This is a genomic window from Neobittarella massiliensis (ex Bilen et al. 2018), from assembly GCF_900289145.1.
GTDB lineage: Bacteria > Bacillota > Clostridia > Oscillospirales > Ruminococcaceae > Neobittarella > Neobittarella massiliensis.
Genome location: NZ_OKQO01000007.1, coordinates 172326 through 227578, shown reverse-complemented (window position 1 = coordinate 227578; position 55253 = coordinate 172326). Strand labels below are relative to the sequence as shown.

Annotated in this window: 60 protein-coding genes and 1 tRNA gene (1 of these 61 only partly in view); 32 read left to right on the top strand and 29 right to left on the bottom strand. The window is 57.8% G+C overall.

Annotation, left to right across the window (positions count from 1 at the left end; all coding sequences use genetic code 11):
- Positions 1 to 467: 467 nt before the first annotated feature.
- The 4 genes from C6Y32_RS11520 to C6Y32_RS11505 all read left to right on the top strand — a co-directional run bounded on the left by C6Y32_RS11520 (position 468) and on the right by C6Y32_RS11505 (position 2102).
- Positions 468 to 689, top strand: coding sequence for a helix-turn-helix domain-containing protein (locus C6Y32_RS11520; RefSeq protein WP_105205403.1), 222 nt, complete (start codon positions 468 to 470; stop codon positions 687 to 689).
- A gap of 187 nt (positions 690 to 876) precedes the next feature.
- Positions 877 to 1095: a helix-turn-helix transcriptional regulator gene (locus C6Y32_RS11515; RefSeq protein ID WP_105205458.1), complete on the top strand. Its 219-nt coding sequence runs from the start codon at positions 877 to 879 to the stop codon at positions 1093 to 1095.
- A gap of 216 nt (positions 1096 to 1311) precedes the next feature.
- Positions 1312 to 1707, top strand: coding sequence for a hypothetical protein (locus C6Y32_RS15775; RefSeq protein ID WP_105205402.1), 396 nt, complete (start codon positions 1312 to 1314; stop codon positions 1705 to 1707).
- Positions 1707 to 2102, top strand: coding sequence for a hypothetical protein (locus C6Y32_RS11505; RefSeq protein WP_105205401.1), 396 nt, complete (start codon positions 1707 to 1709; stop codon positions 2100 to 2102). Before C6Y32_RS15775 ends, C6Y32_RS11505 begins: the two co-directional genes overlap by 1 nt.
- Positions 2103 to 2510: 408 nt before the next feature.
- Here C6Y32_RS11505 and C6Y32_RS11500 read toward each other — a convergent pair whose 3' ends face one another.
- From C6Y32_RS11500 to C6Y32_RS11475, 5 genes are all read right to left on the bottom strand, one after another.
- Complete coding sequence (locus tag C6Y32_RS11500; RefSeq protein WP_105205400.1) at positions 2511 to 3299, bottom strand: sigma-70 family RNA polymerase sigma factor; 789 nt, start codon at positions 3297 to 3299, stop codon at positions 2511 to 2513.
- 375 nt (positions 3300 to 3674) lie between these two features.
- Entirely contained in the window at positions 3675 to 4916 is a 1242-nt protein-coding gene (locus C6Y32_RS11490) for a replicative DNA helicase (protein ID WP_105205398.1), read from the bottom strand.
- Positions 4913 to 5599: a hypothetical protein gene (locus C6Y32_RS11485; protein ID WP_105205397.1), complete on the bottom strand. Its 687-nt coding sequence runs from the start codon at positions 5597 to 5599 to the stop codon at positions 4913 to 4915. The genes C6Y32_RS11490 and C6Y32_RS11485 overlap by 4 nt, the downstream gene beginning before the upstream one ends.
- A gap of 12 nt (positions 5600 to 5611) precedes the next feature.
- Positions 5612 to 5890: a helix-turn-helix domain-containing protein gene (locus C6Y32_RS11480; RefSeq protein ID WP_105205396.1), complete on the bottom strand. Its 279-nt coding sequence runs from the start codon at positions 5888 to 5890 to the stop codon at positions 5612 to 5614.
- Positions 5887 to 6078: a helix-turn-helix domain-containing protein gene (locus C6Y32_RS11475; protein ID WP_105205395.1), complete on the bottom strand. Its 192-nt coding sequence runs from the start codon at positions 6076 to 6078 to the stop codon at positions 5887 to 5889. Before C6Y32_RS11475 ends, C6Y32_RS11480 begins: the two co-directional genes overlap by 4 nt.
- A gap of 139 nt (positions 6079 to 6217) precedes the next feature.
- Here C6Y32_RS11475 and C6Y32_RS11470 point away from each other — a divergent pair, with 139 nt between their 5' ends.
- The 5 genes from C6Y32_RS11470 (at position 6218) to C6Y32_RS11450 (ending at position 10185) form a co-directional block, all read left to right on the top strand.
- A complete protein-coding gene (locus C6Y32_RS11470; protein WP_105205394.1) occupies positions 6218 to 6751 on the top strand; it encodes a helix-turn-helix domain-containing protein in 534 nt (177 codons plus the stop codon).
- Positions 6752 to 6887: 136 nt separating this feature from the next.
- Complete coding sequence (locus tag C6Y32_RS11465) at positions 6888 to 7550, top strand: HI0074 family nucleotidyltransferase substrate-binding subunit (protein WP_105205393.1); 663 nt, start codon at positions 6888 to 6890, stop codon at positions 7548 to 7550.
- Between the two features lie 106 nt (positions 7551 to 7656).
- A complete protein-coding gene (locus C6Y32_RS11460) occupies positions 7657 to 8757 on the top strand; it encodes a tyrosine-type recombinase/integrase (RefSeq protein ID WP_105205392.1) in 1101 nt (366 codons plus the stop codon).
- A gap of 258 nt (positions 8758 to 9015) precedes the next feature.
- On the top strand, positions 9016 to 9753 hold the full coding sequence (locus tag C6Y32_RS11455; RefSeq protein ID WP_164998249.1) for a DNA alkylation repair protein: 738 nt from the start codon (positions 9016 to 9018) through the stop codon (positions 9751 to 9753).
- Between the two features lie 63 nt (positions 9754 to 9816).
- On the top strand, positions 9817 to 10185 hold the full coding sequence (locus tag C6Y32_RS11450) for an ACT domain-containing protein (RefSeq protein ID WP_105205390.1): 369 nt from the start codon (positions 9817 to 9819) through the stop codon (positions 10183 to 10185).
- Between the two features lie 180 nt (positions 10186 to 10365).
- Here the strand turns inward: C6Y32_RS11450 and C6Y32_RS11445 are convergent, their stop codons facing one another.
- Complete coding sequence (locus C6Y32_RS11445) at positions 10366 to 11640, bottom strand: L-cysteine desulfidase family protein (protein ID WP_105205389.1); 1275 nt, start codon at positions 11638 to 11640, stop codon at positions 10366 to 10368.
- A gap of 329 nt (positions 11641 to 11969) precedes the next feature.
- On the opposite strand from C6Y32_RS11445, the gene C6Y32_RS11440 reads away from it, so the two are divergent.
- The 3 genes from C6Y32_RS11440 (at position 11970) to C6Y32_RS11430 (ending at position 14987) form a co-directional block, all read left to right on the top strand.
- Entirely contained in the window at positions 11970 to 12410 is a 441-nt protein-coding gene (locus C6Y32_RS11440) for a DUF1893 domain-containing protein (RefSeq protein WP_164998248.1), read from the top strand.
- An 88-nt stretch (positions 12411 to 12498) separates the two neighbouring features.
- Positions 12499 to 13062 (top strand): hypothetical protein, encoded by a 564-nt coding sequence (locus tag C6Y32_RS11435; RefSeq protein ID WP_105205387.1) that lies wholly within the window; start codon positions 12499 to 12501, stop codon positions 13060 to 13062.
- Positions 13063 to 13601: 539 nt separating this feature from the next.
- Positions 13602 to 14987, top strand: coding sequence for an MATE family efflux transporter (locus C6Y32_RS11430; protein WP_164998247.1), 1386 nt, complete (start codon positions 13602 to 13604; stop codon positions 14985 to 14987).
- Positions 14988 to 15308: 321 nt separating this feature from the next.
- Here the strand turns inward: C6Y32_RS11430 and C6Y32_RS11425 are convergent, their stop codons facing one another.
- The 13 genes from C6Y32_RS11425 to C6Y32_RS11365 form a co-directional block, all read right to left on the bottom strand.
- Positions 15309 to 16997, bottom strand: a complete 1689-nt coding sequence (locus C6Y32_RS11425) for a bifunctional diguanylate cyclase/phosphohydrolase (protein WP_105205385.1) — start codon at positions 16995 to 16997, stop codon at positions 15309 to 15311.
- Positions 16998 to 17149: 152 nt separating this feature from the next.
- Entirely contained in the window at positions 17150 to 17272 is a 123-nt protein-coding gene (locus tag C6Y32_RS11420) for a cyclic lactone autoinducer peptide (RefSeq protein WP_105205384.1), read from the bottom strand.
- Between the two features lie 171 nt (positions 17273 to 17443).
- A complete protein-coding gene (locus tag C6Y32_RS11415) occupies positions 17444 to 18046 on the bottom strand; it encodes an accessory gene regulator ArgB-like protein (RefSeq protein WP_105205383.1) in 603 nt (200 codons plus the stop codon).
- Positions 18047 to 18067: 21 nt separating this feature from the next.
- Entirely contained in the window at positions 18068 to 18541 is a 474-nt protein-coding gene (locus tag C6Y32_RS11410) for a hypothetical protein (RefSeq protein ID WP_105205382.1), read from the bottom strand.
- Positions 18538 to 19116 (bottom strand): DUF5317 family protein, encoded by a 579-nt coding sequence (locus tag C6Y32_RS11405; protein ID WP_105205381.1) that lies wholly within the window; start codon positions 19114 to 19116, stop codon positions 18538 to 18540. The genes C6Y32_RS11410 and C6Y32_RS11405 overlap by 4 nt, the downstream gene beginning before the upstream one ends.
- 161 nt (positions 19117 to 19277) lie before the next feature.
- Positions 19278 to 19955, bottom strand: coding sequence for a DUF3592 domain-containing protein (locus C6Y32_RS11400; protein WP_105205380.1), 678 nt, complete (start codon positions 19953 to 19955; stop codon positions 19278 to 19280).
- Between the two features lie 72 nt (positions 19956 to 20027).
- The gene (gene udp, locus C6Y32_RS11395; RefSeq protein WP_105205379.1) at positions 20028 to 20810 is read right to left on the bottom strand and encodes a uridine phosphorylase; all 783 of its coding nucleotides are present in this window, start codon (positions 20808 to 20810) and stop codon (positions 20028 to 20030) included.
- Positions 20811 to 20981: 171 nt separating this feature from the next.
- Positions 20982 to 22382 (bottom strand): MATE family efflux transporter, encoded by a 1401-nt coding sequence (locus C6Y32_RS11390; protein ID WP_105205378.1) that lies wholly within the window; start codon positions 22380 to 22382, stop codon positions 20982 to 20984.
- A gap of 43 nt (positions 22383 to 22425) precedes the next feature.
- The gene (locus tag C6Y32_RS11385; RefSeq protein WP_164998246.1) at positions 22426 to 23820 is read right to left on the bottom strand and encodes an MATE family efflux transporter; all 1395 of its coding nucleotides are present in this window, start codon (positions 23818 to 23820) and stop codon (positions 22426 to 22428) included.
- A 278-nt stretch (positions 23821 to 24098) separates the two neighbouring features.
- Entirely contained in the window at positions 24099 to 24887 is a 789-nt protein-coding gene (locus C6Y32_RS11380; protein WP_105205376.1) for an amino acid ABC transporter ATP-binding protein, read from the bottom strand.
- A gap of 52 nt (positions 24888 to 24939) precedes the next feature.
- Positions 24940 to 25686, bottom strand: coding sequence for an amino acid ABC transporter permease (locus C6Y32_RS11375; RefSeq protein WP_105205375.1), 747 nt, complete (start codon positions 25684 to 25686; stop codon positions 24940 to 24942).
- A 44-nt stretch (positions 25687 to 25730) separates the two neighbouring features.
- Complete coding sequence (locus C6Y32_RS11370; protein ID WP_164998245.1) at positions 25731 to 26564, bottom strand: transporter substrate-binding domain-containing protein; 834 nt, start codon at positions 26562 to 26564, stop codon at positions 25731 to 25733.
- A gap of 283 nt (positions 26565 to 26847) precedes the next feature.
- Entirely contained in the window at positions 26848 to 28305 is a 1458-nt protein-coding gene (locus tag C6Y32_RS11365; protein WP_105205373.1) for an aminoacyl-histidine dipeptidase, read from the bottom strand.
- Between the two features lie 340 nt (positions 28306 to 28645).
- Between C6Y32_RS11365 and C6Y32_RS11360 the strand changes: the two genes are divergently transcribed.
- Together C6Y32_RS11360 and C6Y32_RS11355 are read left to right on the top strand one after the other, a co-directional pair.
- Positions 28646 to 29395, top strand: coding sequence for a glutamine amidotransferase (locus tag C6Y32_RS11360; protein ID WP_105205372.1), 750 nt, complete (start codon positions 28646 to 28648; stop codon positions 29393 to 29395).
- A 66-nt stretch (positions 29396 to 29461) separates the two neighbouring features.
- Entirely contained in the window at positions 29462 to 30742 is a 1281-nt protein-coding gene (locus C6Y32_RS11355; RefSeq protein ID WP_105205371.1) for a M20 family metallopeptidase, read from the top strand.
- A 74-nt stretch (positions 30743 to 30816) separates the two neighbouring features.
- Here C6Y32_RS11355 and C6Y32_RS11350 read toward each other — a convergent pair whose 3' ends face one another.
- Complete coding sequence (locus tag C6Y32_RS11350; RefSeq protein ID WP_105205370.1) at positions 30817 to 31689, bottom strand: DMT family transporter; 873 nt, start codon at positions 31687 to 31689, stop codon at positions 30817 to 30819.
- Positions 31690 to 31815: 126 nt separating this feature from the next.
- On the opposite strand from C6Y32_RS11350, the gene C6Y32_RS11345 reads away from it, so the two are divergent.
- Positions 31816 to 32694, top strand: coding sequence for a LysR family transcriptional regulator (locus C6Y32_RS11345; protein WP_105205369.1), 879 nt, complete (start codon positions 31816 to 31818; stop codon positions 32692 to 32694).
- A gap of 137 nt (positions 32695 to 32831) precedes the next feature.
- Entirely contained in the window at positions 32832 to 33839 is a 1008-nt protein-coding gene (locus tag C6Y32_RS11340; RefSeq protein ID WP_105205368.1) for a LacI family DNA-binding transcriptional regulator, read from the top strand.
- A gap of 329 nt (positions 33840 to 34168) precedes the next feature.
- Here C6Y32_RS11340 and C6Y32_RS11330 read toward each other — a convergent pair whose 3' ends face one another.
- Positions 34169 to 35074 carry an N-acetylneuraminate synthase family protein gene (locus C6Y32_RS11330; protein ID WP_164998244.1) on the bottom strand — a complete coding sequence of 302 codons (906 nt, stop codon included), beginning with the start codon at positions 35072 to 35074 and terminating at the stop codon, positions 34169 to 34171.
- Positions 35075 to 35205: 131 nt separating this feature from the next.
- Here C6Y32_RS11330 and C6Y32_RS11325 point away from each other — a divergent pair, with 131 nt between their 5' ends.
- A complete protein-coding gene (locus tag C6Y32_RS11325) occupies positions 35206 to 35853 on the top strand; it encodes a hypothetical protein (RefSeq protein ID WP_105205365.1) in 648 nt (215 codons plus the stop codon).
- Between the two features lie 504 nt (positions 35854 to 36357).
- Here the strand turns inward: C6Y32_RS11325 and C6Y32_RS11320 are convergent.
- Together C6Y32_RS11320 and C6Y32_RS11315 are read right to left on the bottom strand one after the other, a co-directional pair.
- Positions 36358 to 36723 carry a DUF4440 domain-containing protein gene (locus tag C6Y32_RS11320; protein ID WP_105205364.1) on the bottom strand — a complete coding sequence of 122 codons (366 nt, stop codon included), beginning with the start codon at positions 36721 to 36723 and terminating at the stop codon, positions 36358 to 36360.
- Between the two features lie 611 nt (positions 36724 to 37334).
- The gene (locus C6Y32_RS11315) at positions 37335 to 37844 is read right to left on the bottom strand and encodes a flavodoxin (RefSeq protein WP_164998243.1); all 510 of its coding nucleotides are present in this window, start codon (positions 37842 to 37844) and stop codon (positions 37335 to 37337) included.
- Between the two features lie 163 nt (positions 37845 to 38007).
- Between C6Y32_RS11315 and C6Y32_RS11310 the strand changes: the two genes are divergently transcribed.
- On the top strand, positions 38008 to 38565 hold the full coding sequence (locus tag C6Y32_RS11310; protein WP_105205362.1) for a TetR/AcrR family transcriptional regulator: 558 nt from the start codon (positions 38008 to 38010) through the stop codon (positions 38563 to 38565).
- A gap of 148 nt (positions 38566 to 38713) precedes the next feature.
- On the opposite strand, the gene C6Y32_RS11305 is transcribed toward C6Y32_RS11310, so the two are convergent.
- Both C6Y32_RS11305 and C6Y32_RS11300 read right to left on the bottom strand, forming a co-directional pair.
- The gene (locus C6Y32_RS11305; RefSeq protein ID WP_105205457.1) at positions 38714 to 39619 is read right to left on the bottom strand and encodes an SPFH domain-containing protein; all 906 of its coding nucleotides are present in this window, start codon (positions 39617 to 39619) and stop codon (positions 38714 to 38716) included.
- A gap of 149 nt (positions 39620 to 39768) precedes the next feature.
- The gene (locus C6Y32_RS11300; protein ID WP_105205361.1) at positions 39769 to 40206 is read right to left on the bottom strand and encodes an NfeD family protein; all 438 of its coding nucleotides are present in this window, start codon (positions 40204 to 40206) and stop codon (positions 39769 to 39771) included.
- A gap of 382 nt (positions 40207 to 40588) precedes the next feature.
- Here C6Y32_RS11300 and C6Y32_RS11295 point away from each other — a divergent pair, with 382 nt between their 5' ends.
- From C6Y32_RS11295 to C6Y32_RS11280, 4 genes are all read left to right on the top strand, one after another.
- Positions 40589 to 41275, top strand: a complete 687-nt coding sequence (locus tag C6Y32_RS11295; protein ID WP_105205360.1) for a phosphoribosylanthranilate isomerase — start codon at positions 40589 to 40591, stop codon at positions 41273 to 41275.
- A 208-nt stretch (positions 41276 to 41483) separates the two neighbouring features.
- Positions 41484 to 43193, top strand: coding sequence for an amidohydrolase (locus tag C6Y32_RS11290; protein WP_105205359.1), 1710 nt, complete (start codon positions 41484 to 41486; stop codon positions 43191 to 43193).
- Positions 43194 to 43205: 12 nt separating this feature from the next.
- Positions 43206 to 44072 carry an MBL fold metallo-hydrolase gene (locus C6Y32_RS11285; RefSeq protein ID WP_243562720.1) on the top strand — a complete coding sequence of 289 codons (867 nt, stop codon included), beginning with the start codon at positions 43206 to 43208 and terminating at the stop codon, positions 44070 to 44072.
- A gap of 56 nt (positions 44073 to 44128) precedes the next feature.
- A complete protein-coding gene (locus C6Y32_RS11280) occupies positions 44129 to 44488 on the top strand; it encodes a metal-dependent transcriptional regulator (protein WP_105205456.1) in 360 nt (119 codons plus the stop codon).
- Here the strand turns inward: C6Y32_RS11280 and C6Y32_RS11275 are convergent.
- Positions 44466 to 45839 carry a DNA glycosylase AlkZ-like family protein gene (locus C6Y32_RS11275; RefSeq protein WP_475600681.1) on the bottom strand — a complete coding sequence of 458 codons (1374 nt, stop codon included), beginning with the start codon at positions 45837 to 45839 and terminating at the stop codon, positions 44466 to 44468. The two genes, C6Y32_RS11280 and C6Y32_RS11275, sit on opposite strands and share 23 nt — an antisense overlap.
- Before the next feature lie 213 nt (positions 45840 to 46052).
- On the opposite strand from C6Y32_RS11275, the gene C6Y32_RS11270 reads away from it, so the two are divergent.
- The gene (locus tag C6Y32_RS11270; RefSeq protein WP_105205357.1) at positions 46053 to 46652 is read left to right on the top strand and encodes a M23 family metallopeptidase; all 600 of its coding nucleotides are present in this window, start codon (positions 46053 to 46055) and stop codon (positions 46650 to 46652) included.
- An 88-nt stretch (positions 46653 to 46740) separates the two neighbouring features.
- On the opposite strand, the gene C6Y32_RS15150 is transcribed toward C6Y32_RS11270, so the two are convergent.
- Together C6Y32_RS15150 and C6Y32_RS15425 are read right to left on the bottom strand one after the other, a co-directional pair.
- A complete protein-coding gene (locus tag C6Y32_RS15150) occupies positions 46741 to 47376 on the bottom strand; it encodes a hypothetical protein (RefSeq protein ID WP_129589438.1) in 636 nt (211 codons plus the stop codon).
- 533 nt (positions 47377 to 47909) lie between these two features.
- Positions 47910 to 48071: a hypothetical protein gene (locus C6Y32_RS15425; RefSeq protein ID WP_164998242.1), complete on the bottom strand. Its 162-nt coding sequence runs from the start codon at positions 48069 to 48071 to the stop codon at positions 47910 to 47912.
- Between the two features lie 262 nt (positions 48072 to 48333).
- Between C6Y32_RS15425 and C6Y32_RS11265 the strand changes: the two genes are divergently transcribed.
- The 7 genes from C6Y32_RS11265 to C6Y32_RS11235 all read left to right on the top strand — a co-directional run bounded on the left by C6Y32_RS11265 (position 48334) and on the right by C6Y32_RS11235 (position 53165).
- Entirely contained in the window at positions 48334 to 48597 is a 264-nt protein-coding gene (locus C6Y32_RS11265) for a FeoA family protein (RefSeq protein WP_341480840.1), read from the top strand.
- 81 nt (positions 48598 to 48678) lie between these two features.
- Complete coding sequence (locus tag C6Y32_RS11260; protein WP_105205355.1) at positions 48679 to 48903, top strand: FeoA family protein; 225 nt, start codon at positions 48679 to 48681, stop codon at positions 48901 to 48903.
- A gap of 81 nt (positions 48904 to 48984) precedes the next feature.
- On the top strand, positions 48985 to 51144 hold the full coding sequence (feoB, locus tag C6Y32_RS11255; RefSeq protein WP_105205354.1) for a ferrous iron transport protein B: 2160 nt from the start codon (positions 48985 to 48987) through the stop codon (positions 51142 to 51144).
- A gap of 49 nt (positions 51145 to 51193) precedes the next feature.
- Positions 51194 to 51370, top strand: a complete 177-nt coding sequence (locus C6Y32_RS11250) for a FeoB-associated Cys-rich membrane protein (protein ID WP_105205353.1) — start codon at positions 51194 to 51196, stop codon at positions 51368 to 51370.
- Positions 51367 to 51741, top strand: a complete 375-nt coding sequence (locus C6Y32_RS11245; RefSeq protein WP_105205352.1) for a metal-dependent transcriptional regulator — start codon at positions 51367 to 51369, stop codon at positions 51739 to 51741. Before C6Y32_RS11250 ends, C6Y32_RS11245 begins: the two co-directional genes overlap by 4 nt.
- Positions 51742 to 51948: 207 nt before the next feature.
- Positions 51949 to 52956 carry an aldo/keto reductase gene (locus C6Y32_RS11240; RefSeq protein ID WP_105205351.1) on the top strand — a complete coding sequence of 336 codons (1008 nt, stop codon included), beginning with the start codon at positions 51949 to 51951 and terminating at the stop codon, positions 52954 to 52956.
- A gap of 122 nt (positions 52957 to 53078) precedes the next feature.
- Positions 53079 to 53165 (top strand) — tRNA-Leu (locus tag C6Y32_RS11235).
- Positions 53166 to 53549: 384 nt separating this feature from the next.
- Here the strand turns inward: C6Y32_RS11235 and C6Y32_RS15870 are convergent.
- Positions 53550 to 53912 (bottom strand): helix-turn-helix domain-containing protein, encoded by a 363-nt coding sequence (locus C6Y32_RS15870; RefSeq protein ID WP_164998241.1) that lies wholly within the window; start codon positions 53910 to 53912, stop codon positions 53550 to 53552.
- A 317-nt stretch (positions 53913 to 54229) separates the two neighbouring features.
- On the opposite strand from C6Y32_RS15870, the gene C6Y32_RS11225 reads away from it, so the two are divergent.
- Positions 54230 to 54667 carry an NUDIX hydrolase gene (locus tag C6Y32_RS11225; protein ID WP_105205349.1) on the top strand — a complete coding sequence of 146 codons (438 nt, stop codon included), beginning with the start codon at positions 54230 to 54232 and terminating at the stop codon, positions 54665 to 54667.
- Positions 54668 to 54905: 238 nt separating this feature from the next.
- A protein-coding gene (locus tag C6Y32_RS11220) for a nuclear transport factor 2 family protein (RefSeq protein ID WP_105205348.1) crosses the window boundary here: on the top strand, positions 54906 to 55253 show its 5' portion. It continues 12 nt past the right edge of the window; 348 of the gene's 360 nt are visible here — the first part of the coding sequence; it begins with the start codon at positions 54906 to 54908; its stop codon lies beyond the right edge, outside the window.

The following is a 55253-nucleotide window of genomic DNA, read 5'->3' as shown; positions in this document are numbered from 1 at the left end:
ATTGCTGCGGCGTACACCTTTGCCAGTTCTTTATTGCTCATCTTCTTCCCTGTCCTCTCTCAAAAAGCAGTGCAGCGTATAACTATAGAGCATTTCCAGCAGTTTCTTACTGTGTATGTCCTGTAAATAGCGTGAAATTCTGTCTCTAAGCTGTTCGCAGGTCATGAGACACCCCCACTTCTTTCTTTAGCAATCCATCTTGTAATAGGTCGCACAAGGCCTTTAGCGTGTTTTCGCTGTGCCGCCGTCGAGATATACGGCGGGCCAGCTCTTTTACATTGGGCGGAATTTGTTTCACTGTTTCAACCTCTTTTCTGTGTGGCTTTCATTGTCCATATTATACATTGATTTTCAATGTATATCTATTGGCAAACCTACCAATATATGCATTTGTTTTTAATGCATATTCTACATTGATTTACGGTGTATATAGTGCTATACTATAGGTAGTAAAAGGAGGGGTTGCAGTGCCTATAAAATATAAAGTCAATATACTGTCTGCGCTAAAAGAACATGGGTATTCTACCTACAGAATGAGAACAGAGAAAATCATAGGTGAAAATGCCATCCAGCAGCTACGCCACGGCAAGCTTGTATCATGGGCCAACATTGAGACCATTTGCCGCTTACTGAACTGCCAGCCGGGCGACATACTGGAATTTGAGCCGGACACACCTGCTGCGGATTGAGAGCAAATATAATAGGCGAGATCACCTCTTTTCTGTGGTCTTGTGCTGTTCTCTATGAATACAATATACACTATTTAGTTTCTTATGTCAATGCTTTAGTTTAACTTTTAAATTTATTTTATATGTTTTCTGTTGACACAATACATTAAATAGTGTATAGTATAGATGAGGAAAGTAGGTGCTTACAATGCCCCTTAGCATGGGAGAAAAAATAAAAATTATTTTAGGACGCAGGAATATGACATTGGGTGAACTGGCCACAAGGACCGGGCAAACGCGTCAAAATCTTTCTAACAAATTGAGCAGAGACAACTTTAGTGAAAAGGAGCTGCTGCGCATTGCCGCTGCTCTCGGCTGCTCATACCGCGCCAGCTTTATCATGGACGATACCGGGGAAGAAATATAACACACCAAGAGCATCCGCTGCATGGCCTGTTTTGGACCGTACAGCGGGTGCTTTTTCCTACCCTGCAAATGCTGCGCAAACATGTCTCCGTTGTACTTGTGCAAGTACAATCACGCGCGTGTACTTACGCAAGTACAATTATACACTTGTGCAAGTACAGTTTATACACTTGCGCAAGTGTATTGTATAGTATATAATAAACGTGGAGGTGAAACCATGGGTACTGCAAGAACAAAAGCCAATAATAGATGGAATGCCAAAGCATACGACCGTGTAAATTTAACCATGCCCCAAGGCCGCAAAGCTGAAATAAAGGCTCATGCAGAGGCGCGTGGAGAAAGCACCAACGGCTTTATAAATCGTTCTATTTCCGAAACTATAGAGCGAGATATTTCAGGCATTGCGCCTGTATCTTCTGCCCCTATTGGGGATATGCTGTGTGCCGAGGCATTAAAGGCGATACACAAGATCGTGCGAACGACAGGGGAAAGCGTGGCGGAATATGTGAACCGCGCTGTGCTTGTGCAGTCTAAGCGAGACGAGACAGGTATTTCCCTTGGTGTAAACCCCGTTACAGGCGAGGCATTCCACAGCGATGAGGGTAAACGGTAATGGCTGTTCAATATATCACATGTGGCAATCTGCAAGGCCTGTTGAGCAGCAGAAACCCGCTGCTTATGCTGATATCCCTTGACGGCGAGCGGGTCATACTGGGCGATTTATACGAGAATGAGGACCACGGCATTTTACTGGCTAAGACAGGGCGAGACCATAGGGCCGTAGACCTGTATTTTCGCCTTGTGCTGGACTATAGTGGTGCAGACTGGGTGTTTGTTTGCCCACAGGACTATAGGGGCATAACGGGCGAAAATAACCGCATAGCTGCATTTTACAAAGACGGCTTTTCGGTGATCTCTCATGTTCTGGCTGATCTAGGCTATATGGTGGGTATCAATATCCCCCGAAAATATGCCCGCCGTTTAAGGGTTTTAGCTAAAAACGAATAGACACACTAACCATGCAATAAAAACCCGCTGTAGGCAAAATTTGGGCCAATACAGTGGGTTTTCTGCATTCTACACAAACCTCGCATGATCTCATCAGCGAAAAATCGCCGTTGAGATTGCTCACTGCTCAAAATTGAGCGGTGAGGCGTTGCACAAGCCTTGCGCGGCAACTGTCCGGAAATTCCGGATAGCTGGCCCTGCTTTTACCTACCCCAAACCTCTGCCCGTGGGCAGATATGTCAACATGGTTTCTGCTCACCCTATACGCGCGCACGCGAGGGAATATTGTCTTTTCTTAGCTTTTTGTAGCGAGATTTTTGGCGAAGTGCAGCGGGTAAAAATCAAAAATTTAATATTGGGGTATATTCCCAAAATGCCCAAAATGCCCAAAAACCCCGCCGGGGACAGTCAAGCGCCATCTGCCCACAAGCCTGACAGCCGTTCAACCGTCTTTTCAACCGATGATGTACCGCTTACCCTGTACGCACCCAACCCGCTACCGCGCCATGGCTGGGTACTGATGATTTCGTTTTCGTACTTTTTCAGCCGGGACAGTCTCGGCCCGTACCGCATTTTGCGTAGCCCAGAGATTTTCAGTTGTCGCGCCCGCTCTATGGACAGCCCGCACTGGGCTGCTATTTGCTGTAGCGTGTTGCCGTCGAAATAGACGGCCCGCAATGCGCTTGCCTCTGGATCGGGGATCTCATCAAGGCATTTTTCTAGGTCTGCCCGCAGTTGATCGCAAAATACCCGCTGCTCTGCCTCTTCCATTTCTGTGCCTTTATCGGGGATGGTATCGGCAACCGTTATATTTTCATCGTCACCGCCCGAAATCGGCGCGTCAAGGCTAGAACAGTTGCAAAGCGGGTCTTTTATCATCCGCACCGTTCGTACGCCTAATAGGGCGTTTATGCGTTTTTGCAGCGGGTAGTGCAGATAGGTGGTAAACCTGTACCCGCTGGCCGGGCTATAGGCCTGCACCGCGTCGAGAAAAGCAAAGTAACCCTCTTGCTTCATGTCTTCTTCTGCTACTCCCGCCCGGTCTGCTCGATCTTTGCGGTATTGGTACGCCCTACCGCATATCATGCAAACAAGCGTTTCTATCTGCTGCCATAGCTGATACAAGGCTCGTTTGTCTCCCTGCTGGGCCAGTATTGCCAGTTCTTCGTTGCTTCGCCCTTGCTTCGTCTCGGTCATGCCCAATGCCTCCCCCTTGATCTGTCCCGTTTTGTACGCATAAAAAAGCGCGCCGGATTGCTCCCGCGCGCGTGTCCCCCTTGCTTTACGTCATGCCATGGTGTAAAATAGGGGTGTCATTTTGCTTGCTGCTTACAGTGTTCCCGCGCTGTAGGCAGCTTTTTTGTTGTCTGTGTGGTTGATATATGCTCTATCATAGTCGCAAGGCAGCGGCCAGTTTTTCTATCGCTGTTTCGTATTTGCTGCATGTTTTCCCACCGTATAGCTCGCTAATATCGGCTTTTATTCTCTCGTATTCCCGAAACCGCTCGCCCCTCGGTGCGTATCGTTTCTTTGTTGCCTCTGCGACCATCTGCTCGACCCGTTCAGTGTCTATCAACATGCCCGCACCTCCGTAAAGCGTTGAAACTCGCCCTTAAACCACATATCTATCACGCCTGTATTCCCATATTTGTTTTTGTCCAGCATGATCTCAGCTGTCTTTGGGTCTGCTCCGTCTGTTTTGAGCAGCACATAGGGGCGATGCAGCATGAAGATATAGTCGCCGTCCTGCTCCAATGCGCCAGACTCTTTGAGGTCGCTCATCCGGGGCGCCTCTTTACCTGCTCTGGATATCTGCGACAGTACCATGATATGGCAGTTGTACCGCTTAGCCATGCGCTTGAACTCGCCGCTTATGTAGTCGATCTCCTGCCGCCGCACAGGGAACCGCTGAACAGTGCGCACACACTGGATAAAGTCGACCAAAACCAGCTGCGGCTTGATTGAGGCTATAGCGTGTTCCATCTCCTCCACGGTGTAGATATCGTCCAGCACACGGATGTTGTCCCGCTCCACGATCTGGTTCAGAGCCTTGTACATGTCTGCCCGCTCTTTGTCCGACAGGTTTTTACTGTTGATCTTGCCATAGTGTATATTCAGCCGGTCGGCCAGCAGCCTCTCGAACAATTGCCCGGTTGACATTTCCAGCGTGAAGAATACACAGCGGTTTTTGGTCGGTATCTGGTTAGCCAATACATTGAGGGCGAATGCCGTCTTGCCTGTAGATGGTCTGGCACCCACATAAGACAGCGTCTTTTTTCTAAGCCCGCCAGTGGTCTGGTCTATTTTCGGGAAGCCTGTCCATATGCGTTCAGCGGGGTCTGGTGGACGGTTGATCTCTTCCAAGAACTTGACGGCCTCTACTGCCATTTGGTCTTTGTATTTGGCTCCGTTTGCCTTAGCTGCCTCTGTTTCTACAATCTTTCGCAATTTTGGGAGCAAATCGTAATCCTCTCCCATCGCCAGCTCAACTACCTGTTTTTTGATCTTGCGGCGGCTGCTATCCTGTGCGAGCGTTTCGACCATGCCCAGATAGTTGCTCTTGCTGATAACGCTCTCGCAACACCGATATGCGACTACTTTCTGTTCGCCGTTGAGACGGGCCATTAACTCCGCTGCGTTTATATCGTGCTTGCCTCTCATGGCTTTATGGGCTGCCGCGAAGATCTCTGACAACAGCTCTTCCTCGAAGTCGTTTTCTTGTAGCCTGGCAAATACCTGGGCGCCAAATTCCTCGGGCCATAAAAGCAAACCGCCGATTACGTTACATTCCAGATTGAGGCCATAGGCATTCATAGTCTTACCGCCCCTTTTCCGTACCCAAGGCACTCTACTTGCTGGTTAGCCTCCTGATTGTTTCTGCGTTCCCAATTGCGGATGGCTGCTTTCCAGTCTTTCATTTGGCTTTTGCCGATTTTCCAACCGTTTGACTCGTAGTAGTCCATAAAGCGTTCAGGTGATATAGCGTTGCCTCGCTCTCGGCAGTATGCTTGTACTTCTTCTAGCGTTGGTTTTTGGAATTTTTGTGGTTGTGTGATGGGGGATTTTCCCCCAATAATATTATATTTTTTCTTTATTGCTTTATTATCTTTATTACATTGTTGCCCTTTGACTGCCCTCTGACTGCCCATTTGTGTGCCCACTTGACTGCCCATTTGTGTGCCCTGTGTCTGGTATCTATCGTAATTTTTTACCGTAAATAAGCCATATTTTGAGGTTGCTGTGTGTGCCACCTCGCCTGTCCTTTTGAGGTGCCGTATGGATGCCCGAATTTGCTTAATTGAAAGTCCGGTTTCTTCGGCTAGTTTTCCATAGCTGGCAACCCGCTGACCACGGTCTATTGTGATGCCTTTCCAGGGCTTAGGCTCATAGTTGGCAGTGAGCAGTAGGTGGATAAATAAGCGGGTCGTATTTATGTCCCCGTACCATTCCCAGTCTAAAATACTTCGGTGCAGCTGTACAAATCCATTTTCAAGCAAGGTCCGCACCCCCTACCATGGCCGCGCTCCGTTGGCACGTCTCGCGATAAATAGGCGCGGTTTGGGCTTGTCGTGTACGGCTTGCCCGCCCGGCGGAAATGCCTTATACACCTCGCTAGCGGGCACGCCACACATCCCCATGATCTGGTATGCCTCTTCTAGCGTAAATGTGCCGTGTCCGCTAAATCGCTGCGAAACATAGGCGCGACTTCTGCCCAGCTGCTCCGCTATGTACTGCTGGTCTATGTCGTACTGGCGCAGCGCGCCCCGAATATAGCTGTACGGTTTCATTGCTTCACCTCCATAATCTCAGTCACATCTACCCCTAGCGCCCGGGCTACACGCCCCAGTGCAGCAGGGCGCACTTCTCCGCCGCGCCGGATTTTGGCAACAGTTTGCGGCGATACCCCTTTTAAATTCCTGCTGCTTAGACACCGTCGCGCAAGCTCTACTTCGAATTTTTCCTTGTCTATTTTCATTTTACACCTCCATGAGAACCGTTTGGTTCTGTATATCGTATATTATAGCGCCGTATGGTTCTTTTGTCAAAATATTTTCAGGAAAAGCATTCCATTCGGTTCTGATTTGTGGTAATCTCTATATATACGAGGTGACAATATGAATTTCGATCTTGGAAAACACATCAAAAAACTTCGTGCGTCTAAGCACATGACGCAAGCTCAACTTTCTGATAAAGCGGGTATTTCTGTGATGAGTTTGCGAAGATACGAAAACGGAGACCGGAAACCAAGCATAGATATATTGCGAAAGATTGCTGCCGCTTTGGGGACTAATCATCTCGAATTATTGGGCCTTACTGTAGGAGCGCCAATCGAGATTAACACCAGCAATGATAATGACTTTGAAAAAATGTCGCCAGATAATATTCGTGACAGTTACGGTCGTATTGCCGATAGAGTAATACGTGCAGCGGTTAACACAGGTGGCAGCATAAACGACGACACTGTAGAAGCTATGTTAATACTTCAAGATGGCATAGAAGGAGCGGCGAGTTTTGCGAACCACAAGCTGCTTGAACATTACTATGGACAACTCAATGCCGAAGGCCAAAAAAAGGCTGTGGAGCGCATACAAGAGCTTACAGAAGTTCCAAAATATAGGAAAGATAATCCAGACAACGAAGATATTTGACGGTAGAGCCAGCCAAACAAGAAAATTGGCTTGTCCTAACGGGCAGACCTGTACCAGATAGTAAACCAGATATTGTTATTGTGGGACTAGAGGATCTAAAACCCGCTACAACAACCATCGCAAGGGGGCCAAACAAATGCAGCAGATATATCGACAAATAGCGGCAGCGGGTAGAAAATGTGGCGCTGATCGCGTGGTGCTCTTTGGTTCTCGGGCCCGTGGAGATCATCGGCAGGGCAGTGATATAGATATTGCGGTTTGGGGAATGCCACAGGAATGCCAACCCGCTTTTTGGTCGCATCTGGATGATCTGCCCACCCTGCTGAAAATCGATATTGTCCATGTTACCCAGCAGACAGACACGGCACTGTTGCGCAATATAGAGAGGGACGGGGTTATTCTTATGGATAAAATGCAGGAGAAATACACCAAGCTAATAAGCGCAGTGGACAGGCTGAAAGAGGCGCTAAAAGACTATGAGAACAACCCGTTAGCCTCTATCCGCGATGGTGCTATACAGCGCTTTGAGTTTTGCACAGAACTGACATGGAAAACCTTACGTGAATATCTGATAGACCAAGGCTACACGGATGTCAATAGCCCCAAATCGGCCATACGGCAGGCGTTTGCAGATGGTGTGATACAAGATGAGGCACTATGGATAGGGCTGCTAAATGACCGAAATTCCACGTCCCACATATACGATGAAGATACCGCCGCGACGATATTTGACCGTATTAAAAATCAGTATGTAGACCTGTTTGACGATGTTGTGAGCAAACTGGGGGGCACAAAATAAAAAGCCCTGCCATGTGCCCGAGGGACACTACGGCAAGGCTTAGAGGATGGCAACGTGCCATGATCTGCCCCCTGACTATACCACAATGTGAAAGGGGCTGTAAACTATGGCAGTACGCAAAAATGAAGCCCGCTGGGTGGAAAAATCGACCCGCTGGCGCATTGATGTACAGAAAGACGGCGTTCGTCGGTCGTTCTACTCTGCTACCGCAGGGAAAAAAGGCAAGGCAGAGGCCGAACGCAAGGCAGATAAGTGGCTAGAGACTGGTAGCAGCCGTGAAAACGTCCGTTTTGGGGCACTGTGGGCCGAACATCTGGAAAGGGTAAAGAGTACCACAGGCACCAGCAACTATAAGCAAACGGAGTATTTCGGGCGCTGCTGGCTGCTCCCCGGCTTGGAGCACAAGCGGGTTGCGGCTTTAACTGAACAGGACTGGCAGAACTGCATTGATCGCGGTTTTAAGGGTGGACTATCAAAAAAGACGCTTACTAGCATACGTACTACAATATCGGTGTTTTGCCGGTTCGCAAAGAAAAACGGTATACCCATGGAGCGCCCGGAAGATATCACGATACCACGTGGAGCACCAGTAGGCAAAAAGCGTATTCTGCAACCCGATGATTTAAAAACCCTGTTTTCTACCGATCTTGTAAAAACGCGTGGACAAGTACAGCCCTATTTCTATGTTCCCGCTTTCCGTTTTCTTGTGCTGCTGGGCTTGCGTCCGGGCGAGTTGTGCGGGTTGCAGAATAGCGATCTTTCGGGCAACACGCTGACTGTTCAGCGCTCTATAAACAGTTATGGAGAGATCACCACCGGAAAAAATGAAAATGCTCAGCGGTCAATAATTCTGGGCCGCCACCAGCTGGCCATATTAGAACAGCAGCGGGAAAACCTGAAACGGCACCACATTATTTCAAAATGGCTGTTCCCTGATCGCCACGGAAATGCTATGTCAAGCGTCTGTCTTTATGGAAAATGGAAACTATATCGCAAGCAACACAACATTTCATGCAGCCTATATGAAATGCGGCATACCCTCATAAGCCTTGCGAAGTCCGATGTACCCGAGCAGCTCATAAAAATGGTAGTCGGCCACTCTGGCAGCATGGACACATTCGGCGTATACGGCCATGAGGTGGACGGCGAAAAGCAGCGGGCAGCGAATATGCTTGACGGTGTTTTCGACAGGGTGCTTTCGCAGTAAAATAGCAGCAGCGGGTACAGATGGCCCGCTGTTTTTTGACCGCATGTTTTACCGCACCTGTTTTTATTTTCCCAGTTACTCGGTGTATACTGCGCTGTATTCTATGCCCATTTGACTACTACAAATCACGCTGTATTCGCCCCAAAACATGCGCTTATTGTACGAGCCCACCGGATGCAAATCGGATGAGGGGTTAAAGATCACCTACCGCATAGCCAGCTTACAGGAGCTGGTGCCGATCGTATTGGAGGAAAAATGATGAGCGATATGCCACTGCCTACCAGATGGGACCGCGAACACTACCAACAGCTGATAAACTGGCTGCAGGGACAGGCCGACGACGGCTACCGCCAGTTTCACCAGAAGATACTGGCTGATGCCGACACCCCGCTTTTGGGGGTGCGGGCACCGGTGCTGCAGGCGGCGGCCAGGCAGATAGCCGCCGGTGACTGGTGCGGCTTTGTGGACTGCAGCGTCGACGGCACCCAGGAGGAGACGGTGCTGTGCGGCTTGGTGCTGGGGCGCGCCACCGCCAAAGAGCTGGACGACATCGCCCGGCAGTATATAGAGGCGTATATCCCCCGCATCCACAACTGGGCCCAGTGCGACAGCTTTTGCAGCCATTGTAAGGGCCTGAAAAAGGACCTGGACTATACGCTGGCGCTGTGTGCCCGGCTGGCTGACCAGCCGGACCCCTGGCAGGTGCGGGTGGCGGTGGTCCTGTGTATGACCTACTTGCTGGCGGACAGCCACCGCAGCCGGGCGCTGGCGCTGTGTGCGCAGATACATCGGGAGCATTACTATGTGCAGATGGCGCTGGCCTGGTTTTACGCCACCGCCTACCTCTATGACCCGGACTATGTGGTGGAGCTGCTGCAGGGCGGTGCGCTGGATGATCTCACCCACCAAAAGACCATCTCGAAGCTGTGCGAATCGTTTCGCGTGAGCAGTGACGACAAGCAGATGCTCAGGACCCTGCGGCGCAAAAAGAAGTAGTTTGCTGTCGGCGGTGATGGCGGCCTAAGAACAGAAGATCTGAATGAGATAAGGGGAGAACAGATGGTTTTAAGGAGATTTGCCGTACAGATGTCGGTCTGCAAGGTGCCGGACCTGTCGCAGGTGGACCTGGAGGATACATTTTGCTTTTTGGGTAAGACAGACGAGGAGCTATCGGTGGTGTGCAGGACCGAGCGCGCCCCCGCCAACGCCACCCAGCGCGACGACGGCTGGCGGATACTGCGCATCGAGGGGCAGTTAGACTTTTCGCTGATCGGGATCCTGGCGGAGATCGCGGATATTCTGGCCCAAAACGAGATCGGTATCTTTGCCGTATCGACCTACAACACCGACTATATCCTGACCAAACAGCAGCACTACCAAAAAGCGCTGTGCTGCCTGCGTGAGGCGGGGCACCAGATCGAGGGGTGAGCGCGGCACCAGCTACCTTTTATAAAAAGCCAGAGCAGCCGGGGAAACGAGTGATTTCCCGGCTGCTCTGGCTTTTTGATGTGCGGTCGGCGGCTGCTCTGCTCTGTGCCGGACTGTGCTGGGTTGGGCTGTGCTGGGTTGGGCCGGGGAGAATAAAGTCCCCCATGATGAAAAGTGCCGCTATTTGCCGATCATGATATTTAGGATCTCGACGTCGGTAGAGCGCATGCCTTCGCGGCCCATGCGGGTGACGGCATCGACGGTGCGGTCGGCGCTGTCCATCACCAGGCCTTCGCCGGCTCCGAAGGTGCGGCCTTTTTGGGTCATGTGGTGGGCCAGCAGCGCTGCGTCGACTGCCGAGGCGATCTTGGCGGCGCAGGAGCCTTTGGCCCCGTCGCAGACGATGCCCGACACGTTGGCCAGCGTGTTGGTGATGGTGGTGCAGACATCCTGATAGCTGCCGCCGCACAGCCAGGTGATGGCGGCGCCGGCGCTGCAGGCGGCCGAGACCGCCCCGCAATAGGCGCTGAGCTTGCCCAGACCCCGCTTTTGATAGGCGGCGATGAGGTTTGCGAGCACCAGCGCGCGGGTGGTCTTTTCGCGGTCGCAGTGTAGGTGCTCGGCGTAGGCCAGCACCGGCAGACACACGGTCATGCCCTGATTGCCGCTGCCGGAATTGGTGACTACCGGCAGCACGCAGCCGCCCATACGGGCGTCGCTGCCGGCAGCCGGCCAGGCCCGGGCCAAATTTTCGACCCGGTCGCCGTACACCTCGAGCAGCGTCTTGCCCACGCTGGCGCCGTAGTTATTTTTGAGCCCCTCCTGGGCGATGGCGCGGTTATACTGCACCTGCCGGTCGATGGTGGGCTGCAGCTCGCTGATGTCGCCGGTGGTGGCAAAGGCGAAGATGTCGGGCAGATCGAGCGTGCTGTAATCGGCCCCTTCATGGCCGCTGCCGCTCTGCTGATCCCGCACATCCAACAGCACCTGGCCGTTTTTCTCGATGCGCACGATGTTGGTGTGGGCGTAACACACCTCTACCAGCGCGCTGTCGCTATCGGCATACACCTCTAGAATGATCTGTAGATTCGAAACGCCTTCCAGCAGTTTTACCTGGCAGATGTTCTGCGAAAGCAGCTCGCGGCAGGTGGCCAGGTGGGCGGGGGTGATGGGGGTGAGCGTTTCCAGCCCCAGGCTGCTGTCGCCGCCCACGGCCCCCAGCACCGCGCTCACGTCGATGCCTTTCATGTCGCCGGTGGTGGGGACGATGACCCCCTTGACATTTTTGATGATGTTGCCGCTGCAGCTGGCGACGATGCGCTGGGGCATCTTCCCCAGTACCTCGCGGGCCTTGGCCGCCGCAAAGGCGATGGCGATGGGCTCAGTACAGCCCAGAGCGGGCACCAGTTCCTGCTGTAAGATCTGGATGTACTGTCTACAGACGCATTCCTCCATGTTCTCTTCCTCCTGATGATCATTTTGTTGCATGACGTACTAGACCTATTATAGCAGCCGCGCCGCCGGGGAACAATGGCCCCGCACATAGGAGTTGCGCTGCCTTTTTTGTGCGTTTTTTTGTGCACAAGCGGGGCGAATCGCGCCGCTGCCCCTTGGCAGGGGGGAGGTGCTTTGTTATAATAGGTTAGATAGCCGCACTGCCGCCACTGCGCTCTGTTGGCGCCCGCTGCATACGGCCGGCGCCTGCGGCATGTTTTTTAGCCGCGGTGACCGGGGTAGTGCACGCTAAAGCTGAAAGAGTTTTGTAAGAAAGAGGGATGTGTGCCGTGCATAAGATTTTGCAGGAGCTCAGAGCACAGATGGAAAGCAGCGAGGACAAGTGCCTGGCCGCCGGCGAGAGCGGAGAGCTGCTTTTTTCTTCGCAGAAGCAGGGCATCGCCCCGCTTTTAGATCTGTATCAGCAGTACCCCGGGGCGGCGCCGTATATCTGCGACCGGGTGTTTGGCAAAGCGGCGGTGTTCGTGGCCGCGCTGTGCGGCGCCAGAGAGATCTTCTCGTTCGTGGCCAGCCGCCCGGCCATCGACCTGGCGGTCCAGCTGGGGCTGGTGCTGCACTGTGGGCGGGAGGTGCCCATTATCACCAACCGCACCGGCAGCGGCCAGTGCCCCATCGAGAACTCGGTGATGGAAGTGACGACGCCCGAGCAGGCTATCCCCGCCATCAGGGCCCGGCTGGCGGCACTGGCTGACGGCAGCTACAAGATCTAGTGCCGGAAACCCATTTTGTGTTTTGATCGATTTCGCCGCGGCGCTGCAAATCCAGCGGCGCCGCGCAGACAAGAGGTGGCCCTTTTTCATGGAGAAAGACGCAGTCGTGCAGCCCCAGTACATATACATCATGTTTACCCACACCGGCACCTGGTTTTCTAAGGTGCTGCGGCTGATCACCCGCAACGAGTTCACCCACGTCTCGATATCGCTGGACAAGTCGCTGACTCAGCTGTACTCTTTTGGGCGCAACACCATCAAGGAGCGGCCCTGGGAGGCGGGATTCGTGCACGAGGACCCCCGCGGGGGCGTGTACAAGGAGCTGAGTGGCACCCGCTGCGTGGTGTACCAGCTGGAGGTGAGCAGCGAGCAGTACCTGCGCGCCAAGCAGATCATCGAGTACTTTTTGCGCAACCAGTCAGAGTTTAAATACAACTTCCCCGGGCTGTTTTTTATGGCGATGGGCTGGCCCAAACGCTTTCGCCGGCGGTTCGTCTGCTCGCAGTTCGTGGCTTTTGTGCTGGAAAACAGCGGTACGCTGCACTTTGAGAAAGACTTTAGCCTGATACGGCCGCAGGACCTGGGCCGCCAGAGCTTTGGAGCGGTGCTGTACCGGGGAGAGCTGGCCAACTATGACACGGTAGCGGGCTGAGGCAGGTCAAGGCAGGCCAAGGTGGGCTGGAGCGGACCGGAGGTGGGCCAGAGTGGGTCAGGACGCCCGCCCTCTGGTGATTTTGTACAGTTTTTTTACACCCGACACCCCAGAACAGGGCGGCGGGTATTTTTGTGTCTGGACCCGGTGCGAGCAGGGTGCTGGGGCCGGTGGGAGTCCGGTGACCGGCACTGGCGTAAATTTGTGTAAATGGCGGGTAAAACGGTGTAGCTTTGCCAGTTTCAGGCCTGATAATTGTGATATATGCACATATGTTGCAACTGTTCATAGGTCATTTTGCATTTTCGTGACATTGTCAATAGGAAAACAGTGGAGAGTATGCTAAACTGTAATGGCCGGTGCGGCGCGGGTATCTGCCGCCGTTTTTCGGTGGGGAGATGTGTTTGGCGCGGGCGTGCGGCCCGGCGCCCACATCGACTTTTTAAAGTGGCGGCGCGGTGTTTTTGAGCGGCCACCCGGCGGTTGCGGCGGTGGCCGGCCGCCGGACAGAGAGTTTTATGAAGAGAGAGGGAAGATACTTGAAAAGAGGAATCGCGATCGAACGGGACCGGTACTTCTATGGGTCGGTGCTGTCGCTGGCAGTACCGCTGGCGCTGCAGTCGGCGCTGATGTACAGTGTCACCACGTTAAACAGCATTATGCTGGGCGCGCTGGGCGAGGTGCCCATGTCGGCGTCGGCCATTGCCGACCAGCCCTTTTTGATCGTCTCGGGCATACTGCGCGGGCTCACGCTGGGCGGTGCGGTGCTCATTGCCCAGTACTGGGGCAAGGGGGACACCGACGCCATCAAGCGGGTGCTGGCTATCGCCGTGCGCAGCTCGGTGCTGCTGGCGCTGATCACCGCCGTCGCGGTCATACTGCTCCCCACCCAGATCATGGGCATCTTCTCTACCGATAAAGAGGTCATAAACGCCGGTATCAACTACCTGCGCATCGTGGCGCTGACCTATGTGATGTTTGCGGTGAGCAACGCCTACATGCTGTCGGTGCGCGCCACCGAGAACGCCAAGACGCCGCTGATCATCAATCTGGTCACCTACTCGGTCAACATCTTTTTGAACTACGGTTTTATTTTCGGCAAGTTCGGCCTGCCCAAGATGGGCATTACCGGCGTGGCCATCGGCACGCTGATCGCCCGTATCATCGAGCTGAGCTGCGTGCTGGTGCACATGTTCTTTATAAACCCCCACGTGCGCATGAAGATCAGCGACTTTATGCACAAGGACAAGGTGCTGTTTAAAGACTTTTTGTCTTACGCGGCCCCGTCGATGCTCAGTGAGATGATCTTCACCATCGGCATGGCGGCCTACTCGGTGATCTTTGGCCGTCTGGGCACCACCACTATTGCCGCCAATACGATCGCCGAGGTGCTACACCGCATCGGCTCCACCTTCCTGTCGGGCCTGTCGGGTGCCTCGTCGGTCATCATCGGCAAGACCATCGGCTCGGGCGATATCCAGCGCGCCAAGCTGCAGAAAAAGACCTTTAACGTGCTGGGCATGGGGCTGGGCATCTTCACCATGATCCTGGTGTTGTCGATCAAGAACCTGGTGTTGGGCTTTTACAACATCGCCCCCGCCACCCATGCTATGGCCGACCAGATGATCATCATCAACGGCCTGTGCATGATCGCCTTCGCCTACGAGTCGCTGTATGTGACCGGGCTGCAGGTGGGCAGCGGCGATACCACCAACATCCTCATCTACACCACCGTGATCATGTGGGGCATTATTATGCCGCTTGCCTTTGCCGGGGCATTCTGGTTCAAGTTCTCCCCCATCGTGGTGTTCATCATCCTCAAGTGCGACTATGTCATCAAGGGCTTTTACGGCTACTTCCGCACCCGCGGGAGCAAGTGGATCAAGCAGGTCACCCGCGACAAAGAAGCGCTGCAGGAGCACTGATCGGCCGTTTGCCGGCAGGTGCGAAGACATAAAAAATTAGGCGGCGCCCCACCCGTTTGGCGGTGGGGCGCCGCCTTTTTTGCGCGCTGGGGAAAAAGCTGCTGGTCCCCGGATAAAGCGGTGGGCAGCGGGGGAGGAGTGCGGTGACAGCACGGGGATATGCGTGCCCGAGCTGACGCGGTGTGCCCCGCCGGCGAGCCGCCCGCGCCGGGATGGGCCGCAGAGCGGTACGGCGCAAAGAGAGAGACCCGCCAGCCGGCTGTTTTGCCGGTGCAGGCGGATCTCTCTTGAGTGGGCGACACCTGGGTGGGGTGAGGAATTTCAGGCGCCGTAGGGGGCGCTGTGGAAGGAGCGCAGCTCCTCTACAAAGATGTCGGTGAGGGTGGGGTCGAACTGGGTGCCGCGGCAGCGCAGCAGCTCGGCGATGGCCTCGTCGATGGTGCGGGCCTTTTTGTAGGGGCGCTTGGAGATGATGGCATCGAAGCTGTCGACCAGCGTGAGGATGCGCGCCAGGTAGGAGATCTCCTCCCCCTTGAGACCGTGGGGATAGCCGCTGCCGTCGTAGCGCTCGTGGTGGTGCTCGACCAGGTCGGCCACAAAACTGAGGCTGGGCAGGTTGCGGATGATGTAGGCCCCGTCGCTGGGGTGCTTTTTCATCTCGGCCCACTCCTCGTCGGTCAGGGCGATGGGCTTGAGCAGGATCTCTTTGGCGACGTTGATCTTGCCCACGTCGTGCACGTAGGCGCCGTAGAGCAGGGCGCGGCTGTCTGCGCGGCTGAGGTGCAGCCGCTTGGCCATGAGGCTGGCGTAGTACACCACCCGCTCGGTGTGGCCGAAGGTGTACAGGTCGCGGGAGTTGACCACCGAGATGAGCGCCCGGATGGAGGAGAGACTGTTTTCGAAATCGTCGGTGTCGCCGGCGGCGCGGAACTGGTCCAGCAGCGAGACGTACACCTCCACCCGGTTTTTGCGGAAGAACTTGGCCCGGTAGAGGGCGTCGTCGCACTCCTGCACGAACTGGTTGCAGGAGAGGTGGCGGCTGCTCAGCCCGCACACCCCGCAGGAGATGGTGAGGCTGCCGGCGGGGAGCAGCTCCTGCCCGTAAAAGGGGTGCTGGTCTATGGCGTCGCGCATCTGCCGCGCCAGAACAGTGGCCTGCTGCTGGTCCATCCCCGGCAGAATACAGGCGAATTTGGCGCCGCTGTAGCGAAACAGCTGCCCCTTTTGCCCGGCGGTAGAGGCCAGCAGGTCGGCGGTCTCTTTTAGGGCCAAGTCGCCTTGCTGGTGGCCGTGACAGTCGTTATAGGTGGTGAAGTAGTCGATGTCGGCAAAGATGAGCGACAGGGGCGTACCCTCTTTTTGGGCGGTGTCGTAGCACAGCTGTACCTCGTCGTAGAAGTTGCGGTGGTTGAGCAGGCCGGTGAGGCCATCGGTATTGATCTGCCGCTCGAGACTGGCGATGTGTTCCTGGCGCATCTGGGCGTAAAAGCCCAGCGCCCAGGCAGTGACGATAAAGGCACCGCAGAGCAGCAGGTCGTTTTGAAAATAGAGGTTGACCCCGCCTTTTACCGGCGCCCACACCAGGTCGATACCGACGATGGACAGCGAGGCGAACACCGCCAGGTACAGCCCGGCGCGCATGCCGTACTCGAAGGTGTAGCTGATGATGAGGAACAAGAACAGGATCTTGTACTGGCTTTGGTACAGGCCGGTGACGGCGATGGCACACAGAAAGATGGCGCTCATCAGCACACATTCCAGCACCTTGAGCTGGCGGGCGTATCTGCCGGCGGCCCGGTAGACGTTGGAGATGCACAGAAAGACGGCGATACACACCCCACACACCGCCAGCGGCGCGTAGAGCAGGTAGAAGTAGGTGCCGTGGGCCTCGCCCGCCTGCTGGTAGATGAACTGGAAAAAGGCGATGGAGGCAAAAAACAGCGATAACAGGCGCACCGAGAACAAAAAGTCCCGCACGCTGGGCTTATAGGAGGTTTTGTGAGGGGCCATTTCTTCTCCTTTTCTATGGCGACGGGAAGGCCGGACAGAGTATGTTGGGGCCCCATCGCGCGAAAACTGCCGGGCGAGATAAGCGGGCCCAGGCGGTAGAGGTCACCGGACAGCAGGAGAGGGGGGCATACGTCGCCCCCCTCTTATACACCCTACTTGCGCAGGCTTTTCGGCTCTTCGGGCTGGTAGAAGAACCACAGGCAGGCCGAAGACGCCATCAGTGCGGCGGCCAGTGCCGCCACCGCGGCAAAAGCGGCGTATGCTCTCTTCTTCATCGCGTTCACCTCCTTTTATGGGGCGCTTTTGGTGGTGTGCACAAGGCCACAGGCCCTGCGCATATAGGAGCGCCGCCGGCGTTGACCGGGGCGCGTGGTCAGTGAAAATGTGTGGCGCGGCTACAAGCTGGGCGTACCGGGCCGCTGGACGACTACTTTTGCGGTAGAGACTTACAGGCGGCCCAACAGCTTGCCGCCGAGACGGGTGAGCGTGAGGACCTGCCACAGCACTGCCAGCAGTACCGCCACCGCCACTGCCGGCAGCGGGCCGGGGCCGAATACGAGAGCGGCGGCGCCGGCGGCGGTATAGCACCCGACCACTGTCAGTGCGCCCCGCCGCAGCCTTTGGCAGCGCTCTTTACTGAGCAGCGGCTTGTTGGGGCTGTCGACCGGGGCGCGGGCCCCCACCACCGCCAGGCAGAGCGCACAGCCGGCCAGATATGCCGCCAGCAGCGGCGGCCGGGATACCGACCGTGCCAGCAGGGAGGCGGCCAGCGCGGCGGCGCCGCAGACCAGCAGGGTGATGAGCGCACAGCGGCCGGGCGTGCTGGCATGGGCGCCGCCGGCAAAGCGGCGCAGCAGCGAACCGGCCAGCACGGCGGCCAAGCAGGGCCAAAAGGCGCCGATCGCCCAGCCCAGCAGAGCGGTGCCGGCCAGCAGAAACGCCGTTTGCAACAATCCAAAAAAGCCGTAGGCCAGCACCTCGATCTGCTCGGGCGGGTAGTGCAGCGCCCCGCCCACCTTGTTGGCCAGCGCGCGAGATAGATGCTCCATGGGCAGGGCCTCGACTTTCTGTTATGGGGTGGGGGCGGTGTTTTTGCGCCGGCGGTACAGGCGGACGATAGCGATGGAGAGCGCCAAAAATACCAGTGCCGGCACCCCGGCGATGGACTTGTACACGGGGTCGCCAAAGATGGCCAGCACCTGGTCTTTAAACAGCAGCTGCAGCAACACCACGTTGATCCCCTCACCGAGGATGAGCAGCAGGGTGACCATCAGGCTGCTCTTGATGGCGCCCAGCACCTCGATCTTGCAGACGTTGACGGCCAGCAGGATGAGGATGATGACGTTTAGGATGACATAGACCCCGTTGGCCAGCGGCAGCATGCGCGAGCCGATGGTGGTGAGCACCAGTATGGCCCCGCAGATACAGTAATTTTTGGCGCTGACCCGCCGCCCGGCGAAGGTGTAGAGCCCCCACATGAGCAGCAGTACCTCGGGGATGTCGCGCAGCAGCTGAGCCAGCAGCTGGATGATATCGAATTTCATGAAATGCTCCTTTTGGGGGCGGGCGCCCCGCCGCCGATAGACAGCTGGTGGAAGTGGCGCAGCGTGCAGTACACCGCCAGAAAGCCCATGACCCGCACCAGAATATCGCCGATGCTGAGCACGCTGTAGCCGATGTCGATATAGTCGGTGAGCACCTTGAGCCTGGTGGCGCTGCCGCCGAGCACGTGCAGGCTGCCGCCCAGATCGAGATTGCGGGTGTTGACGTAGCCGGTGAGGTAGGAGAGCGTGGGGTACACCGGCATTTTGCCGCCGTTGGCGGCCATGGCCAGATTGTTTAAGATACTGCCGGCGAACACGCAGCCGGCGCTGACCAGACAGGCCCGGTACTGCTGGTAGCAGATGAGCGGCAGGGCCAGCGCCACCATGTAGGTGGTTTTGATGATGGGGGCGTAGGGGATAAAGGTGTACACCCCGAAAAAGATGCTGGCCTGAAAGCCCAGCGTCACCACTTCGAACAGGTAGATGGGGTAGAGCAGCTTGGCCTGACGCAGGCCCCGCAGCGCATACCCCCGCTTGTGGGCCAGCAGCACGGCCAGCAGCAGCGTCTCGATCACAGATAACTCCTCTATTTATAAAGTGGACAAACTCTTATACAAAGCCATTATATAGCAATTCGACAGAGACAGTCAATATAAACATAATTTATCTACAAAAAAGCGGTCACAATACCAGGGATTACCAAACGAAACGCCAAAAAGCCCCATAAAGTGTGACTTTATCCCACGATGTGATAGCGATCGAGAAAAGAGGTGTCGACCCAGTAGCGGCGGTAATCGCTGCGGTCGACGTACACCCGCACGGTGCTGCCGACCAGCGCGGTGGGATCGGCCCACAGCGAGTCGCTCTTAAACTGGTAGATGGTGCTGCTGCCGGGGTCTACATACTGGGCCCACACCACCCAGGGGCTGCGGCCATTTACATGAATGCGGGCATCGCGCTGCACCTCGGTGACCTGGGCGGTGATGGGGCGGCCGTTTTGCAGCAGATACTGCCGTCGGCGGCGCTTGCGGCGTTGGTAGTACAGCAGCCCGGAGCCGATGCAGGCAAATATCAGCCCCAGCAGCGCGAAGATAAAGCCCATTAGAAATTGGCGCACCGCCGGCTGGCCGGGGCGGTCGGGGTCGATATAGAGGGTGATGCGCTGCCCCACGTACATGGAGGAGCTGTAGTAGTTGAGCCGCACCCCGCTGTACGCCTGCCCGCCGGCGGTGTAGTCGACATAGGCGGTGCTGCTCTCGAGGTCGGTAATGGACCCCACTACCGGCTGGCGGCTGGCCAGGTCTTGCCGCTGCAGCAGGTAGAAGGTAAGACCCAGCAGCAGGGCCAGCACGCCCACGGCGGTAAACACCGCGCCCAGCGTGCGGTAGGGGTTTTTTTGACGCTGATCTGTCATAGGCAGTCCTCCCGAAAAAGAGCGCCGATAGCTGCATCGGCGCTCTTTTTTACTTTTTTGTTGGAACGGGACTTAGAAGCCGCGCTCCTCTAGCAGTTTGATGCCCTCGAGCACCACACGGATGGCTTTCTCGGTGTCGTGATCGAAGGGGTTCTCCATGCCCAGCGCCTTGCGCTCCTGGTTTTGCACGCAGTGCATGACCGCACCGGCCTTGGCGCCGATGGCGGCACAGACGGTGAACAGGGCGGCCGATTCCATCTCGCTGCCCAGGGTGCCGGCGCGTTTCCAAGCCTCCCAGCGGTTGAGCAGCTCGTAGGATACGGGCATGCGCTCGGGGGAGTGCTGGCCGTAGTAGGAGTCTTTGCACTCCACCACGCCGGTGTGGTAGCGGTAGCCCAGGTTTTTGGCGCCGTCGCGCAGGGCCACGGCCATGTCGAGATCGGACACGGCGGGGAACTCGATGGGCAGGTACTCGCGGGAGGTGCCCTCGGCGCGGATGGCGCCGGTGACCACCACCACGTCGCCGCCCAACACATCCAGATGGATGCCGCCGCAGGTGCCGATGCGGATGAAGTTATCCACCCCCAGCATGTGCAGCTCCTCTACGGCGATAGAGGCGGAGGGGCCGCCGATACCGGTGGAGCAGACCACCACTTTGGCATCGCCCACGTAGCCGGTGTAGGTGACGTATTCGCGGTTGACGTTGATCTTTTCGGGCCTATCGAGCAGGGCGGCGATCTTGGGCACACGGCCGGGGTCGCCGGGCAGGATGGCGTATTTGGCGCCTTTGATATCGTTTTTAGAGATCTGCAGGTGCCAGATCTTCTCGTCGGGGGCTAAATCTACCTGTGGCATAGTCGTATTCCTCCTGTAATCGTGCGTAAAAAGTGGCGGGCGAGCGGACTTGCTTGGCGCCCGTGCGATATAGGAATATTGTACCACTGTCCACAGGGCAAAAACAATGGAGAAAACAGAGATATACCGGCCTGTTTTTTAGCGGTATTGAGGGGGATAGACCGCTGCCGGTCAGCTGGGCTCAGTCGCTGTTTTTTTGAGGAACTTGCCGTCGGCGGTGACGTCTTTGATCCATTTGCCGGAGTAAAAGCGCACCAGGCAGCACAGGGCCTTGATTAAGTAGTAGGATTTGGTGAGCAGAAATACCGCCCACATGGGCCAGTGGAGCACAAAACCGGCGATAAACACCAGCGGGATGCCGATGCCCCACAGACAGAGGTTAGTAAAGATCATGTTGAAGGTGGCATCGCCGCCACCGCGCAGCGTGCCGGCGGCGTACATGCCCTCCATGGCCACGAGGGGCAGCGTAAGGGCGGACAGTGTGAGGAAGTTGTCGGTGACGGCCATGGTCTCGGGAGTTATGGCGTAGAGACCCAGCAGCCAGTTTTTGCCAAAGTAGAGAAAGGCGCCCGAGAGAAAGCCCACCGCCCAGCACATGAGGTGAAAGGCCTTGGATTGGGTCATCACCTTTTGCCGGTCGCCTTCGCCGACGGCTTTGCCGATGAGCACGCAGGCGGCGCTGCACAGGGCAAAGGTGAGCGAGGTGCACAGCTGCTGCAGTGCGTAGGAGACCGAGTAGGCGGCCATAGCGCCGGTATCCAGCCGGCCGAATACCAGCGGGTACATGGTGCTGCCCACGCCGAAGAGCACCTCGGTGATGGTGATGGGCACCAGCAGCCTGAAAAAGCGGTGCTCGATGCCCCGGTCGAAGCAGAAAAAGCTGCCCAGCGTGATGTGCACTGTTTTTTCAAAAAATTTGCAGTAGATAATGAGGGCCAGCAGCTCGATGATGCGGGCACACAGCGTGCCGATGGCCGCGCCGGTGATGCCCAGTGCCGGCAGCCCGAACTTGCCGAAGATGAGACAGTAGTTAAAGCCGATATTCAGCGAGTAGGAGAGCATGTTGATGAGCATGGGCACGCGCACGTTCTCGATGGCCCGCAGCGAGGTGATGAGCGTGATGGAGATAGCGTACAGCGCGTAGGAGAGCGAGTAGATGCGCAGGTACCCCGCCCCGGCGGCGATGACGGCCATATCGCTGGAAAAGATGCGCATGATGGCCACCGGCTGCAAAAACACCACCACAGACGCCGCCAGACAGATGAGGAAGGTGTAGCGCATGCAGGCGGCGATGACTTTGGGGATGGCGGCGAGATCCCTCTTGCCCCAGTACTGGCTGAGCAGCGTGGCGGCGGCGCCGGTGGTGCCGTAGGTGACGCTGTTGACGATGGCGAACACCTGGTTGCCCAGCGACGAGGCGGCCATGGCCGTTTCGCCCAGCTGGCCCAGCATGACGCTGTCGACCATGCCCACGCTAAAATTGAAGATGTTTAGGAGCGCCACCGGCAGGGCGATAGCCAGTACCGACTTGTAAAACTGGCCGCTGCGCTCGATCTGTAGCCGCAATCTCAATGCGATACCCCCCTTATATAGGCCGCCCCCCTCAGGGCGGCAGTCAGGCCCGGCTGCTTATCGGCTGCTCTTTTTTGGCGCTGGTCACGTCTTTGATCCACTTGCCGGAGTTAAAGCGCAGCTGGCAGCAGATGGCCTTGATGACAAAGTACAGCTTGGTGCATAGAAATACCGCCCACATGGGCCAGTGGAGCCAGAAGCCGGCGACGAACACCAGCGGAATGCCGACCAGCCACAGGCAGATGTTGGTAGAGATCATGTTGAAGGTGGCGTCGCCGCCGCCGCGCAGGCTGCCGCCGGCGAACATGCCCTCCATCCCCACCGGCAGCATGGTGATGGCCGAGAGCACCAAGAACTGGTCGGTGATGTGCAGCGTGTCGGGGCCGATGGCGTAGAGGCCCAGCAGCAGGTCTTTGCACAAAAACAGCGCCAGTGCCGACACCAGCGAGATGGCCACGCACAGCCAGTTGAAGGTGCGCCCCTTACGCATGACCGCCTGGCGATCTCCCTCGCCGATGGCTTTGCCGGTGAGCACGCAGGAGGCGTTGACCAGCCCGAAGATGGCCGAGGTGAATAGCTGATTGGCGGCAAAAGCCACCGAGTAGGCGGCCATGGCACCGGTATCCAGCCGGCCGAACACCAGCGGGTACATGGTGCAGCCCACCCCGTAGAGCACCTGGGTGACGGTGGTGGGCAGCATCTGTTTGACGTAGGGCAGTTCCACCCGCCGGTCGAAGCGGAGCAGATCGTGAAGGCGCAGGGTTATGCGCCGCTCGGCAAAGGTGAAGTAGAGCAGGATGACGACCAGCTCTATCACCCGCGCCAGCAGCGTGCCCGCCGCTGCGCCGGTGACCCCCATCTGGGGAAAGCCCAGCTTGCCGAAGATGAGACAGTAGTTGAGGCAGATGTTCACCGAGTAGGAGAGCACGTTGATGAGCATGGGGAATTTGACGTTTTCGATGGCGCGCAGCGAGGTGATGAGCGTGATGGAGACGGCATACAGCACGAACGAGAGTGCATAGATGCGCAGGTAGGTGGTGCCGGCGGCGATGACCGCCGCGTCGCCGGAGAAGACGCCCATAATGGTTTGGGGGAACAAAAACACCACCGCTGCCGCGACCGCGCACACCGCCACTGTATAGCGCAGACAGGTGGCGATGACCTTGGAGATGGAAGCGGTATCCTGTTTGCCCCAGTACTGGGAGATGAGCGTGACGGCGGCGATGGTGGTGCCGAAAGCCATGCTGGTGATGATGGAAAACACCTGATTGCCCAGTGAGGCGGCGGCCATGGCCGTCTCGCCCAGCTGGCCCAGCATGACGTTGTCTACGCAGCCCACCCCGAATGAAAACAGGTTGAGTACGGTGATAGGCAGGGCGATAGAGAAGACCGAGCGGTAAAAGCTGCGGTCGGCAAGCGGCTGTATGGCGTGTTTCATAAGAGAGATCTGCCTCCTCGCCATCGGCGGCGCAGGCGAGGATCGCCCGCCGCATCGACGGCTATTCTGCATTTTATGTTAGACCAAACCCGGCGCTTTGTCACCCTGTAAACCGGCGGCTGCCCACTTTTTCAGAGGGGCGCACAATTTGTACGGCCAGTTTTCGCCCACCGGTGCAGTTGCCACCATCTAAAAGAGCAGGCGTACAGAAATAACAGAAAAAGGGTCCCGCCTCCGTCGTTTGGACGGAGGTGGGACCCGGGGCGTGGGAAGTTGCTTCAGCGGTGGACGAACCGCTGTAAAAAAGTGCGGGTATGGGGATTTTTGGGGTGCTCAAAGATCTGCTGGGGGGTACCGTCCTCGGCGATGATGCCGTCTTGCATGAACAGCACCCGACTGGACACCTCGCGGGCAAACTGCATCTCGTGGGTGACCACCGCCATGGTCATGCCTTCGGCGGCCAGCTGGCGCATCACCGCCAGCACCTCGCCGACCATCTGCGGGTCGAGTGCGCTGGTGGGCTCGTCGAACAGCAGGATGTCGGGGTGCATGCAGAGCGCCCGGGCGATGGCTACCCGCTGTTTTTGCCCGCCCGAGAGCTGGTCGGGCCGGGCGTTTTGGTAGGCGGCCATGCCCACCTTTTTTAAGTATGTGAGCGCTTGAGCGCGGGCCTGCTCGCGGCTGGCGTGCAACACGTGCACCGGGCCGGCCATGCAGTTTTTGAGCACATTCATGTTGGCAAACAGGTTAAAGCTCTGAAAGACCATGCCGACCTTGGCGCGATAGCGGTCGACCTGAAAGTGCTCGCCGCCCACCGGCTGCCCGCGGTACAGAATACTGCCGGCGGTGGGGGGCTCGAGGTGATCGATACAGCGCAGCAGGGTGGACTTGCCTGAACCGGAGGCGCCGATGATACAGATGACGTCGCCCCGGCTGATGGAGAAGTCGATATCCCGCAGCACGATGTGGGCGCCGAAACGCTTGCTCAGGTGCCGCACCTGGAGGATATCGGCGGCGTCGGTGGAGGATAGGGGTAGTTCTGCGACGGATAACGGCGCGGTAGCCATGGTGAAAACACTCCTTTTGACCAGGTACTTAGCGGGTGGCGGTCATACGGCGCTAAGCGCCGGGGTCCTCTACCAGCGCATAGGCCCGGGGGCCGGCCAGCTTTTTTTCGATGAGGCGCAAGAGCAGGGTAGCTGCGGTGGTGAGAGCCAGATAGATGAGACAGGTGATGAAGAACACCTCGAAATAGCGCAGATAGGTGCCGGCGGCGGAGCGGGCGAGGTAGAACAGCTCCCCCACGGTGATGACGCTGAGCACCGAGGTGTCTTTGATGTTGCTGACCAGATAGTTGCCGATCTGGGGGATGATGGCCCGCAGCGCCTGCGGCAGGATGACCAGCCGCATGGCCTGAAAGTGGGACATGCCGATGGCCTGCGCCCCCTCGAGCTGGCCGGGGTCGACGGCCTGGATGCCGCCGCGGACCGTTTCGGCCATATAGGCGCCGGTGTTGACCGAGACGATGAACAGGCCGGCGGCCAAGGGGTCCAGATCCCAGCTAAAAACTGCCGAGGCCCCATAAAAGATGACCATGGCCTGGACCATCATGGGCGTGCCGCGAAAGATCCAGACGTAGAGGGCCACCAGGCCCCGCACCAGCCGCAGCAGTACCTTTTGCGGCAGCGGGGTATCGACATCGATGGGGACGGCGGTGCCCACCCCGGCCAGGAGGCCGATGAGCGTGCCCAGTGCGGTACCGGCAGCCGCCAGATAGACGGCGATACCGGCGCCTTTTAAAAAGATGAGACCGTACTGGTCCCAGAGCAGGGCGATCCAGCCGAAAAATGTCTGCGGTGTGTCCATGAGAGAGAAAGCGCCTCCTTAACGCGCGGCGACAGGTCTGCCAGTCAGCGGTTGAGCGGCTGATCGCGGCAGGCGTCATCCATCATTTTTTGCACTTGATCCTGGGGTATCTGGGCGATGGCCTCGTTTAGCTGGCGGCGCAGCTGATCGCTGCCGCGGGGCAGGGCGATGGCCACCGACACGTCTTGGTCGGAGGCGTCAAAGGGGTCTTCTTCGCGCAGGGGGGCGATGGTCAGGTCGGGGTTGGCGATGACCGAGGCCTGGGCGGTGGGGCGGTCCATCAGCAGGCAGTCTACCTTGCCCGACTGCAGCGCTACCAGCATGGCCGGTACGCTCTCGAGGGCGGGCTGCTTGTCGGCGCCGGGGATGGCGTCGATCTGCCGGTACCACAGTGTGTTGAGCATAGAGGTGACCCGGGCGCCCGACAGCGCCTCCAGCGAGGTGGCACCGGCGTAGGGGCCGCTTTTTTGGACCAGGACCACCGAGTTGGAGCGGTAGTAGGGGCTGGTGAAATCCATTGTTTTTTGCCGCTCGGCGGTGGGGGAGATCATGGAGATGGCACAGTCGACTTTGCCGGTAGAGACCGCCATCATCAGGCCGTCCCAGTCGTATTTATAGGCCTGCAGCTGATAGCCGGCTCTTTCGCAGACGGCTTTCATGTAGGCCACCTCAAAACCGCAGAGATACTGGTCGCTGCCGGTGATAGGCACGGCGCCGTGGTCGCCGCTGTCCTGGGTCCAGTTGGTGGGGACGGTCATCCCCTCGAAACCCACCCGCAGCACCTTTTGGTTGCCGGTATCTTTTTGACCGCCGCACCCGGCCAGCGCTCCGAGCAAAAACAGCCCGGCCAGCAGGGCGGACAGGATCTTCTTTTTCACGAAAAGTGCCTCCTTTAAAGCTGGCAGATGGGCCGGCCGAGCCGGGTGCCCGGCGGTGACCATCTGCTCGGGATCGCCTCTATTTTAGCGCCCCGTGGCAGTAAAACAAGGCTTTATGGCAAACCTTAACAGCGCTTTAATTGCCGGGGGCGCTTTCTTAACGGGGTTTTAAATGGAGGGCCGTCTCCGCGCGCCGCATGTGGCCGCAAAAAAAGAGAGGGCTGCCCCGTGGGGCGGTCCTCTCTTTTTTAAACGGGTGCGGCGGCTCGGTACCGGCGGTGCACTACTGCTCGGCCAGCGCCTTTAAGGTGGCCAGGATCAGGTTCCAGGTGCGCTCGAAACTGGCCAGGTCCAGCGATTCGTCGGGAGTGTGGGCGCCGTCGGCGGTGGGGCCGAAGGCGATGATATCCAAGTCGGGCATCTTGTCTTTTAAGATGCCGCACTCCAGCCCGCCGTGGGTGGCCACGGCGACCATCTCTTTGCCGGTCTGCTCTTTGTACAGCTTCATGAACAGCTGACGCAGGGGGGACTCGGCCTCGTACTTCCAGCCGGGCATGGGGTCGGCCGGGGCGATCTCGATATCCAGCAGCTGGGCCAGCGAGCGGATCTCGTCGTCGAGGTGGTCGCGGATGGTGGGGTCGGAGGAGCGGATAAAGTCGGTCAGCTGTACGCCGGTGTCGTCGGTGGTGGCCACGCCCAGGTTGGACGAGCAGACCACCAGGCCGGGCATCTCCATGCTCATGGTGTACACGCCGTTTTTGACCAGGAAGATGAACTCGATGATCTGGCGGCTGTCGGCCAGCGACATCTGGCGCTCGGCGGCACCGGCCTTTTCGCACTGCAGGTACAGCCCGCCGTCGCTGGCGGCCAGCTCGGCTTTGGCGGTGGCGGCGATGTGGCTGGCGATCTCGATGGCCTTATCGCCCTGACCGGCGGGCACGGTGATGACCGCGTCGGACTCGCGGGGGATGGCGTTCATTTTGCTGCCGCCGGAGAGGGAGACGATGTGTACCTCCATCTGTTTTTGGATGCCGTGCAGGATGCGGCCCATGACCTTGATGGAGTTGCCCATCTCGTGGTCGATCATCGCCGCCGAGTGGCCGCCCAGCAGGCCGCGCACCTGCAGCGACACGGTGTCGCCGCCGGCTTTTTCCCAGCGCACCTTTTTGCTGATCTCCTGCAGCAGGCCGCCGGCGCAGGAGACGAATACCGTGCCTTCGGGGCCGCAGTCGACGTTAAGCATATACTTGCTGTGCAGGTCGGAGGTGTCGACCTGCAGGGCGCCCAGCAGACCGATCTCCTCCATGGAGGTGAACACGCATTCCAGCGGGGGATGGACCAGATCGTTTCTGGCCAGCAGGGCCATCATGTAGGCCACTGCCTGGCCGTTGTCGGCGCCCAGGGTGGTGCCGCGGGCTTTGAGCAGACCATCTTCGATGTACAGGTCGAGCGGGTCTTTTTCGAAGTCGTGCGCGGTGCCGGCATTTTTTTCGCAGACCATGTCCAGGTGGCCCTGGATCATGACCGCCGGCTTGTCCTCACAGCCGGGGGAGGCGGGCTTTTTGACCACCACGTTCCAGTACGTGGTGTCGATGCGGGCCTCGAGACCCAGATCTTTGGCAAAGTCGTACACGTACTGGGCTACGGCCTGCTCGTTTTTCGAGCCGCGGGGGATGGCCGAGATCTCCTCGAAATAGCGCAGCGCGTCGGCGGGCTCATAGCCCTTGATCACATATTCCATAGTGGCACCGTCCTTTATCTATAAATGAATTTTGGGCGCCGCCCCGGTCGGGGGAGGCGGTCTGTGCTCCCATTGTACACGAAAAAGGTAGGAATTTCAACGCCCCGACGGCAATTCTGTCTTACCGCTTTAAAGGGGCGTGTCGCGGTGCAGCTGTGCTGTGCGTTTTGCCAGATGGGCAGTTTTTGGCGGCTGCTTTTGGCGGGATTGCCGGTTTTTGCCGCCGGAGGTTGACATTTGCGGCCGGTCTTTTTATAGTAGGGATATTGGAAGTGCTATTTTTTTTAGCCAGGTTGTAAAAACGTTTTTACAACCTGGCCGACCAAAAAGGAGAATTGCTATGGCTAAGACGAAAGTGCTGTTTGTGGGCGAGTCCTGGTTCATCACCACCATTGAGACTAAGGGCTTTGACCAGTTTACCATCGGCGGGTACGAGACCGAGATCCAGCGGGTCATCGACGCGCTGGGCGACGATTTTGAGGTGACGCATATGCCGGCGCACGAGGCGCTCAACAGCTTCCCCGAGACGCTGGAGGAGCTGCAGCAGTACGACGTGATCATGGTCAGCGACGTGGGGGCCAATACCTTCCTGCTCAACCCCAAGACGTTCCAGCGGTCGCTGCGCACCGCCAACCGGCTGGACCTGATCGCCGAGTTCGTGCGGCAGGGCGGCGGCTTTGCCATGATCGGCGGCTACCTGACCTTTATGGGCATCGAGGGCAAAGGCAAATATAAAGGCACAGTCATCGAGGATATCTTGCCGGTGGAGCTGCTGCCCGGCGACGACCGGCAGGAGCACCCGGAAGGCATTATGCTGCACTGCGACGCCGACAAGAGCGAGCTGCTCAGGGGCATGCCGGCCCAGTCGAGCTATCTGCTGGGCTACAACAAGCTGATCCCCAAACCGCAGGCGCAGGTGCTCATCGACTACCAGGGAGACCCCATGCTGGCCTGCTGGGAGTGCGGCGAGGGCCGGGTGTTCACCTGGGCCAGCGACTGTGCCCCCCACTGGATGCCGGTGGAGTTTTGCGAGTCGGACTTCAACAAGACCATGTGGCGCAACATGACCGCCTGGGCGGCGCACAAATAGGCCATATCAGGCTATAGAGGGGCAAAACAGCGCCGCTTGCGGCGGCGGGTGAGGAGGAGCATGCCAATGAGCCAGCTAGACACATTGCGCCAGACCTTGGCGGCGCACAGAGAGGAATACCTGGATATTTTAAAGCAGCTTGTGCGCTGCGACACGCAGTGCATCGGCCACGGTATACTGGGCGGCAAGGAGAGAGCAGGCCTGGAGGTGTACGAGCAGGTGGTGCGCGGCATGGGCGCCCAGGTGCAGCTGGAGCCGCTGGACGAGGACAGCGTACAGAGAGCCATTTGCACCTATAACGACGGCAACGCCGGCCACAACTACGACGACCGCTACAACGTGTATGCCACTTTTGGCAAAAGTGAGCCGGGCAAGCGCTCCATCGCCTTTAATGCGCACATGGACGTGATGCCGGTGGGCGAGCTTTCGTTTTGGGAGAGCGACCCGTTCGACCCGGTGGTGAGGGATGGCAAGCTGTACGGCCGCGGCTCGGGCGACGACAAGGGCGGAATCGCGGCGGCGGTGGCGGCAGTGAAGCTGCTGCAGGACAGCGGTATCGAGATCCCCGGGCAGGTGCAGCTGCACTGTGTCAGCGACGAGGAGGGCGGCGGTAACGGCAGTATCAACGCCGCCATCAAGGGGCACCGGGCCGACGCCTGCGTGATCTGTGAGGCCACCGGCAACAACGCGATCTGGGCGCATATGGGCTTTGTGTTCTTTAAGGTTGAAGTGACCGGCAAGAGCCTGCACTCGGCCCAGAAATGGCTGGGGGTCAACGCCATCGAAAAAGCGTGGAAGCTGGTAGAGGCGCTGCACGAGCTGGAGAACGACTGGCTCATGCGCTACCGCCACCCGCACCTGCCTTCGCCCAGCCTGAATATCGGCGTGATCGAGGGCGGAACGGCCGGTTCGACGGTGCCCGATTACTGCTCCTTTAGCCTCTGTCTGCACTACATTCCCGGCATGATGACCCACGCCGAGGTCATCCGCCAGGTAGAGCAGTGCATCGCCACCCGTGCCCAGGGGGACAGCTGGCTGCGCGAGCACCAGCCCAAAGTCACCGTGTACCAGCAGGGACAGGGTTTTGAGCAGGATGTGCGCGAGCCGTTCCCCCAGGCGGTAAAGACGGCGATGGAGCAGGTGCTGCCCGGCTACGGTGGGCAGTTCATCGTCAGCAGCTCCGGCTGCGACGCCCGGATATACAAAAACATCTTGGGCATGCCCACCCTGATCGTGGGACCGGGCGACGACTCGGTGGCCCACTGCCCCAACGAGTACGTGCCGCTGGACGAGTGGTACGACGCGATCTTGCTGTACGCGCAGATCATCTTGGGCTGGTGCAGCTAGCATAAAAAGACAGGAGGGAGGAGCCGCTGGCGGCCCCTCCCTTTTTTGTGTGCGGCGGGCGATGGGGCAGACCCTCAGCCCCGCCGGCGGGACCCGGTACGGCGGGCACCTGAACGGGCCCCGACCACCGCCCCGCCGAGCATCAGCACCGCGCCCAGCAGCTGGCGGGCAGAAAGGCGCTCCTGCAGAAACAGGGCGGCGAATACCAGTGCCGACAGCGGCTCGACATAGCCGCAGATGGCTACCGAGGCCGCCGGCAGCAGCTGGACAGCGGAAAAGTACAGGTAGCAGCCCAGGCCGGTGTGCACCACCCCCAACAGCAGTACCGGGACGAGGTCGGCCGCCAGCGCCGGCAGCGACAGCGGCGGGCCCGCCCCCAGAAAGAGGGCGGTAGTGAGCGCGCCGGCGACCAGCTGTACAGCGGTGCCCGGCAGACCGGTGATGCTGGCGGCCTTTTTGTCAAAGAGCACCATGACGGCGTACAGTACCGCGGCACCGGCACCACAGAACAGACCGGCGGCGCCCAGGCGCCCCGGTGCGCCAGTACCGGTACACACCAGGCCCGCCAGCACCACCAGCAGCCCGCCCACCTTGGCCCGGGTGAGGCGCTCACCAAACAGCAGCGGCGAAAGCGCCATGACCAGCACGGGGCCGCAGTAGTAGAGCAGGGTGGCCATGCTCACCCCGACTTGCGCATAGGCGGTAAAGAGCAGCACCCAACTGCCGCCCATAGCCGCCCCCGACACCGCCAGATAGAGCAGGTGCCTTTTGTCGGGGCGGTGCAGCCGAGCGCCGGAACAGCCCCACACAGCCAGCAGGAATACGCTGCCGATCAGGGTGCGCAGCAGTGCGATCTGGGTGCCGGGGAGGTCGATAGAGCTGGCTACCACCCCGTTGAGACCGAACAGCAGCAGCGCTGAAAAATACTTTAGATAGGCTTTGACCACGGTGTGTGCTCCTCTCTTGTTGCAGATGTGTTGCAAATGGGATACAGATACCGTATCATATATGAAGAGCATACAAAAGCGAATGTTTCTCATGCACAGTATGAGAAAAACAGATGGAGAATCGCGATGGACACCAATTTGCAGAAATATCGTGCCTTTATCGGGGCGGTGGAATGCGGCAGTTTTACCCGCGCTGCCCAGCGGCTGCACTACTCCCAGTCGGGCATCAGCCGCATGATCGGCGATCTGGAAAGAGAGTGGGGCATGGCGCTGTTACAGCGGGGGCACGCCGGAGTGCAGCTGACTGCACAGGGGGCCCGGCTGCTGCCCTATGCGCGCGAGGTGTGCCGCGCGCACCAGCAGCTGCAGGACCAGATAGAGGGGATAAACGGCCTGCAGACCGGACTCATCCGCATCGGCACGTTTTCCAGCGTGGCCACCCATTGGCTGCCGGGCATCATCAGCCGCTTTCAGCAGGATTACCCGGCTATCGACTACGAGCTGCTGCTGGGCGACTACACTGAGATCGAGGGCTGGATCGCCGAGGGGCGGGTGGACTGCGGCTTTTTGCGGCTGCCCACCCGCCCGGAGTTTGAGACCGTGCCGCTGCAGCGAGACGAGCTGTTGGCGGTGCTGCCGGAGGATCATCCCCTGGCCGGGTGCGACTGCTTTCCGATGAGGGCTCTGTGCGACAGCCCGTTTATGCTGCTGGAAAAAGGGGGCAGAGCGGAGATCGCCGGCATATTTGAGCGCTGTCACCTGACGCCCAACATCCACTTTACCACCTGGGATGACTACGCGATCATGTCGATGGTGGAGAGCGGGCTGGGCATCAGCATTTTGCCCCGGCTGATCTTACAGCGGGTGCCTTACCACATCGCGATCAAGCGTTTGGAGGTGCCGGCTTACCGCGAGATCGGACTGGCGCTGCGCAGCCGCAAGACGGCCCCGCTGGCGGTGCGGCGTTTTTTAGAGTACCTGCAGTACCGGCCCGATATCCGGTAGAGCCGGACCTTTGAGCGGGCGTGCTGCCGATATAAGATATTTGCGCCCGGCGGCGTTACCGTCTATAATAGGACCTGACGACTGCCGGCCGCGAGGCGGGCAATACAGAGGGGCCGGGGCCCCGGCAGGAGCGCAGTATGAAAGAGCAGATCACCATCAAAGACATCTCGCAAAAGGCGGGAGTGGCCATCTCCACCGTGTCGCGGGTGCTCAACGGCAAGGACCGGGTGAGCCAGAAGACGCGGGAAAAGGTGCAGAAGATCATCGACGAATACGGCTATGTGCCCAGCGCGGCGGCGGTGTCGGTGGTGCGCAAAAAGACCAATATGGTGGGGGTCATCATCCCCGAGATACGAAACCCATTTTACTCGGCTATCATCCACGGGGTGGACATGGTCTGCCGCCAGAAGGGCTATAACGTGTGCATGTTTTCGACCGGCGACGAGGCGGCCACCGAGGAAGAGCTGGTAAAGACGGTGGTCAGCCCGCTGGTGGACGGCATCATCGCCGTGACCGCCACCGACGGTGCGGTGTACAGCGACCGCCGCAAGCCGGTGGTGTTTGTGGACCGGCAGATAGACAGCAGCCGCTTTGACAACGTGATTATCGACAACCGGGGCGGCATGTACGCGGCCTGCCGGCACCTGATAGAGAGGGGGCACCGGCGTATCGCCTACATCTCGGGCCCTATGAAGTACTGCAACGGCTATGGGCGCATGGAGGGCTTTACCAGCTGTATGCGCGCGCATGAACTGCCGGTAGATGAGCGGCTGGTGCTGCACGGCGACTGGTTTGAGCAAAACGGCGAGCGCGCCGCCCGTCAGCTGCTGCAGGAGCGGGAGCAGACCGGGGTGACGGCGATCTTGTGCAGCAACAACCTCATCTGTAAGGGCTGCTATACGGCCCTGGCCGAGGCCGGGGTGCAGGTGGGGGAGGAGCTGTCGCTGGTGGGATTTGACGAGCACGACTTCATGCATTTTGCCACCCCCAAGATCACCTATGTGGCCCGCCCCACCTACGAGATGGGGCAGTTGGCCGGCGAGCTGCTGATACAGAAGATGGAGAGCGGCCAACAGTATTTGGGCGAGGAGCGGGTGCTGCCGGTGGAGCTGGTGGAGCAGCAGTCGGTAAAAGAGCTGCGGTAGCGCCTGAGGGCGGCCGACATGGTCGGCAGAAGATGTGAACAAATTGTAAAAACAGCGGATAAAATAGAAAAAAGACGTCTTTGACGAGCAGTCAAAGACGTCTTTTTTGTGCTATGAGCGGGGAAAAAACGGTGACAAATGAATGATATATCGCACGAAAGAGATGGTATATAAAAATGTGTACCAGCGTACTGACGCGGTGGCGGCAGGCGGCATGGTCGGGGACATGAGGGGCCGACTCGTTGCCGCATATGTGGGCGGCCTATTTGTCGCAACTGGAGATACGGCAGAGGCACGGCGCGAAAAGAATATCGCGACCGGTGACGTTACTAAGAGATGAGATCTATGGGATCGCCGGGGGCGTAATCGCGCGGGGCGGGCGCGCTGATGAAAGCGGCGGCCAAAAGGGGCGAGAGACCGCCGCCGGCAGCTACGCAGAGGTCGTCGGCGGTGACGGTTTGGCCGGCGGCAATGGGCCGGGCGGCGGCCAGACCGGTATAGGTGCGGCTGCGCTCGATCAGGTCTTGCTCGATCAGGTCGCGCCGGCCGGTGCCCAGCGCACCACCCAGCCGACGGATGGCGGCGGCCAGACCGGCGAACTCCTCCATTGACAGCGTGTGGGGGAGCGGGCTGTCGAGGTGGACCGGCTTTTGCACCACCTCGGCCCCGATAGCTACGGCGGCGATGGCGGCTTCGATGCTGCGGGTGTGATCGGCGTAGCCCACCGAGCACTGCAGAGAGCCCTTTAAGAGGACCATAGCCCGCAGGTTGGCACGGTCGGCCGGCACTTCGCCCTGACTGCCCGACTGCAACACGGTGAGCGGGCCGGCCTGCAGCTGCTTGAGGTAGCTGGCGGCAGCCTTGAGCTCGGGCATGGTGCACAGACCGGCCATGGCGATAATGGGCCGGCCGGTGGCGGCGGTCAGCTCAAGGGCCTGGGGATCGGCCAACAGATGGCCGGGCAGGTGCAGGAGCGGTACTGACAGCTGGCAGAGCTGCGAGAGAGCGGTGAGATCCCACGGGGTGGGGAGCAACAGCACCCCGGTGCGCTCGGCCTCTTCGCCAAGGGCGGCGATGTGTGGTGCACCGATGGGGCTGGGTGCCTGTTGCTGCGTGCAGAACCGCAGGCTGGCGGCAGTGGCCCCGCACCGGGCGGCCAGACGGATAAATTCCTGCGCCTGCGCGGCGCTGTGATAGCGGTCTTGCAGATCGGCGATGAGTACAGTGGACTTCATGGGGAGGACCTCCTTCGTGGTGGGCGGGGATCGAAATGAGATGCGGCACGGGATATACGGGTTTTCTAAGTGTATAAATCGATATGAAATATACATATTGTATATATCGGAAATGACTGTGGAGAGAGCGAGTGAGAGAAATACTGGGTTTGAGGATGGAACTGGAGATGTGGATAGGAATGGGAATGAGGATGAGGAGGAAGATCACTGCCTGCGGCGCCGGTCGCCCGGTTAGCCGCAGATACTGCCTGTTCTATGCCGCAGCGATGGCCGAGCTGGACAGCAGGGCGGACACCGCAAAGAGGTGCGCGTTGCAGAAATCTATTAAAAGCCATCTGGCGGCAGAAGATGAACAGAGCAGAGCAGTGCAGAGTTTGGTTTTAGAGTGGAGCAGCAGACAAGATTTGGTTACAGCAAAGACGGGAACTGAGCAGAAAGATATGTATAGAAATAAAGATAATATACAAATAGTATTACATAGTAATGCCGGCGCTGACGGGGAAAGCCGAAGGTACAGACAGATGATGTGTAAGTGCGTGTTGTGTAATGGGAGAACCGGTGTATGCACAGACAGCGGGGAGATGATCTTGACAGATCCGCCGGATGCACGGGGCCCAGGAAGAGCGGAGGATCTGGAGACAACAGCTGTTTTAGCGCGGGGGATAGGAAGGTATGGGCTTGCACAGGGGGATGCTGATCGCCCGACGGCGGCCCCTCGTTTAAAAGGAAAGCTGGCGAGTGTCGCTGTGTTGCCGTGTTGCTGTGATACATTCATGTAAAAAGCGGGCCCGTGTATGGTGGAGACCGCAGTATATGGCGCAGGTAGTCGCGCAGTGCGGCGATATAGCGGTATCTGCCGGGCCGTGTGGCGCCTGCAGACGGAGGGAAGAGCGCTGTTTGCCGGCGGCGATCAGAGCGGTAACACTGCCTGATGGGGCGCGGTGCGGGCGGCGCAGACCGGGGGATAGTGTGGCACCGGGCTGTTTTTTGTTGGGCGGAGAGACTGCCGGTAGGTCGGGGAGCGGCCACCACTGCGGCGGGTACAGTTGGACAGATAGGCGGCTGGGCGGCAGGACGGCGGGACAGCTGGGCGGTGGGGCAGTGGGGCAGTGGGACGGCAGGAAAGCGTATCTGTACCGCTCGTTGCCCAGGAGTGCATGAGGTGGCTTTTTATGAGTGAGGGGCCGTGCTAGGCACTGCTGGTTGGAGCTTGGTGGCGCGAGCGGGTATAGACTGCGGGGCATTGTTGCTGGCGAAGAAGATGAGGTGGGCTGGGGTGACAGCTAGGGCTGGGCGATCTTGGAATCCATATTGAAGAGCAGCTTAAAGCTGTCGCCGTGGCGGCCCCAGACGGACGCCACATGAAAAGTGCCGGCCAGGTCCCGGTCGCGGCTGTCCGCCACCTCGGTCTGGAGGACGTAGTGCAGCATGACCTGGTCGGGGCGGGCGTAGATGACCTCCATGTGGGTGATGGCGTAGCTGCTGATAAAAAAGTCGGCAATGATACCGGCGTATTCGCTGCCCAGACAGCGGTAGCCGCCGCAGATCATGACCGCAGACGGAAAGACGAGTTCCTGAAAGGCAGCTGTGTTCTGGTGCAGAACTGCCTCCCACAGAGCGTGTTCCAGCGAAATGACTTGCTCTTCCATATTTCTCCTGACTGGGTTTTTAGCCCTTGGCGGCGCTGAGGCGCTGCTTTTTTATATAGTCTAACGTGGGTGGGGGAGAGTTGTCAAACAGGACTACTTAGGCAGTACCCGGACTGTGGCTGCCGCTGGGTGGCTGGCCGCTGTGCTGGATGGCGGACTTACCGCGCAGCTGCAAATGAAGCGGAAGAAAGGCCCGGCATTTGAGGTAAGGAATAGGGGTACCTGATGGGGGATGGAAAACGACAGAGCGCAGGCGGGGGTGAGCGCCACGAGCGAACGATCTGCCGGGGCGGGACCTCTTGGGGCGCGTGCCGCGTGTAGAAAAACAGTACCCCGATACATGCGAGATGTGGCGACCGTGATGAGGTGATGCCGGCTTATTTAAAAACGGACGGCGCCTATTTGCCCCTGGCGATATGCTTGATGCTGCCGGCCTGTATCTGCTACACGGGCAAGTATTTTACACAAAAATGAAAATGGCGCAAAAGCCGGCACCACCGCAAAATAAACACCAACATCAGCACCAGCACATATCCAGACCTTGGCTGTACTGCTGTGCTGTTTTACTATTATCGGCGACTGTGTTTTGGACGGGCACCTGCCATGGATACCTATTCTGCGCCGGACACAGATGAGACAGCTGTCTCCTGCTCGTTATAGAGCAGGCGGCGGACCTGATCTATCCACATTTGATAGTTCCCCTTTTTGAAGGTACCGCTGTCAAATGGGTATTTGATCGCGGCACCAAAGCAGAGCTGTGTCAGGTGCTTTAGGGTCCAATTGATACCCGACATCCCGTAAGTGGCAAATGGTATCACCGTTTTACCTTCTAAATTGCACTGCGAAATGAATGCAGCTACAAATCCCGGTAGATCCTGTGCCCATACCGGATACCCCAATAAAACTACATCACAGTTCTGCAAATTGGGAATGGGCGTTTGAAAAGCCGGTGCAACACGTGCTTTTCTTTCTTTGGTGACCCGCAGGCAAGAAGTGATATAATTTCCATATGCTTTTTCTGGAATGATCTTCAAAGCTTCACATTGCAGATCCTTTTGAGCCTGTAATGCGATCTTTTCTGTGTTTCCGGAGCGGGAGTAATAGATGATCATTACTTTCATGCGGTGACGTCCCTTCGCAAAAATTGTTTTTTGTTTACAGAAAATTTGTGACTGATCATACGGCATACAACGATGTGTTGTATGATAAGCATAGTAGCTTACAGATCACTTATCAACCGACAATCTTTGCCCTCAGTGTTGGGCCCTAAGGAGAAGATGCAGCGTGAATAAGCAACCCGAGATCACTGCCAAGACAAGAGAGGCGTTTGCCACTTCTTTTTGTACTTTATATGCGCAAAAATCTATCGATAAAATTACGGTGAAAGAGATCACGGCTCTTGCCGGCTATAATAGAAGTACTTTTTATCAGTATTTTGATGATATCTATGATCTGCTAGATTATGTGGAAGATAGCTTGTTGACCCTAATGAAAAAGTCGTGGGAAGTGGAAAGCGGTGCGCTGTTTACCCCCGACCTGGATCTATTGCGCGCGTTTTTTGCAGACAACGAGATATTTTTAAGAGCTGTATTGGGCGATTACGGGAGTGTGCATTTTATTGCTCGCCTCCAAGAGGAGCTGCCCCTTTCCGGATTGCAAAATACTTTTCCCGCGGCCGAACATCTGATGCCTTACCTGATCGAGTTTCACCTCTCCACCTCTCTGGCTCTTTTTCGTGTTTGGCTACGTCGCGGAAAGGACCTACCGGCAGATAAATTGCTTACTTTGATACATGCGTGCTATACAGGGGGCAGCGCTGCCTTTTTAAGATCGTGCAGATGAAGACCGTGTGGGTGGTGTAGACAGGATAGAGGGAAAAATGTGTGGGCGGTACAGCAGCGCAAGCGCGGTCTCTACTGGCGAAAAGATATGTTGACGGGCGATATAAAAAGGCCCGCCACACGGTGTGGCGGGCCTTTTGGCTGGGGGGTTAAGGCTGGATATCGGTGTCGGCAAAGAGCTCTTTGACCGAGGTGGCCAGACCGGCCAGCGACTGGATCTCGGAGGGGATGATGATCTTGGTGGCGCGGCCATCGGCGGCTTTGGCAAAGGCCTCCAGCCCCTTGAGGGCCACCACCTTTTCGTTGGGATCGGCCTCGTTGAGCAGCTTGAGGCTGTCGGCGTAGGCCTTTTGCACCATGACGATGGCCTCCGCCTCGCCCTGCGCCTCGCGGATCTTCTGCTCTTTGACAGCTTCGGCGCGCAGGATGGCCGACTCTTTTTCGCCTTCGGCCACCAGGATCTGGCTGCGCTTTTCGCCTTCGGCCTTTAAGATGGACTCGCGGCGCAGGCGCTCGGCTTTCATCTGGCGCTCCATAGCGTCCTGGATCTCTTTGGGGGGGACGATGTTTTTGACCTCCACCCGGTTGACCTTGATGCCCCATTTGTCGGTGGCTTCGTCGAGGATGGCGGTGATGCGGTTGTTGATGACGTCGCGGGAGGTGAGCGTATTATCCAGCTCTAAGTCGCCGATGATGTTGCGCAGGGTGGTGGCGGTGAGGAACTCGATGGCGGACAGGGGATTGTTGACCCCGTAGGTGAAGAGTTTGGGATCGGTGATCTGGAAAAAGACCACCGTGTCGATCTGCATGGTGACGTTGTCTTTGGTGATGACTGCCTGGGGGGCAAAGTCGACCACCGTCTCTTTGAGGGAGACTTTTTTGGCCACCCGGTCGATAAAGGGGATCTTGAAGTGCAGACCGGTCTGCCAGGTCTGATAGTAGGTGCCGATGCGCTCCACCACGTAGCTGTGGGCTTGCGGCACCACCCGGATGTTGGCGACGAGCACGATGAGCACCAGCGCGATGAGCGCCAGCAGGATGTATAACCACAACATAGGCATAGAGACGACCTCCTCGATCGTATTATGATGGCGGGCGCTAGCGCCCGGTGGGTGCGAAAATAGGCGCGGCCGGCGCCGGAGGATAGAGGCTACCTTATTACAAATTACAAGTTACTGGCTGTAGGGGCGGGCTTAGCAGTGGGCTATTTTTGGACGGGGGATACCAGCAGCTTGACCCCCTCGATATGATCGACCCGCACCAGCGTGCTTTTGGGGATGTCGCTGCCGTCGAGGCTGCGGGCGGCCCAGCTCTGCCCCGAGAGGTAGACCCGGCCGGCCGCTTTGACGTTGGAGATATCCTCGGTCACGGTGGCGGTTTGGCCGATGAGCATGTCGGCGTTGGTGGGCTGGCTGCGGCCCTTCATATACCTGCGGCACAGCGGGCGGGTGGCGGCCAGCAGGATGCCGCTGAGCGCAAAGAACACCAGCAGCTGGACCCAGAACAGACTGCTGAACAGGGAGGTGAGCAGCGCGCCCACCGCCCCGGCGGCAAACCAGATAGAGACCAGCGCGGGAGAGGCGGCCTCGAGCAGGGCGAAGACCACGATGGCGGCCAGCCAACCGATAGCGTAATAGTTCATCTTGAAGACCCTCTTTCTCGCGGGCTGACAGACTGCGGCAGCAGTATGTCCCAACTCGGCGGCGGCCGGCTGTGGGCCGCCGCCTGTTTACATCTACAATGTAGCATAGCGGCATATAAAATGCAACGAAAATCCCCGCTGTTTGGCGCGCCGGCTGTGTGTCCTGCCAAAAGAGCAGGAAAAAATACGGCCCAATACTGTGCGGATATGCTGATTGATGGCGGATTTGTGCACAAATCCACTGCTGGGGTGTAATTGTGGTGGATAATAGCGGTTTTACCGCCATTTTTTCGGCACAAAATCGATTGCGCCGGCGGTATCGGCTGTGTTAGAATATGGGCATACGAGCAAATGCCCACCCAAACTAAGGAGGTTCTTATTTATGATCACTCAGATCTACTCTCTGAAAACTGTTGACGAGGCTCTGGCCTGCATCGAGGTCGGCGCCACCAATATCGGCGTGAACCCCACCGCCAAGAATTCCGGCAAAACTTTTGACGAGGCTCTGGCCGAGAGCAAAGCTATTTTTGACGCAGTCGGCGACAAGGCCACCAAAGTGGCCCTGACCATCGACGACACCGAGGAAGAGCGCACCAAGATCATCGAGACGCTGCACCCGGACATTCTGCACATCTCGGGTGCTGAGGACGACGCCACCCCCGAGCTGGTAGCGGAGCTGAAAGCCAAATACCCCGGCATGAAGATCATGCAGGCAGTGCCCATGACCGGCCCGGAGGCCATCGACAAGGCAATCGCCTTCTCGAAATTCTGCGACCTGCTGATCCTCGACTCGGTGCTGACCGGTGTGATCGGTACCGGCGCGGCCGGTGTGACCCACGACTGGGCCTGGGACAAGGCGATCGTGGACGGGGCCAGCTGCCCGGTCATCATTGCCGGCGGCCTAGGGCCGGACAACGTGGCCGACGCCATCAAGGCCGTTCGCCCCTACGGTGTGGACTCGCTGACCAAGACCAATAAAAACGGCACCAACCTGGGCGAGAAAGACATCGAGAAGGTGCGCCTGTTCTGCGAACGGGCACACGCCACCGCCAAAGAGCTGGGCATTTAACAGCAGACAGACCTTTTATGAGAGCGGGCCATGCGGCCCGCTCTTTTTTTGTGCGGCGGCGCCGGGTGCTGGCGGCTATAGGGAGAATGTGCTAAAATAAGAGAAAATATACCCTGCACGCGGGGCTTTGCGGCCAAAAAAACAGGCTGGCCCAGGCTGGCTCAGGCTGGGCCATTAGCCGCGGATCGCAGACAGGGAGAGTGGGGAGATGAGCGGTGTGACCGACAGGAGCGCGCGCCCGGCGGATGACCGGGGCGATAGGCAGGCAGATACCGTGTTTTTTGGCGGTGTGGTGAGGACGATGGAGCCGCCGGCAGCCCCCAGGCGGCGGGAGCGCGCGCTGCCCACGGCGGTGGCGGTAAAGGACGGGGTGATCGTGCGGGTGGGCAGCGACCGGGAGATATGCGCGCTGGCCGGGCCGCACACCCGCAGTGTGGACCTGGCCGGCCGGCTGCTGCTGCCGGGCTTTCACGACAGCCACCTGCACCTGCTCAGCTACGGGTTGAGCCTGGAAAAGGTGTACCTGGACGGGGCGACGAGCATCGATGAGATCGTGCGGCGGGGCAGGGACTTTTTGCGGCAGAGCGGCGGCCCGCGGGGCGGCTGGATACAGGGGCGGGGCTGGAACAACGAGCTGTGGCCGGGCCGCCGCTTTCCCAACCGCTACGACCTGGACCGCATCAGCACCGATCACCCGGTGACCTACACCCGCACCTGCGGGCACATCATCGCCGTCAACTCGAAGGCGCTGGAGGTGATGGGGGTGACGCGGGACACCCCCCAACTGCCCGGCGGGCAGATAGATGTCGACGAGCGCGGCGAGCCGCTGGGCATTTTTAGAGAGGAGGCCCGGGTGCTGGTGTACGAGGCCATCCCCCGGCTGGAGGTGGCCGACATCAAGCGGCTGCTGGTGCTGGGGGCCCAGCGGGCACTGCGCTGCGGGCTGACGGCGCTGCAGACAGATGACTTTGAGGCGGTGCCGGAGGAGGACTTCCCCCGGGTCATCGAGGCCTATACCCAGCTGGCCCAGGAGGGGGCGCTGCCGGTGCGCGTGTTTGAGCAGTGCCTGCTGCCGCGGCCGGAGCAGCTGCGCCGGTTTTTAGATATGGGCTACACCACCGGCTACCAGGTGGGGCGCTTTAAGATCGGGCCGCTGAAATTGCTGGCCGACGGCTCGCTGGGGGGGCGCACCGCCTTTTTAGACCGGCCCTACGCCGACTGCCCCAGCACCTGCGGTATCGGCGTGTTCAGCCAGCAGCAGCTCGACGAGCTGGTGGAGACCGCCCACCGGGCGGGCATGCCGGCGGCCATCCACTGTATCGGCAACGCCACCATGCAGATGGCGCTTGACAGCATCGAGCGCGCCCAGCTGCGCTGGCCCCGAGCGGACATGCGCCACAGCATCATCCACTGCCAGATCACCGACCGGCCGCTGCTTCAGCGCTTTCGCGCGCTGGGGGTGATCGCCCACATCCAACCGGTATTTGTGGCCGGGGACTGGCACATCGTCGCCGACCGGGCGGGCGAGGAGCTGGCCGCCACCAGCTATAACTGGCAGACGATGGCGCAGCTGGGTATCCCCATAGCCTGCGGGTCGGACTGCCCGGTAGAGCGTTTTGACGTGATGGAAAATATCTACTGCGCTGTGACCCGGCAGGACTTTAACGGCCAGCCGGCCGGCGGCTGGTACCCCCAGCAGCGGCTGACGGTGGAGCAGGCGGTGTACGGCCACACGATGGGTGCGGCCTACGCCTCGTACGACGAGCGGGTGAGCGGCAGCTTATCGGTGGGCAAGCGGGCGGACATGGCGGTGGTGGACCGGGACATCTTTACCATACCGCCCGCACAGATCAAAGAGGCCCGGGTAGTGATGACGGTACTGGACGGAGAGATCGTATATGAGCGAGAAGAGAGGTAGAGACCAGTGGAGATGAAGAGACTGACCGAGCGGGTGTACATGACCGGCCACGACCACGCCACTGACCGGCCGGCGCTGGGCGCGATCGTGGGGGAGCGGGCGACGCTGATCGTGGACAGCGGCAACTCGGCCGCCCACGCCCGCCTGTTTTTAGAGCAGCTGGCGGCGGTGCCGGGGGCCGAGCCCCGCTACCTGGCGCTGACCCACTGGCACTGGGACCACGTGTTTGGGGCCGCCGAGATGGACCTGACCACCATCGCCCACCCGCTGACCCAGCAAAAGCTGCGCCAGATGCAGAGCTACCGCTGGGACGACGCCGCGCTGCAGGAGCGGGTACAGACCGGCGAGGAGATCGCTTTTTGCGCCGAGAACATCATCAAAGAGCACCCCGGTGCGCTGCGGGAGAGCATTGCCATACGGCTGGCAGATATTTTGTATGACGGCCGCCTGACGGTAGACCTGGGCGGGGTGACCTGCGAGATCTTTTCGCTGGGCGGTGAACACAGCGCCGACAGTACCGCTGTGTACTGCCCTCAGGAGCAGGTGCTGTTTTTGGGAGACGGCATGTGCCAGGAGATGTTTGAGGGCCCCTGGAGCTACGACCTGCCGGACTACGAGGCGCGGTTGCAGAAGATCGAGGGGCTGCCCTGTAAGTGGTATGTAAACGCCCACTGGGACCCCCAAAACGCCGATGACTTTGCCCGCGCGGCGGCGCAGATGCGCGCGCTGGGCAAGCTGGTGGGAGCCGAGACCGACAGCGCGCGGGTGTATGCCCAGTACCGGCGGCAGTACGGCGCAGAGCCCGATGAGGCGGCCCGGGAGATACTGGATTCGTACCTGTGGGGCAACCGCAAGCGGGGCCGGCAGCCGTTGCGGTGACCGGTGAAATGTGTTACACTGAGTAAAATACTGCGGGGAGGTGAGACGAGATGCACGTGGAGGAGTCTAAGGAGAACTATCTGGAGACGATACTGCTGCTCAAGCGCAAAAAGGCGTATGTGCGCTCGGTGGATGTGGCCGAGGCGATGGGCTTTTCTAAGCCCAGTATCAGCCGGGCCATGGGGATACTCAAAGAGGCCGGGTATGTGACCATCGAGCCCGACGGCAACATCCAGCTCACCGAGTCGGGCCGCCAGCGGGCCGAGTCTGTGTACGAGCGCCATCGGCGCATCACCGACTTTTTGGTAGAGACGGTGGGGGCCGACCCCGCTATCGCCGAGCAGGACGCCTGCAAGATCGAGCACATCATCAGCCCGGAAGTGTTTGCCGGCATCAAGGCCTACCTGCGCAAGTAGGCGCTGACTGAAAACAGTAAAAAAGAGAGAGGTCCGCTTTTCCGGTGGGGAAGGCGGGACCTCTCTTTTTTTGCGGCGCGGTGGGGCTGCAGATGGGCTGCGGACGGGCCGCAGTAGTGCTGTAGCGCACAGTGTACAGCTTATAGTGTGAGGTTTGTTTATGGGGTCTGCACGGCATAGCGGTGCAGGGTGCAGCGGCGAAAGGCGGCGTAGGACTCGGCCCGCTGCGCGAGCTGGCGCTCACCGGCGGAGGAGAGCGGCTCCCACAGCGCGGCGGTGAGCTCGATCTTGTCGGCGCGGGTCTTGGCTTTCCAGGTGCCGATGATACGGCCACCCTGCAGCACGGCGCCGGGGCTGGCCACCGTTTTCCACACGGTACGCTGCCGCGCTTTGTCGGGCAGCAGCAGCGCGCGGTCGCGCAGGCCGAGATAGGGGTCGTGAGCGCCCAGCAGGAGCAGGCGCTGCGGATCGCTGTCGGCGCGGTGCAGGGCGGGGATATCGGCAGCCAACAGATAGCGGCACGGCCGTCGACGGTCACCGGCTCCAGCTCGTCAGCCACGGTCTGCCACAGGCGGGCCGCCTGCCGGGGACTGCAGCCCAGCCAGTCGGTGAGATCGCGGGTGGTGGCGGGGCCGTGGCAGTGCAGAAATTTGCGCACCAGGTCGCGCCCGGCGTGGGGGGCGGGAGAGGGGCGGTAACCCAGCCAGTTTTCAAAAGAGGTAAAGGTGGGACTGCCCGCCTGCCGCCGGCCGAACACCACCTGGCGATAAAAGGAGCAGGGCCGCAGCAGAAAAGACACGGCGGCCCCGCCGACGGTCTGCCGGTCCGGCGCGCCGTACATGGAGGGGGCGTTCCAGCGGTCGCGCTTATCCGGCGGCAGCTGCGCCGCCACCTGCTGGGCCAGCAGGCGGTCCAGCGCCTCTTTGCTGTGGACCGTTTGCTGCTGTAAGATCTGGGCGGCGCTGCGCACCAGCGGCAACAGCTCGTCGAAGGACATGTCCAGGTGCTCCAGGGCGGCGGTGATGCCGCGGGTGTACACCCAGGGCTGCTCGCCCGGCTGGGCGATGAGCGAGGTGAGAAAGGTGCCGGACTCACCGGTGGGGAAGACGGCGGGGACGCCGCGAAAGCTCCAGGCCTGCAGCAGTGTTTTGTCGCTGTACAGCGCCTGGTGGAGCTGCTCGAGCGCACAGCCGGGCAGGCGGCAGAACAGCGCTGTCTCCCAGGCGCCGGGGGGCGAATTTTGCAGCCCGCAGGCGCCGGCGGCGGGCAGCAGCAGAGAGGCGGGATAGTCGCGGTCGAGGTGGTGGGCGCGTAGGCGAAAGCTGCGCAGTTGGTGGGCGGAAAAGCACATAGTTATTGCACTCCTTTGCTAAATCGCAGTAGATGAAGAATACGTATCATTTTACTAATAAAAATATTTTTTAATATTTTTTGAAGATTTACATTTAAACGTCTAAACGTCTTTATATAGATGTAGGGCAAATCAGAATGGCGCCATCTGAAACAGTTCTGCAGAAAAAGAAGTTTTAGAAAAAGGAGTTTTAGAAAAAGGAGTGTTTTTACTATGGCACAAAAACTGATCCAGCCTTTAAACAACGCTGGCATTACGGCTTCGTACAAATGGGGGACCAAGTATGAGAGCTCTTACGGCTTTACCCACTATGGTCAGGATCTAGTGGGGCTATTTCAGACAGATCCGGATGCGGTATATGCACAGGGATCCGGTATCGTGGCATTTGCCGGCTGGGATAACGTCTGTGGAAATGTGGTAGGCATTATCTACGATGAGGCGGTAAATCATTTTGATGGTGGGTCTTATAAAGTAGTCGGGAGATATTTTCATATGGCGAGTATCAAGGTCTCTCAGGGACAGCGAGTGACAAAGGATACGCAAATTGGCGTTGTGGGTGCAACTGGTCAGTATGTTGACGGCAAACATCTTCATGTGGAAATGGACAAAGATATTAATTACCCCAATTATACACCTACTCTATCTGGTGACTCGAACATACTTAAGGCAGGATATAGGGGATCTTCGGATACCAGTATCGACCCGATGCGTATGATGCATTGTAAAGAATCTCACCCTGATTATCAGTATATCAAGGTAATGAATGGCAGCGATTGGGTAGATCCCCGCGATGCGCAAATCCCCCACATCTAAAAAAAGGGCCCATATGGGCCCTTTTTTTGTGAGTAAAGAAGATAGGTATGGTGCACGCTCCCCGTTTTTAAAAATACAGCTGTTTGTATCAACTTATAGTATGACATGCAATATACTGAAAGGAATCGGTACCTGATAATGCGATGGTTAATGCTTTAGTGCCTACTTTTACATCGTCGGCTTCTTTGAAGTAATCCACAGTTATCTCAATAGTGTCACCATGTACTTTGTAATCGCTAACATTGGTGTAATATCTTTCTCCGCTTACACTGTTGACCATGATGGCATAGGACTGTTTATCGGGGACATAACAATAGGATTTTTGTACTTGCTGTGCAGATAATCCAAAATAGGTCTTGGCAAAAGTTTCTACATCACTTTGACTAAATAGATATCCATAGGGTTTTTGATCATAGGACTCACCATATTTAGGTACACCTGGGTCTTTATCTTCGTACTTGGCATAAAAATAACTCCATCCCAAGACTTTATTGACATCCAATTCGTCGGCCGTAGACCAGTCCTCTTGTAATCCTATGAGCATACCATAGGGCTTGACGTACAAATTATGAACTTCTTCATTACGGAGTTTGATAGAAGAGCTCTCTGAAGAAGTGGAGACAGATGAGGACGAATGGGTATCGGTATTTGCTTTTTTGCATCCAGTGCCGATAAAGCCCAAAATACAGAATACGATGACCATATATATACCGAGCTTTTTCACAAGATCCCCTCTTTCTATTTAATACAGAAAAGATGAATACTACATCTTACATATAATTATATAGAAAAATATTGAACTTGTGAATAATATAGTTTACCTAAATAAATGATTTCAGATTGTTTATTATGTCGTTTAAAAAGAATATATTGTTGATAATTACCATATTTAATTAATAATGTACATGTTTTTAAGATTACTAAGAGCTTTGTTATGAATAAGTCTAATATATTGTCGGGTGTAACCCATTAAGATTGCAATCTTTTATATGGAGAAACCATACCAATATCTTAGATATATGACCGTTTTTTGCTTTTGCTCTAATAGAGCGATACAACTTCTAAGCTCAATGCCTGATATATCCTTCTCTGCGTCTTTATCTAAAACATTTTGGTCATCGATATCCAAACTGAGGCGTGGCCTTTTGCGATGAAGATAGTATACATGATGTACAATGAACTGGTGCATGTACTTTATCACTTGTGCATTGGGGCTTGGGCCTTTAAAATTTTGAAGCGGCATTTTGTAAATAAGTTCTAGGAGAAATAGCTGGATATCACTTTTCCATCATCACCTAGACGATAAGCGTATTTTTCGATCAGAGGGGTAAAATCTGTAATAATTTTTAGCATAGCCTCATCAATTCCATTTTTTGCATGTTGAACCGTGATAAATATCGAATCGCCCCATTTGTCCATAGAAATAGCCTCCAAGCAATAGTTTTAAAAATAGCACAAACTATAAGATTGTTATATTAAAATTAGAACAAACAAATAGAACAAGTTTTACTGTGCTGGTCATGTACAGACAGCTTCATAATTTTACAGTTTATTTATAGATATATGTAAAAAACTGGATAAAATGGAAAAAGCGGGGAGGTGGGGAAAATCCTTGATGTTAGCCATTGACAAATTCGGTTAGCGGTGGTAAACTCTAGCTGTAGTTAGAGATAGGCAACTTTTGATAGCGGTTGCAAACACCCCGTTTGGGGAGAGCGGAAAGGAGACGGTGATGATGCCCCTGACCTTTGCAGAGGTAGGTAAACAGACCACCATCAAACAGATACGCGGTCGAGATGACACCCAGAAATTTTTGGGCAATCTGGGCTTTGTGGTGGGCGGCGCGGTCACCGTGGTGGCCGAGACCGGCGGCAACGTGATCGTAAACGTAAAGGATACCCGGCTGGCCATCAGTAAAGCCATGGCGGGTCGCATCATCGTATAGCCGGGGCTGCCGCCGGGGGCGGGAGGACCGCTCTCTGGGCGGCGGCCCTTTTATACATATATAAAGAGAGGAGCAAGTGAGATGAAGACACTGCGGGAAGTGGAGTGCGGCAAGACCGCCACAGTACACCGGCTCACCGGCGAGGGCCCCCTGAAGCGCCGCATCATGGATATGGGCATTACCAAAGGGACTCAGATCTATGTGCGCAAGGTGGCGCCGCTGGGCGATCCCATCGAGGTGACGGTGCGCGGGTATGAGCTGTCGATCCGCAAGTCGGAGGCGGAAAATATCCAGGTATCGCTGTAGGGCGGTGTGCGCGGCGTGCGGGCCGCGTCTTTTAAGGCCCTGTAGTTAGTCTGTGCTAATTAAGAGGAGAGGAGAAACGCTATGAAGTCGTGTATCGCGCTTGCCGGCAACCCCAACTGCGGCAAGACCACCATGTTTAACGATCTCACCGGCTCGACCCAGTATGTGGGCAACTGGCCGGGAGTCACGGTAGAGAAAAAGGAGGGCAAGCTCAAGGGCGACAAGGAGGTGACCATCACCGACCTGCCGGGCATCTACTCGCTCTCTCCGTATACGCTGGAGGAGGTGGTGAGCCGGAACTATCTGATCCAGGATCACCCCGACGGGATCTTGAACCTGATCGACGGCACCAACATCGAGCGCAACCTGTATCTGACCACCCAGCTGTTGGAGATCGGTCTGCCCATGGTGGTGGCGCTCAACATGATGGACCTGGTGAAGAAAAACGGCGACGTCATCGACGCGGGCAAGCTCGCCGACGCACTGGGTTGCCCGGTGGTCGAGACCTCGGCCCTGAAAGGACAGGGCTCGGTGGAGGCGGCCAAGCGGGCGGTGGCGGAGGCCGCCGCCGGGCGCCGGCCACAGAAGCGGCAGTTTTACACCGAAGAGGTGGAGGGGGCCATCGCCGAGATCGAGGGCGTCATCGCCGGCAAGGTGCCGGCAGAGAACATCCGCTGGTACGCGGTGAAGCTGTTTGAGCGCGACGAGAAGGTGCTGGATGTGCTGGCGCTGGACGGCGCGGCAGCGCAGAAGGTCGAGGAGATCACCGCCCGCTGTGAGGAGCGGCTGGACGACGACAGCGAGAGCATCATCACCAACCAGCGCTATACCTTTATCGCCGCGGTGGTGAAAAAATGTGTGCGCAAGCGCCGCACCGGTATGACCACCTCTGACAAGATCGACCGCATCGTCACCAACCGCTGGCTGGCGCTGCCCATCTTTGCGGCGGTGATGTTCGTGGTGTACTTCGTGTCGGTCAGCTGGCTGGGGACCATCGTCACCGACTGGACCAACGACACGCTGTTCGGCGGACTTATCTCTAACTGGGCCACCGGCGCGCTGACGGCGGTGGGGGCGGCCGACTGGCTGGTGGGCCTCATCGTGGACGGCATCATCGGCGGTGTGGGTGCTGTGCTGGGCTTTGTGCCGCAGATGCTCATCCTATTCTTCTTCCTATCGATCCTGGAGGACTGCGGCTACATGGCCCGTGTGGCGTTCATCATGGACCGTATCTTCCGCAAATTCGGGCTGTCGGGCAAGAGCTTTATCCCCATGCTCATCAGCTCCGGCTGCGGCGTGCCGGGCATTATGGCCACCAAGACCATTGAGAACGAAAAAGACCGCCGCATGACCATCATGACCACCACCTTTATCCCCTGTGGGGCCAAGTTGCCGGTCATCGCGCTCATCGGCGGGGCCATGTTCCCCAGCATTCCCTGGATGGCACCGGCCATGTACTTTATGGGCATCGCTGCGGTCATCGTATCGGGCATCATCCTCAAAAAGACCCGCGGCTTTGCCGGCGACCCGGCCCCGTTTGTCATGGAGCTTCCCCAGTACCACGTGCCGGCCCCCAAAGGCGTGCTCATCCACATGTGGGAGCGCGGAAAGGCGTTTATCATCAAAGCCGGTACCGTTATCTTTGTGGCCTGCGGCCTCATCTGGTTCTTGAGCAACTTCGGCTTTACCGGCGGCAGTTTCGGCATGGTCGCCGAGGAGGAGAGCCTGTTGGCAGTGGTGGGCAAGTTTATCGCCCCCATCTTTGCCCCGCTGGGCTTTGACAACTGGAAAGCCGCAGTGGCCACGGTATCGGGCCTGGTGGCCAAAGAGAACGTGGTGGGCACCTTTGGCGTGCTGTTTGGCCTGGGCGCCGACATCGCCGAGGACGACCCGGGTCTGCTCGTTCAGATCCAGACCATGTTCCCCTACGCGGCGGCGGCACTGTCGTTTTTGGTGTTCAATCTGCTGTGCGCACCCTGCTTTGCCGCTATCGGCGCCATCAAGCGCGAGATGGCCAGCGCCAAGTGGACCTTGGCGGCCATCGGCTACCAGACCGTTTTGGCCTACGCCGTATCGATGATGGTATACCAGTTTGGTATCGTGCTCTTTAGCGGAGCCGCCTTTGGGATAGGTACTGCGGCGGCACTGGTAGTGCTCATCGCCGGGCTGTGGCTGCTGCTGCGCCCCACCCCCAAGAATAAGCGGCGTGAGATGGCCCGTGCGGCCACTGCTGCCCGCTAGATAAACTGTATGTGCGCCCCTTTGTTCGGGCGGGAGAGGAGAGACCCCTATGCTCGCATTTTTGGCTGATAATCTGGCCACGATCCTCATCTCGGCGGTGCTGCTGGCCCTGTTCGTGCTGGCGGTGCGGCATCTGCGCCGCAAATCTGCCGGCGGCGGGTGCGGGTGCGGCTGTTCTGGCTGCCCCCACGCCGGGGGCTGCCCCTCCGCTAAGGGGAAGGGATGAGCGCGCCCATGTCGACCGCCCGCCTGCGCTACCTGCTCACCATCTATCAGCTGGGGCAGGGCGGACCGGTGCGCTCGGTGCAGATCGCCGACCGGCTGGATGTGACCAGAGCCAGCGTAAACCGCATGCTGGCGGTGCTGACCCGAGAGAAGGTGGTACAAAAAGAGCACTACGGCCGGGTGCAGCTGACTGCACAGGGATTAGAGCTGGCCAGCCGCTGCTGGCGGCAGTACAGCGACCTGTGCCAGGTGCTTGAGAGCCGGCTGGACCTGCCGGCCGAGCAGCTCAGTTCGCAGGCCATCGCGGTGGTGGCCGACCTGGGACCCGATGGGGTCCAGGGTATTCTTGACAGTGTGGGGCGGCCGGCGTAGAGCGGCGCAGTGCCCACCGATACACCTCCTATTTTGCTATATATTTCGCCATGGGGCGCCGCCGGCAGCTAAAACTGCCGGCGGCGCCTTTTTGCAGAGCGGCAGACTATAAGACAGCATGAAAAAGTGCTGGCGGCAGCTAAATTTTATGCTATACTGGGAAAAGAACACCATGTGACAGAATTTGCCCAAAGAGGAGGGGGACCTATGCCCAAAGTGACCCTGGGGACCACCGGTATCACGGTGGAGAAAAACGCCTTTGGCGCGCTGCCGGTGCAGCGGGTGAGCAAAGAGCAGGCGGCGGTGCTGCTGCAGAAGGCCTATGACGGCGGCATGCGCTTTTTTGATACGGCCCGCGCCTATTCAGACAGTGAGGAAAAGATCGGTCTGGCTCTGCACGCAGTGCGGGAAGATATCTACATCTCATCGAAGACGATGGCCCTGACGGTGGAGGATTTTTGGCGCGATCTGCACACCAGCTTAGAGCTTTTGCACACCGATTACCTGGATATCCTGCAATTTCACAACCCGCCGTTTTGCCCCAAGCCCGGCGACGGCAGCGGCCTATACGAGGCTATGTGCGAAGCCAAGGAGCAGGGGCTCATCCGCCACATCGGCATTACCAACCACCGGTTGGCAGTGGCGCGTGAAGCGGTGGAGTCGGGCCTCTACGAGACGCTGCAGTTCCCCTTTTGCTACCTGGCTACGGAAAAGGATATCGAACTGGTGGAGCTCTGCCGACAGCACGAAGTGGGCTTTATCGCCATGAAGGCGCTGTCGGGCGGGCTGATCACTAACTCGGCCGCGGCGTACGCCTATCTGGCCCAGTACGACAATGTGCTGCCTATCTGGGGCATACAGCGAGAGAGCGAACTGGCGGAGTTTTTGTCGTATATCGATACGCCGCCGTCTATGACCGCTGAGCTGGCGGCGGTGATCGAGCGCGACCGGGGACAGTTGTTGGGCGAGTTCTGCCGCGGCTGCGGCTACTGCCAGCCCTGCCCGGCGGGCATCGAGATACAAAACAGCGCCCGCATGTCGCTGCTGTTGCGGCGCTCGCCGCCAGAGCCCTACCTCACCCCTGAGTGGCAGGAGAAGATGGCGCGTATCGACAACTGTATCCACTGCGGGCACTGCATGGAGCACTGCCCCTATGGGCTGAATACCCCGGAGCTGCTGCGCCAGAACTACGAGGACTACAAGACTTTTTTGTAAGCCTGCGGGCAGTACTGGCCGCAGGTGATAAGGCTGTGAGAGAGCGCGACAAATTTTTTAAAAAAATTTGAAATTAGGGGTTGCCAAATAAAGAGCAATCGTATATAATAACTCTTGCAGTCGCGGATATGGCGGAATAGGCAGACGCGCTAGATTCAGGTTCTAGTCGGGGCAACTCGGTGGAGGTTCAAGTCCTCTTATCCGCACCATATGAAAAGCTACATTTTGAGAAATCAAAATGTAGCTTTTTTATTTGGCGAGGATGCTTACATACTGTTCACTGACGGGTGGAAACCCGCAACTCTTGCCATATACAGCTAAAGAATAAAACAGATGATGTTTAAAACGAACAGATGATGCGGCAGCTCACAATTCTCTGGCCTTGTTTTTGACTGTACCTGGTCGTAATAAATACGGCATGCATTCCTTACATACTTGGTGGGAGGCAAAAGCAGTACCACTGTAAATGAGAAAGACATTGAAATCTTCCCGGCTATTGAGTATCAACGGTTTTTGTCGACCCAGTTTTTCTAATATGATCAGGCGGGATTCGGGAATGATCGGCCGCAGAGCATAGAGCTCCTCTTTTCCATCTATACCCGCCCACTGCATTTTGCCCCGCAATGGGAAAGGTCCGTCTTTCGGAGAAACTCGATCCAGTAATAGTCGGTTTCCTCGCGTATATGATTGTTTTGTACATGGCGATAAAATATATTTTTTGTCCGATAAAGCTCTAAAAATGATGCCTCGGCATTGTCGGAAAGTCCAAGCAGATAGTCTGTAGAGAGATCGAATATAGAGGCCAATTGAATGAGACTATGTGTGCCAGGCGTGGACTGATCATTTTCATATCGGACGACAGATCTCTCTGAAACACCGATAAAATAGGCGAGTTGTTTGGTGGTGAGGCGACAGTGTTTTCTAGCGTGCCGTATACGTTCACTTGTTTTTGACATCTTTATCCCCCCTGCAGCCATCTTAGTGGTTTTCCTTCTAAAAAACAACGGACAATTTTATCACCTATAGACCAAATAAAATTGCGCAAATGATGGTGCGCAATAGATATAACGGCAGTAGATAAGCGCGCCATATGGACAGGGCTTGCTGTAGAGCGGTGTTGGCGCATGCTATGTATGCGCCAACACAAAAGCCCCTATCTATGAAGTAGTGTGCGGCTATCCCTAAAATATAGGGAGCAGCGCCGCTTTTTAAGGCGGCGCCTTTGTGCTATAGTAGGTGTGTAGAAATGCGCATTTTTAGATAGGGGGACCTTATGGAGTTCAGGACATATCCGTTTGGCGAGGTGGGGCAGTATTTTTCAGCCGATATCATGGCTGTATACAAAGGCCGGTGGCTGTTTTGTATGCACCGGGAGCGGGAGACTTGGGAGCACCCCAGCGGCTATATCGAGGTCGGGGAGACACCGCTGGAGGCGGCCAAGAGAGAACTGTATGAGGAGACCGGAGCGATAGATTTTGAGATAGAGCCGCTGTGCGATTACTACATAGACGGCGACCTGAACGGCACCCATTTTCGGGGTGGCGGGCAGGTCTATTTGGCGGTGGTGCACAAATTGGGGGCGCTGCCGCGCGGCAGCGAGATGCGCAAGGTGGGCCTGTTTGACCACCTGCCAGAAAAGCTGACCTACCCCATCCTGCGCGAGTATTTCCCGATCGCCCAGGAGAAGTGGCGGTCGCACACAGCCGGCTGAGAGTTCGCTCCTGCCCAGCCCGAGGAAAGTATCTTGAGGATACTGCACGGGGCGGTGTCGGCCCACACCGCTATCGCAGACTCATGAGTTTTCGGCCGCTACCGGAAGCCCCCGCCACGACCCATACCGGCCCGATGGGCGGGAGCCCTTGACCGGTTGGTGTGAAGGATGACGGTGCGCACAGATACTGATGTGCGCAGGCTGGGGCTGTAAAAATAGGTAAAAAGGAGGGGGAGCGTTGCACGATATACTGTTGGCGCGCGAAAAACAGTTTTTTGTGCGCGTCTATACCTCCGACCGCAGCTGGCTAGAAACGGTACTGCACCGCGATTTTTTGGAGTGTGGCAGTTCAGGGCGCCTATTTGGCCGCGAAGATACCATCCAGTCGCTGCTCGCTCTCACCGGGGACCGGGATATCACCATCTACAACTACCGCTGCAGTGCGCTGGGGCCGGGCTGCTGGCTGGTCAACTATATGACCGGGATGGGCGAAGACTGGTATTACCGGACTTCGATATGGGTGGGGCAAGCTGCACCGCAGCTGCGCTTTCACCAGGCGTCGCGGCTGGTGAAACGGGGAATGCCG

Coding starts and splice junctions, on each gene's coding strand:
- C6Y32_RS11515 (WP_105205458.1), top strand. CDS start 877: ATGCCCCTTAGCATGGGAGAAAAAATAAAAATTATTTTAGGACGCAGG.
- C6Y32_RS15775 (WP_105205402.1), top strand. CDS start 1,312: ATGGGTACTGCAAGAACAAAAGCCAATAATAGATGGAATGCCAAAGCA.
- C6Y32_RS11505 (WP_105205401.1), top strand. CDS start 1,707: ATGGCTGTTCAATATATCACATGTGGCAATCTGCAAGGCCTGTTGAGC.
- C6Y32_RS11500 (WP_105205400.1), bottom strand. CDS start 3,299: ATGACCGAGACGAAGCAAGGGCGAAGCAACGAAGAACTGGCAATACTG.
- C6Y32_RS11490 (WP_105205398.1), bottom strand. CDS start 4,916: ATGAATGCCTATGGCCTCAATCTGGAATGTAACGTAATCGGCGGTTTG.
- C6Y32_RS11480 (WP_105205396.1), bottom strand. CDS start 5,890: ATGAAACCGTACAGCTATATTCGGGGCGCGCTGCGCCAGTACGACATA.
- C6Y32_RS11475 (WP_105205395.1), bottom strand. CDS start 6,078: ATGAAAATAGACAAGGAAAAATTCGAAGTAGAGCTTGCGCGACGGTGT.
- C6Y32_RS11470 (WP_105205394.1), top strand. CDS start 6,218: ATGAATTTCGATCTTGGAAAACACATCAAAAAACTTCGTGCGTCTAAG.
- C6Y32_RS11465 (WP_105205393.1), top strand. CDS start 6,888: ATGCAGCAGATATATCGACAAATAGCGGCAGCGGGTAGAAAATGTGGC.
- C6Y32_RS11460 (WP_105205392.1), top strand. CDS start 7,657: ATGGCAGTACGCAAAAATGAAGCCCGCTGGGTGGAAAAATCGACCCGC.
- C6Y32_RS11455 (WP_164998249.1), top strand. CDS start 9,016: ATGAGCGATATGCCACTGCCTACCAGATGGGACCGCGAACACTACCAA.
- C6Y32_RS11450 (WP_105205390.1), top strand. CDS start 9,817: ATGGTTTTAAGGAGATTTGCCGTACAGATGTCGGTCTGCAAGGTGCCG.
- C6Y32_RS11445 (WP_105205389.1), bottom strand. CDS start 11,640: ATGGAGGAATGCGTCTGTAGACAGTACATCCAGATCTTACAGCAGGAA.
- C6Y32_RS11435 (WP_105205387.1), top strand. CDS start 12,499: ATGGAGAAAGACGCAGTCGTGCAGCCCCAGTACATATACATCATGTTT.
- C6Y32_RS11425 (WP_105205385.1), bottom strand. CDS start 16,997: ATGGCCCCTCACAAAACCTCCTATAAGCCCAGCGTGCGGGACTTTTTG.
- C6Y32_RS11420 (WP_105205384.1), bottom strand. CDS start 17,272: ATGAAGAAGAGAGCATACGCCGCTTTTGCCGCGGTGGCGGCACTGGCC.
- C6Y32_RS11415 (WP_105205383.1), bottom strand. CDS start 18,046: ATGGAGCATCTATCTCGCGCGCTGGCCAACAAGGTGGGCGGGGCGCTG.
- C6Y32_RS11410 (WP_105205382.1), bottom strand. CDS start 18,541: ATGAAATTCGATATCATCCAGCTGCTGGCTCAGCTGCTGCGCGACATC.
- C6Y32_RS11400 (WP_105205380.1), bottom strand. CDS start 19,955: ATGACAGATCAGCGTCAAAAAAACCCCTACCGCACGCTGGGCGCGGTG.
- udp (WP_105205379.1), bottom strand. CDS start 20,810: ATGCCACAGGTAGATTTAGCCCCCGACGAGAAGATCTGGCACCTGCAG.
- C6Y32_RS11385 (WP_164998246.1), bottom strand. CDS start 23,820: ATGAAACACGCCATACAGCCGCTTGCCGACCGCAGCTTTTACCGCTCG.
- C6Y32_RS11380 (WP_105205376.1), bottom strand. CDS start 24,887: ATGGCTACCGCGCCGTTATCCGTCGCAGAACTACCCCTATCCTCCACC.
- C6Y32_RS11375 (WP_105205375.1), bottom strand. CDS start 25,686: ATGGACACACCGCAGACATTTTTCGGCTGGATCGCCCTGCTCTGGGAC.
- C6Y32_RS11365 (WP_105205373.1), bottom strand. CDS start 28,305: ATGGAATATGTGATCAAGGGCTATGAGCCCGCCGACGCGCTGCGCTAT.
- C6Y32_RS11360 (WP_105205372.1), top strand. CDS start 28,646: ATGGCTAAGACGAAAGTGCTGTTTGTGGGCGAGTCCTGGTTCATCACC.
- C6Y32_RS11355 (WP_105205371.1), top strand. CDS start 29,462: ATGAGCCAGCTAGACACATTGCGCCAGACCTTGGCGGCGCACAGAGAG.
- C6Y32_RS11345 (WP_105205369.1), top strand. CDS start 31,816: ATGGACACCAATTTGCAGAAATATCGTGCCTTTATCGGGGCGGTGGAA.
- C6Y32_RS11340 (WP_105205368.1), top strand. CDS start 32,832: ATGAAAGAGCAGATCACCATCAAAGACATCTCGCAAAAGGCGGGAGTG.
- C6Y32_RS11330 (WP_164998244.1), bottom strand. CDS start 35,074: ATGAAGTCCACTGTACTCATCGCCGATCTGCAAGACCGCTATCACAGC.
- C6Y32_RS11320 (WP_105205364.1), bottom strand. CDS start 36,723: ATGGAAGAGCAAGTCATTTCGCTGGAACACGCTCTGTGGGAGGCAGTT.
- C6Y32_RS11315 (WP_164998243.1), bottom strand. CDS start 37,844: ATGAAAGTAATGATCATCTATTACTCCCGCTCCGGAAACACAGAAAAG.
- C6Y32_RS11305 (WP_105205457.1), bottom strand. CDS start 39,619: ATGTTGTGGTTATACATCCTGCTGGCGCTCATCGCGCTGGTGCTCATC.
- C6Y32_RS11300 (WP_105205361.1), bottom strand. CDS start 40,206: ATGAACTATTACGCTATCGGTTGGCTGGCCGCCATCGTGGTCTTCGCC.
- C6Y32_RS11295 (WP_105205360.1), top strand. CDS start 40,589: ATGATCACTCAGATCTACTCTCTGAAAACTGTTGACGAGGCTCTGGCC.
- C6Y32_RS11290 (WP_105205359.1), top strand. CDS start 41,484: ATGAGCGGTGTGACCGACAGGAGCGCGCGCCCGGCGGATGACCGGGGC.
- C6Y32_RS11285 (WP_243562720.1), top strand. CDS start 43,206: ATGAAGAGACTGACCGAGCGGGTGTACATGACCGGCCACGACCACGCC.
- C6Y32_RS11275 (WP_475600681.1), bottom strand. CDS start 45,839: ATGTGCTTTTCCGCCCACCAACTGCGCAGCTTTCGCCTACGCGCCCAC.
- C6Y32_RS11270 (WP_105205357.1), top strand. CDS start 46,053: ATGGCACAAAAACTGATCCAGCCTTTAAACAACGCTGGCATTACGGCT.
- C6Y32_RS15425 (WP_164998242.1), bottom strand. CDS start 48,071: ATGGACAAATGGGGCGATTCGATATTTATCACGGTTCAACATGCAAAA.
- C6Y32_RS11260 (WP_105205355.1), top strand. CDS start 48,679: ATGAAGACACTGCGGGAAGTGGAGTGCGGCAAGACCGCCACAGTACAC.
- feoB (WP_105205354.1), top strand. CDS start 48,985: ATGAAGTCGTGTATCGCGCTTGCCGGCAACCCCAACTGCGGCAAGACC.
- C6Y32_RS11250 (WP_105205353.1), top strand. CDS start 51,194: ATGCTCGCATTTTTGGCTGATAATCTGGCCACGATCCTCATCTCGGCG.
- C6Y32_RS11245 (WP_105205352.1), top strand. CDS start 51,367: ATGAGCGCGCCCATGTCGACCGCCCGCCTGCGCTACCTGCTCACCATC.
- C6Y32_RS11240 (WP_105205351.1), top strand. CDS start 51,949: ATGCCCAAAGTGACCCTGGGGACCACCGGTATCACGGTGGAGAAAAAC.
- C6Y32_RS15870 (WP_164998241.1), bottom strand. CDS start 53,912: ATGTCAAAAACAAGTGAACGTATACGGCACGCTAGAAAACACTGTCGC.
- C6Y32_RS11225 (WP_105205349.1), top strand. CDS start 54,230: ATGGAGTTCAGGACATATCCGTTTGGCGAGGTGGGGCAGTATTTTTCA.